The organism is Streptomyces coeruleofuscus (genome assembly GCF_039532725.1).
In the GTDB taxonomy this organism is placed as follows: domain Bacteria; phylum Actinomycetota; class Actinomycetes; order Streptomycetales; family Streptomycetaceae; genus Streptomyces; species Streptomyces coeruleofuscus.
Genome location: NZ_BAAASE010000012.1, coordinates 169,494 through 225,056, shown reverse-complemented (window position 1 = coordinate 225,056; position 55,563 = coordinate 169,494). Strand labels below are relative to the sequence as shown.

The window sequence follows — 55,563 nt, the reverse complement described above, 5'->3', positions numbered from 1 at the left end:
GTACTGGGCGGTGCTGACCTGCTGGATCGTTTTCCTGAACACCGCCTCGACGGGCGAGATCCTCGTCAAGGGCTACCGCCGGCTGCTGGGCACGGTGTTCGGCGTGGTGGCGGGCATCGTCCTGGCGGGTCTGGTCGGGCAGCACACCTGGACGGCGTTCGGCCTGGTCCTGGTGCTGATCTTCGCGATGTTCTACGTGGCGCCGCTGTCGTACACGCTGATGTCGTTCTTCGTGACGGCGATGCTGGGGCTGCTGTACACGCTGCTGCACACCTACAGCCTCGACGTGCTCCTGCTGCGGGTGGAGGAGACGGCGCTCGGTGCGGCCTGCGGGGTGATCGCGGCGGCGCTGGTGCTGCCGGTGCGGACCGACCGCCGTACGAACGAGCTGCTCGGGACCGTCCTGGACCGGCTGGCCGAGGTCACCGAGGCCGCGGTCGGCCAGCTGAGCGGCGGGCCGGCGGACGAGCTGCTGGACAAGGCGCGCGACCTGGACCAGGCGCTGGCCGACCTGCGGGCCGCCACGCAGCCGCTGACCCATCCGGTCACGCCACTGCGGGCCCGGCGCCATACGGCCCGGTACGTGGTGGCGCTGCTGGAGACGTGTGCGTACCACGCGCGGACGCTGGCGGCCACCGCCGAGCTGCTGCCCACGCATCCCTCGATCGCGGCGGATCCACGGCTGCGCGGGGCCGCGGGGCGCACCGTGCGCAACATCGAGAACATCGCGGCCCGGGTCGCGGACGAGCACGCCGCCGCCCGGGTCGAGACCGGGCCGAGCATCGCCTCGCTGCTGGGGTCCGACGCCGGCACACCGCGCTACGGCCGGATCACCGACCGCGTGCTGCGGCATCTGGAGCGGCTGGACGAGGCCGTGGTGGGTCTCGCGCGTCCGCTGGGCGTGCCGATGGCGGAGCCCCGGGGCTGAGGAGCCCGGGGCCGCTCAGAAGTCGGTGGGCAGTCCGCTCACCTCGGCGATGCCCCGCAGCTCCTCGGTCTGCCGGTGCCGTTCCTTGATGTAGTCGGCGATCTCGCCGAGGCGGACCGGGTCGGACGCGGTGGACGCGTCCGTGACGATCCTGACCGGGCCGGTCTCGTCGACGTCGAGTTCTATCACTTCGTTGTCCAGGCGGCCGGTGACGGCGGTGGCGATGACGAGGGCCACCTCGTCACGGACCTCCTGGGGCAGTTCGTCGTTGGCCCCGGAGTCGAGTGCGAAGTCGAGGCTGGACAGGCGTTCCTCGTCGATCGCCTCGAGGACCGGTTCCACCACGCGCATCAGAAGGCGGTAGTCCTCCGTGTCCATCCGGATGCGCAGGAGGTCCAGGTACATGTCCACGGGCCGGCCGTCGCCATGCGGAATCTCGGAATCGCTCATTGGCTTCGTGTTCCCCGGATGACGCGGCTCAGACGCGGCGCCAGCGGGCCATGGCGAAGGAGAACACCCCGAACAGCACCAGCCCGGCGGCGACGCAGACCAGCAGCCAGGGGCCGAGCGGGGTGTCGGCGAAGCTGCGCAGGGTGTCGTCCAGGCCCTTGGCCCGGTCGGGTTCGTAGTCGACCGCGGCTCGGACGGCGAAGACGCCGGCCACCGCGAACACCAGTCCGCGGGCGGCGCCGCCGGCCACGCCCGTGACGTCCACCAGCCGCCGTGTCCGGGGGCTCATCTGCCCGAGCCGGAGCTTGTCGTGGTACTTGCGGAGCACCGCCCGCACGCCGATCCACCCGCCGACCGCGACGATCGCGAGGCCGGCCGCGCCGACCAGCCACTGGCCCGCGGGCATCTCCAACGCCCTGGCGGTGGCGTCCTGGGACTGCCGGTCGCTGGATCCGCTGCCGCTCTGGCCGCGGTTCGCCGCGAACGACAGCACGGAGTAGGCGACGAAGACGTAGAACGCGAAGCGGGCCGTCGCCAGCAGCCGCTTGCGGGCGCTGCGGCCGTCCTGTCCGACGGACCCGAACAGCATCTCGGAGAGCCGCCACAGGGCCATGCCGACGAGGCCGATGCCCAGGGCCCACAGCAGCACCGCGCCGAACGGCTTCTGTGACAGTTCGGCCAGCGCTCCCCCGCGGTCGGCCTGCTCGCCCTTGTCGCCGAAGGCGATCTGCAGGGCGAGGGCCCCGACGAGCAGATAGATCACACCCCGGGCGGCCAGGCCCGCCCGTGCCGCCCCCTCGACAACCGAACCCCGCGCCGCTCGCCGGGCCCGGATCCGACCGCCTTGTGCCATCGCACTCGTGTTCATGTCGACCTCCCGGCACTCCGGATGCCCCGGCCGGGCCACCCCACACCGGGCACGGCCGCCGGACCAGGGGATTCCGGTCACAGCGGGGGCCTGCAGCGTGCGATTCAGGACCGCCGGAACCTCGACCCGCGGCCGGCGCGGCCGAGGGCGTGCAGGTGCTCCAGGGCGTCCAGGACCACCGTGTGGTCGTGCCAGGCGAGCCACCGGCCCGCCTGGCCGCCCACGGTGTCGAGGGCCTTGGCCTGGGCCGTCGTCAGTCCTTGGACGGGCCGGTCCAGGTGGGCCGAGACCATGCCGACGCACAGTCCGGACGCGGTGGTCAGGGGGACGCTGTGACAGGCTCTGCTGCCCGCGGCGAGGATGGCCCGGCGGGCCGGTTCGCTGAACAGCGGGTCGCTCTCCACGTCCCGCACGGTGACCGGGGCGACGTCCCGGGCGGCCCGCGCGCAGGCGGTTCCGTCCTCGCCGACGTGGGCGAAGAAGTCGACGAACTCGGGGGTGTGTCCGGTGTGCTCCTCGATGCGCAGGCCGCCGCGGGCCCGGTCGGTGAGCTGGACGTTGCCCATGTCGGCGCCGGTCACCGCCAGGGTGTGGCTCAGCACGGCCTTCAGGACGGCACCGCGGCTGCCGGACCCGGACCGGTGGGCCGAGGTGAAGGTCAGACCGGGTTCCGGCCGGCGGACGCGGCGCGGGAACCACAGCTGCTCCCCTCCGTCGGGGCGCGGTGCGGTCACCAGGAATCCCGCCAGGGTCCGCAGCTTGACGTTGTACCGCTGGGACGCCCGTTGCATCAGCCCGAAGGCGCTCTCCCCGTCGGGAAGCCCGTACCGCTCCTGGAGCAGGCCCTGGGCCTGGGAAATGAGCGGGTACACGCGGGCCCTGGCACGAAGGTCGCGCACCTCGGAGCGCAGGCGCTCCAGTTCGCTGTCGTCGTCGGCGGCTGCCGGTCCCGCTGCGGACATGGAACTCCCCGGTCTCGGTGGCGTGACATGAGGGGGCCCGGCCGCGGTTGCCGCCGTCGGCCGGGCCCCTGCGTTGCCACGCCTCCCCCTCACGTCACGCGCACACTCGCATCACGCGGGCTCGGGGGTCGCCATGCGCCGCCTCTCGGTGACGGCCGGCGGGGTGGTCTCGCGGGCCGGTGGGGGTGCGGTCCCGAGCCACTGGTGAGCGACCTCCAGGGCACGCTCGACGTCCCGGGTACCGGTGGACACGCACAACGTGTACGTCAGGTCGCGCAACCGTGTGCTCAGATCGGCCTGTTCGCTCGCCGCCACGGCGGCCGACAGCGCCTCGTACTCGTCGACGAGGCGGCGCAGCACGGCGGGGTGGGGCCTCAGCATCAATTCCTTGCTCCTCTGGGTCGGGTGGTCAGGCCGTCGTGGAGGTGCCGCCGGTGCCGCGGGTGCCCGTCCGCTGCCCCAGGACCTCGTCGCGCACGCGGGCGCAGCTACGGCTGATGAGGCGGGAGACGTGCATCTGGGAGATGCCCAGGTGGTCGGCGATGCGGCTTTGTGTCATGTCCTCGAAGAAGCGCATGTAGAGGATGGCCCGTTCGCGTTCCGGCAGGCGGCGCAGGCCCTCCTTGGCGGACTCGCGGTCGACCACGACGTCGTAGGACGAGTCGGCCGCGCCGAGGGTGTCCGCGAGGCTGTAGCCGTCGTCGTCGGCCGAGAGCTCGGCGTCCAGCGACAGGGTGCTGAAGCTCTCCAGGGCCTCGAGCCCGGCGTTGACCTCTTCCTCGGTCAGGCCCGTGTGGGTGGCGATGTCCGCCACGGAGGGCTCGGGGCTGCCCGGGTTCTGGGTGAGTTCACGGCGTGCCACCCGCACCTTGTTGCGCAGTTCCTGCACGCGGCGGGGGACCCGCAGGGCCCACATGCGGTCCCGGAAGTGCCGCTTGACCTCGCCGGTGATGGTGGGGACGGCGTAGCTCTCGAAGGCTCCCCGGCTCGGGTCGAACCGGTCGATGGCCTTTACCAGCCCCAGGGCGGCGACCTGCCGGAGATCCTCGATCGACTCTCCGCGGTCGCGGAAGCGGCCGGCGATGCGGTGGGCCATGGGAAGCCACAGCGTGACGAGCTCGTCTCGGACGGCTTCCCGGTCGGGCCCTTCCTCCATCTCCGCCAGCCGGGCGAAGAGGGCCGCGGTGTCCGGAGCGTCGTCGTGCCGCCGCCGGGTGGCGGTGGCCGTCGTTTCGGGCGTGCCGGGACGGTTGGTGGGCGTATCGATGAGCATGCGGATTCGCTCCTGAACAACGATGGTCTCAGGGACTTACCGCGGGACGGCCGCTGCCCGGATCGCCTGGAGGGCCTCCGGGGCAGTCATGCATACCGCTCCCGCTGGCGCGCCTCCGGTCCGAAGCACGAGATTGCGTCTGCCCTGCCCCCGGTAGAACAAACTCCACTTTGCTGTGCAATCTGGAGGGAACCGGTCCACGGGCCTTCAGGAGAGGGGCACGACGGCGGTGATGCACTTGCCGCCGGCGGGCAGGTCGGACACGCGGACGTCGCGGGAGAGCCGGCAGACGATGGGCCAGCCGTGACCGCCGTGCCGAAGCCGTCCGTGCGGATCGGTGGGCGGCGCTGTCACCGGCAGTTCGTCGCTGCGGTCGCTCACCGAGAGCCGTACGCCGGGGCCGTCTATGTCGACGCGGAAGTCGGTGACTCCGCCGCCGTGCAGGATCGCGTTGGTCGTCAGCTCCGAAGCGACGAGCAGCGCGTCGGACAGGGCGTTCGCGTCACACGCGGTGTGGGTGGTGCGGCAGCGCTCGGCCACGGCGCGCTCCACGGCCCGGCGCGCCTCGGCGGGTTTGCACGGCCGGGCCCGGTTCACACCGGGCGGTTCGAATACCGATTCGATCATGTGCTCCTCGCACATCCTCAAGCTCCCTGCTCGGTCAGGCATGAGCCGGGTCCGGCCGCGTACCGGGGCCGCCCGCCCGGGCATGCCGTGGGCTCACGGACCCGCTGTCGGTGTTCCCCCCGCGGCGTTCGGGGCGCGTTTCGCGCGAGCGCCGCAGGTCTCCTAGTTCGGCTGACCTCTCCCCGCACCTGCAAACCTCGGTCCGCCCCACTGCCGGAAAAAGAGCCCGAAAAGACCCCTGGGAGCCCCGGGACGGCCGTGAATCGATGCCGATGGCCGTGAACCGATGCCATCACCACGCGTCCTCGGGGTACGCGGTGCCCATGACCGATGTGGTGGATTCGGACGAACTGCTGCGGCGCATCCAGCGCGCGAGGGCCTGCGCGGTGCACGAGGAGCGGACTTGGCGGAGCAGGAGCGAGGAGCTGGGCGCGACCGACCCGCAGGGAGCCCGGGACGCGACCGTGCGGCAGATGTCCTACGAGGCGGTGCTCAGGGTGCTGGACGAGATCGTGACTCCGGGCAAACACGCTGAGGAGGGCTGACCAGGAGGGCCGTTGCCCGGTGACGGGCACGGGCGGATTGCGAGGTCACGTGCCGGGAACCCGGTGCGCATGACAATCGACCACACCAGAGCACCGGTCCTGGAAGCCCTGGACGCGTACCGCCGCAAGGGGCACCTGTCGTTCACGCCGCCCGGACACAAGCAGGCCCGCGGCGCCGACCCGGCGGTCCGGGAGGTCCTGGGCGACGCGGTCTTCCACGGCGACGTGCTGGCCTCGGGCGGTCTGGACGACCGGCTCACCCGGGGACGGGTGCTGCAACGCGCCCAGGAGCTGATGGCCGACGCGGTGCACGCCGAGCACACGTTCTTCAGCACGTGCGGCAGCTCCCTGTCGGTCAAGGCCGCGATGCTGTCGGTCGCCGGGCCGCACGAGAAGCTGCTGATCGGGCGTGACGCCCACAAGTCGGTGGTGGCGGGGCTGATCATCTCCGGTATCGAGCCCGTCTGGATCGAGCCGCGCTGGGACGCCGAACGGCACCTGGCCCATCCCCCGTCCGCCGAGGACTTCGACCGGGGCTTCGAGGCCCACCCGGACGCGCGGGGTGCGCTGGTCACCAGCCCCACGCCGTACGGCGGCTGCGCGGATCTGCGGGCGGTCGCCGAGGTGTGCCACCGCCGCTCGCGGCCGCTGATCGTGGACGAGGCCTGGGGGGCACATCTGCCGTTCCACCCCGATCTGCCGTCCTGGGCGATGGACGCGGGCGCGGACATCTGCGTGACCAGCATCCACAAGATGGGCAGCGGCCTGGAGCAGGGCTCCGTCTTCCATCTCCAGGGTGATCTGGTCCCGCCGGCGCTGCTGGGGATGCGCGCGGACCTGCTGGGCACCACGAGCCCGTCGGCGCTGATCTTCGCGGGTCTGGACGGCTGGCGGCGTCAGATGGCGCTGCACGGCGAGGAGCTGATGGGCGGCGCGCTGGCTCTGGCGACCGAGGTCCGGTCCGCCATCGAGGAGATCGACGGGCTGCACGTCAACGACCGCGACGACTTCTGCGGCCCGGGCCTGTCCGACGACCTCGACCCGCTGCCCGGCGTTATCGACCTCGACGGACTCGGGATCACGGGCTTCCAGGCGGCGGACTGGCTGCGCGAGCACCGGCAGATCGACGCGCATCTGGTGGACCACCGCCGCATCGGCGCGCAGATCACCCACGGCGACGACCGGGAGACGACCGGGCAGCTGCTGGAGGCACTGCGGGACCTGGCGCGGGCCGCGCGGGACCTGCCGCGGGCGCCGCTGGTGGAGGTGCCGTCACCCGATGAGCTGCGGATGGAACAGGCGGTGCTGCCCCGTGACGCGTTCTTCGGCCCGGCCGAGGACGTGCCGGTGGAGCGGGCGGCAGGGCGGGTCGCGGCGGAGATGATCACGCCGTATCCCCCCGGCATCCCGGCCGTCCTGCCCGGCGAGCGCCTCACCGAGCCGGTGCTGGCGTACCTGCGGACCGGACTGGCCGCGGGCATGCACTTGCCCGACCCCACGAACCCGGAGCTGGAGACGGTCCGGGTCCTCGCCGGGGACGCGGACTGAAGTGAAACGGGTCACGCAACCCGGTCCAGGGTGCGCGCACGCCCCCTGGATGGTTTACGGTTCACTCATACGTGGTGCCGGAGTCGACCCACCGTCCTCCGCACCACCGCTTACGGCCCTGGCTGGTCTCCCCCGTCCAGCCAGGGCTTTTTCATGCCCCGGGAAAGTTGCGCACGCCGAGGTGCCCTGGGCCCCGCCAGCGGCTGAAATGGGCGTAGGGAAAGCACCGAAGTCGACCGCCCGGCGAGGAGCTCCGCATGACCAAAGCGATCAAACTCCTGACCGCCCTGCCTCCGCCCCAGCGGCAGCGTCTGATGACGCTCGCCCGGGAGGTGTCCTTCCCCGAGGACGCCCGGATCTTCGAGGCGGGCGGCACGGCCGACCGCTTCTGGGTCATCCGCTCCGGCGCGGTCTCCCTGGACCAGCAGGTGAACTCGCTCCAGCGGGTGACCGTGGCCAGCCTCGGCGCGGGCGACCTGCTCGGCTGGTCCTGGCTGTTCCCGCCGTACACCTGGGACTTCGGCGCGGTGGCGTTCAGCCCCGTGCGGGCCTACGAGTTCGACGCGAGGGCCGTGCTGGCGCGGTGCGAGGAGGACACGGAGCTCGGGCTGATGCTGGTGCGGAACGTCGCCGAGGTGCTCGCGCACCGGCTGGAGATGACCCGGGGCAAGCTGATGGAGCAGTACACGCTGCACCGCCGGGGCGCCCTGTGAGACGTCAGACGCGGTAGCGCCGCAGCGCCGGGACGGCGGCGGCCAGGAGCAGCATCACGGCGACGACCAGCAGCCCGCCGCCCGCGACGGCGGCGCGGGGGCCGAAGGCGGAGCCCCGCGGTGCCGTGCAGCACGTCGGCGAGCTTGCGCCGGTCCACGCACCAGCCGGCGAGCGGGCGGCGGCCGGTCTCAGCTTCCGGCGATCAGCACGGCACCGAGCACGATCATGGTGGCGGCGACCAGGCCGTCAAGGACCCGCCAGGCGGACGGCCTGGCGAGGAAGCGCCCGAGCATCCGGGCGCCAAAACCGAGGGCGGTGAACCAGCACAGGCTGGCCAGCACGGCGCCGAGGCCGAAGGTCCAGCGCAGCGGGCCGTGGTCGGCGGCGACGGAGCCGAGCAGGAACACGGTGTCGAGGTAGACGTGCGGGTTGAGCCAGGTCATCGCCAGGCAGGTGAGCACCGCCCGGCGCATCGATCCGGCCGCCTCCCCCTCCGTCCGCAGCGCGCCACCGTCCGGCCGGAACACCCGGCGGGCGGCCAGGGCGCCGTAGCCCAGCAGGAACGCTCCGCCGATCCAGCCGACCGCCTTCAGCGCGCCCGGCCAGGTCACCACCACCGCACCGACCCCACCGACGCCGAGGGCGATGAGCGCGGCGTCGGACAGGGCGCAGATGGCGACGACGGCGAGGACGGCCTGGCGGCGGATGCCCTGGCGCAGGACGAAGGCGTTCTGGGCACCGATGGCGACGATGAGGGACAGTCCGGTGCCGAAACCGGCGGCGCCGGCGGTGAAAGTGCTGGTCATGGCGTCGACGCTACGGACCGGCCCGATCCGGGTCCAGCTAAAGATTCTTACGTATCATTAGCAGGCGTGATGATGCCCGATCTCCCGCTGGACCAGGTGCGGACCCTGCTCGCGGTCGTCGACGAGGGGACGTTCGACGCGGCGGCGGCCGCGCTGCATGTGACGCCGTCGGCGATCAGTCAGCGCGTGAAGGCGCTGGAGCAGCGCACGGGGCGGGTGCTGCTGCTGCGGACCAAGCCGGTGCGGCCGACCGAGTCGGGCGAGGTGCTGGTGCGGCTGGCCCGGCAGGTGGCGCGGCTGGAGCGCGACGCGTACGCGGAGCTCGGGCTGAGCGGCACCGGGGAGCCGACCCGGGTCTCGGTGGCGGTGAACGCGGACTCGCTGGCCACCTGGTTCCTCCGGGTGCTCACGCGGGTGCCGGAGGAACTGCGGCTCTACTTCGAGCTGCGCCGCGAGGACGAGGATCACACGGCGGCGCTGCTCCGGGAGGGGGTGGTGATGGCGGCGGTGACCTCGTCGCCGGATCCCGTGCCGGGGTGTTCCGTCCGGTCGCTGGGGCGGATGCGCTACATCCCCGTGGCCGCCCCGGACTTCGCCGCGCGTCACCTCGACGGGCCGCTGGAACGGGTGCTCCCCGGCCTGCCCGTGGTGGCCTTCGACCGGCGGGACGACTTCCAGGACGGCTTCGTGCGCCGGCTCACCCGGGGGCGGAGCAGCGCGAGCGCGCTGCGGAACTACGTGCCGACCTCGGAGGGTTTCGTCGAGGCCGTGGCCGCCGGGCTGGGCTGGGGCCTGGTGCCCGAGGCCCAGGCGGACCCGCTGCTGCGCACCGGTCGGCTGGTCGAATTCGCCCCGGGCCGGACGGTGGACGTGCCGCTGTACTGGCAGCAGTGGAAGCTCGACTCGCCCGCGCTGGCACAGGTGGCCGAGACGGTGACGGCGACCGCCGGGGAGGCACTGCGGGTGTGACGCCCAGGGTGTGACGCCCCCTAGTCCCGGACGTCCTCCAGCTGGGCCACCGCGCTGTCCAGCAGCATGTCCAGGGCGGTCGGATAGGCGCTGGTGAGCATCCGCGTGGCGAGCAGGGGCGCCGCCTCCGCGATGCGGGGGTGGGTGGTGGCGGGCAGGCGGGCGTAGGTCGAGCGCCACATCTCCTCGTCGGCCCGCAGCGCGGCGCTGGGCAGGGCCAGGGAGGCGGCGTCGAGTGCGGCGAAGGCCAGTGTGGTGTCGACGAAGGCGTGGTAGACGCGCACGGCGTCCGGCACCGGGAAGCCCGCCGTGTGCAGGATGTCCAGGACGGCCTCGTCGGCCGCGAGTTCGTGGGCCCGGCCCGAGACGCGGCTGGCGGTGAGCACGGCGGCCTGCGGATGCTCCATGTACGCGGCGTGGATGCGCAGCCCGACGGCCCGCAGGTCCGCCCGCCACTCCCCCGTCGACGCCCAGCCGCGGAGCGCCTGCCCGATCAGCGCGTCGCCGATGGCGAGCGTCAGGTCGTCCATGCCCCGGAAGTACCGGTAGAGCGTGCTCGGGTCGGCGTCCAGGGCCAGACCGAGCCTGCGGGCGGTCAGCCCCGCGCTGCCGTGCTCGCGCAGCATGCGCAGCGCCGTGTCGACGATCAGCTGTTCGGACAGCACGGTGCCGCTCTTGGTGGGCCTGCGCCGGCGGCGTTTCTCCTCGGGCACCACGGGCTTCGGCACGACGGGCTCCCTCCACGACGGCTCCTTACGCCAACGCCATTGACCTTAAGTCACGGGGCGGCGTTGTATCTCCCCGAGGGCGCGCCACGTTCTTCGCAAAAAGGGAGTTTCTGTCATGCGTGTACTGCTCGTGGGTGCCGGAGGTGTGGGCGGCGCGATCGCCCGGATCGCGGCCCGGCGGCCGTTCTTCGAGGCGATGGTGGTGGCCGACTACGACCGGGGCCGGGCCGAGGCGGCGGTCGCGGCGCTCGGCGGTGACGCGCGGTTCACCGCCGGACAGGTGGACGCGGGCGACGAGGCGGCGGTGGCCGGGCTGCTGGCGCAGCACCGCTGCGACGTTCTGCTCAACGCCACCGATCCCCGGTTCGTGATGCCGCTGTTCCGCGCGGCCCGCGCCGCGGGCGCCACGTATGTCGACATGGCGATGTCGCTGTCCCGGCCGCACGCCGAGCGGCCGTACGAGGAGTGCGGGGTCAAGCTCGGCGACGAGCAGTTCGCGCAGGCGGCCGACTGGGAGAAGGAGGGCGTGCTGGCCCTCGTCGGCATGGGCGTGGAGCCGGGCCTGTCGGACGTCTTCGCACGGTACGCCGCCGACGAACTCTTCGACGAGATCGAGGAGATCGGCATCCGCGACGGCGCGAACCTGACGGTCGACGGCTACGGCTTCGCGCCCTCGTTCAGCATCTGGACCACCATCGAGGAGTGTCTCAACCCTCCGGTCGTCTACGAGGCCGGCCGGGGCTGGTTCACCACCGAACCCTTCAGCGAGCCCGAGGTCTTCGACTTCCCCGAGGGCATCGGCGCGGTCGAGTGCGTGAACGTCGAGCACGAGGAGGTGCTGCTCGTCCCGCGCTGGGTCGACGCGCGCCGCGTCACCTTCAAGTACGGCCTGGGCGGCGAGTTCGTCGAGACGCTGAAGACGCTGCACCTGCTGGGCCTGGACCGTACCGACCCGGTGACCGTGCCGGGCCCGGACGGCCCGGTGGCGGTCTCGCCCCGGGACGTGGTCGCCGCGTGCCTGCCCGACCCGGCGACGCTCGGCGAGCGCATGCACGGGAAGACGTGCGCGGGCACGTGGGTGCGGGGCGTGCGGGACGGGAAACCGCGCGAGGTGTACCTCTACCACGTGGTAGACAACCAGTGGTCCATGGCGGAGTACGGCTCTCAGGCCGTGGTGTGGCAGACCGCCGTCAACCCCGTCGTCGCACTCGAACTCCTCGCCACGGGCGCCTGGTCCGGCGCGGGCGTGCTCGGCCCGGAGGCCTTCCCGGCCCGCCCGTTCCTGGACCTGCTGACCGCCTACGGCTCGCCCTGGGGCATGCGCGAGCAGTGAGCGTGTCCGGGGCGGTGCTGTTTCACCACGCGTCGACAGGTGACCCGAAAAGGAGCAATCATCCGAACGGGCACGTTTCTACTGCGATCGCAGGTGACTTCGATGGACAACTGGCGAGACCACGCTGCCTGCCGGCACGAGGACCCCGAGCTCTTCTTCCCGATCGGCACCTCCGGCCCGGCCCTGCTGCAGACGGAGCAGGCCAAGGGCGTGTGCCGACGCTGCCCCGTCCAGGAGCAGTGCTTGCAGTGGGCGCTGGACACGGGGCAGTCCATCGGTGTGTGGGGCGGAACCAGCGAGACGGAACGGCGCGCGCTGAAGCGGCGGGCGGCGGCCCGGCGGCGCTCCGGCTGACGCCCCACCCCCTGGGGGCGCCGCTCGGCCGGCGCCCCCACACCCCCCCACTACTCCCCTGGGGATCTCAGCTGCGGCGCAGCGGCCCCCAGGGGTTCTCCTGCCGGGACACCTCCGCCTTCGCCTCGTCGATCACCTGCTGGTCGATCCAGCACATCGGCCGGGCGTCGGTGACCAGCGGTTCGTTGTCGGGTCCGCGGGAGGTCTCCCGGCCCGCGAGCACCCAGGCCCGCACACCGGGCCCCTTCTCGTGCGGCAGATGGGCGTAGTCGTGCAGGCGGCGCGCCACCCACACCTGGACGGGCCGGTCCTCCCACCAGTCCTCGACGTCGAGCGGATTGGCGGACAGACCCGGCATGGGCACGCCCGTCAGATCGTCGGTGCTGGACACGTCGCGGAGATCGGTCGCGGGGCCGCGCGACCAGCGGACGTACAGGCCCTGATGCTCTTCGACCAGCTCGGTGAGCTCGGCGAGTGTGCGCACGACCGGCAGGTCGTCCGATCCACTCATGTCGTGTCCTCCTCCCTCGACGCCGTCAGGCGGACGGAGTACCCGCTCGGCGCGAGCGGAATCGGTCCTTCGGCGCGGACGGGTGCCGGCGCCCGGCCGGGGTTACGCTCGCGGCACATCCGTCCGTCGCAGCAGCCAGGAGGGGCCGAGCATGAGCGTCCGCGTACGCCGCGTCTACGATCCGCCCGAGCCGGAGGACGGGGTGCGGGTCCTGGTCGACCGGCTGTGGCCGCGGGGGCTGGCGAAGGACGCGGCGCGGGTGGACGAGTGGCCGAAGGCGATCACCCCGTCGACGGAGTTGCGCCGCTGGTACCACTCCGGCGAGGGCTCGTACGAGGAGTTCGCCGGGCGGTACGAGGCGGAACTCTCCGCCGACGAGGCGGCCGAGCTCCTCGACCACGTCCGCGACCTGGCCCGCACGGGCGATGTGACACTGCTGACCGCGTCGAAGACGCCGGAACGGAGCCACGCCACGGTGCTGGCCCGCCTCGTGCGGAGCTGAGGAGGCGGGCCGTCCGGGCATGGTCAGGCCGTCTGCTTCGCCGCCGCCCGCCCCGCCGCCCGCCCCGAGAAGAGGCAGCCGCCGAGGAAGGTGCCCTCCAGCGCGTTGTAGCCGTGGACACCGCCGCCGCCGAATCCGGCGACCTCGCCGGCCGCGTACAGCCCCTCCACCGGCTTGCCGTCGGTCCCGAGGGCGCGGGAGTCGAGGTCCGTCTGGATGCCGCCGAGCGTCTTGCGGGTGAGGATGTGCAGCTTGACGCCGATCAGGGGGCCGGCCGCCGGGTCGAGGATGCGGTGCGGGGTGGCGACCCGGCCGAGGCGGTCGCCGATGTAGCGGCGGGCGTTGCGGATGCCCTGCACCTGGGCGTCCTTGGCGTAGGGGTTGGCGATCTGGAGGTCGCGGGCCTCGATCTGGCGCTTGATCCCGGCCGCGTCCAAGAGCGGCTTGTCGGTGAGCTCGTTCATCTTCTCGACGAGCTGTTCGACACTGGGCGCGGTCACGAAGTCGGCGCCCTTGCGCAGGAACGCGTCGACCGGCCCGGGCGCGCCCTTTCCGAGGACGCGTTCCTTCAGGAACCCGGCGCGGTCCTTGGCGGTGATGTCGGGGTTCTGCTCGGAGCCCGACAGGGCGAACTCCTTCTCGATGATCTTCTGCGTGAGGATGAACCAGGAGTGGTCGTACCCGGCGATGTCCTCGGTGGTGCGCAGGTGCTTCAGGGTGCCGAGGGTGTCGTAGCCGGGCAGGCAGGGCCCGGGCAGGCGGCGGCCGAGGGCGTCGAACCACATCGAGGACGGTCCGGGCAGGATGCGGATGCCGTGGCCGGGCCAGATCGGGTCCCAGTTCTGCAGGCCCTCGGTGTAGTGCCACATGCGGTCGCGGTTGACCAGCCGTACGCCCGCCTCGGCGCTGATGTCGAGCATCCGTCCGTCGACGTGGGCCGGTACGCCGGTGACCATCTCCCGCGGCGGGGTTCCGAGGCGCTCGGGCCAGTAGCGGCGGATGATGTCGTGGTTGGCGCCGATGCCGCCGCTGGTGACGACGACGGCCTGGGCGGTGAGTTCGAACTCGCCGATGGCGTCGCGGTTGGAGGCGACGCCCCGGGGTGAGGGGTCCTCGGCCAGGACCGTGCCGCGCACGCCCCGGGCGCTGCCGTCCTGCATGACCAGTTCGTCGACGCGGTGGCGGTGGTGGAAGGTGAGCAGTCCGTCGCGCGCGGCCTGCTTGGCGTAGCGGACGAAGGGCTCCACCACACCGGTGCCGGTGCCCCAGGCGATGTGGAAGCGGGGCACCGTGTTGCCGTGCCCGTGTGCCGTGAGGTCGCCGCGCTCGGCCCAGCCGACGGTGGGCAGGAACGTGATGCCGTGCCCGTTCAGCCAGGACCGCTTCTCCCCCGCGGCGAACTCGACGTAGGCGCGCGCCCAGCGCACGGCCCAGGTGTCCTCGTCGTCCAGCCGGTCGAAGCCCGCGCTGCCCCGCCAGTCGCTCCAGGCGAGGTCGAAGGAGTCCTTGATGCCCAGCCGCCGCTGCTCCGGCGAGTCGACGAGGAACAGCCCGCCGAAGGACCAGAAGGCCTGTCCCCCGAGGTTGGCGGCGTTCTCCTGGTCGACGAGGGCGACCCTCCTGCCCCTGCTGGTCAGTTCGTGTGCCGCGACCAGGCCTGCGAGGCCCGCTCCGACGACGATGACGTCGGCGTCCATGGCAACGTTCCCTTCTTCAGTTCTGGCTGTGGTCGGGGGTGCCGCTGCCGTCGGTCAGCAGGGCCGTGAGCAGTTGCTTCAGCCAGGCGCGGGCGTGTTCGACGTCCCGGTCCAGCAGCAGTTGCGTGGTGACGCCGTCGTAGGCCGCGACCACGGCGTGGGCGGCGCCGTCGGTGTCGCCCAGGACGGCGGGCAGTGCGGTGTGCCCACGGGCGCGGGCGAGCCGGTCGGCGATCGCCTGCCGCAGCCGCGCCCGGTGCTCCAGCAGGCTCCGGGCCACCTCCGGGTCACGGGCGGCGTGCACCAGGAAGTCCGTCTTCACCAGGAGCCAGTCCCGGTCGAGGAGCAGCACGTCGGTGACGCGGTCCACGGCGGCCGGCACGTCGAGGCCGGGCCCGTCGAGGGCGAGGGCCCCGGACACCTGTTCCGCGATGAGGTCGGCCCGCTCCTGGTAGAGGGCGAAGAACAGCTCGTCGAGGCTGGAGAAGTTGGAGTAGAAGGCGCCCCTGCTGTAGCCGGCGGCCTCGCAGACCTCCTCGATCGAGACGTGCCCGAAGCCCTTGGCCGCGAACACGGAGAACGCCGCGTCCAGGAGGTTGGCCCGGGTACGGACACGGCGCCTGGTCACACGCCCGGTCGTTCCCTCCACGGCCATGCCCGGCCTCCTTTCGATACGTGACTGTATTCGATACACCGATGTATCGAAAGCCTGGAATTCTCCATGGAACAAGCATTCGATTACGAGGTACGCTGGCGGCATGCACCTCCAGGGCTCCCTCTTCGACCAGACGGACGAGCTGCGGCTCGCGCCTCTCGACGGGATCAGCCGTACCGACCTCGGTTTCGGCGCCTGGCTCGACGTCCTGCCCGGGTGGCTCGGCGGTTCCGACGCACTGTTCGAACAGCTCGCCGCCGAGGTGCCCTGGCGGGCGGAGCGGCGCACGATGTACGACCACGTCGTCGACGTCCCCCGGCTGCTCGCGTTCTACGGCGCCGAGGACCCGCTGCCGCACCCGGTCCTGACCGAGGCGCGCGACGCGCTGAGCGCCCACTACGGCGAGGAACTGGGTGAGCCGTTCACCACGGCCGGCCTGTGCTACTACCGCGACGGCCGGGACAGCGTGGCCTGGCACGGCGACCGGATCGGGCGGGGCGCACGCGAGGACACGATGGTCGCCATCCTGTCGGTGGGGGCGCCCCGGGATCTGCTGCTGCGCCCGATGCGGGGCGGCCGCGACACCGTGCGCCGGCCACTGGGCCACGGCGACCTGATCGTGATGGGCGGCTCCTGCCAGCGCACCTGGGAGCACTCCGTACCCAAGAGCACCCGCGCGACGGAGCCGCGCATCAGCATCCAGTTCCGCCCGCACGGCGTGCACTGAGCCCGAAGGACCATGCCCCGCCGGTCCGTTGAGGCGGACCTGGCCATTCCGCCTGCCGTGGCGTCTGCTTTCCTTCTCTCGTCGGGCTGGGACCACACCAACGCGGGGCGATCATGCGGGCAGACGTACACCAAGTCGCGGACGGCACCTACCTGGTGCACGGCTCCGACACCAACTGGGTGATCATCGCGGAGGGGGACGCCGTCACGCTCGTCGACACCGGCTACCCCGGCGACCGGGAGCGGCTCCTCGCCTCGCTCGCGGAGGTGGGAAGCTCCCCGGAGGCGGTCGCGGCGGTGCTGATCACCCACGCGCACAACGACCACCTGGGTTCCGCCGAGTACCTGCGCGCGACGTACGGCACGCCCGTGTACCTGCACGCGGCCGAAGCACCGCACGCGCGCCGGGAGTTCCTGCACCAGGTGTCCCTCGGGACGGTACTGAAGAACGGCTGGCGGCCGGGTGTGCTGCCCTGGGCCGTGCACGCGCTGCGCTCCGGCGGCACGACGCACAACCCGGTCACGGCCCCCGAGCCCTTCCCGGCGGCGGGCCCCCTGGACCTGCCCGGGCGGCCCGTGCCGGTGCACACGCCGGGCCACACCGACGGGCACTGCGCCTACCACCTGCCGGGCACCGGCGTGCTCGTCTCCGGCGACGCCCTGGTCAGCGGGCACCCCACCTCGCCGGTCGAGGGGCCGCAGCTGCTGCCGGACATGTTCCACCACGAACGTCCGCGTGCCGTGGCGTCCCTGGACGTCCTCGCGGAACTGGAGGGCGAGCTGCTGCTGCCCGGGCACGGTCCGGTCCACCGCGGCTCGTTGAAGGACGCCGCACACCGGGCCCGGGAGCGCGCCCTCTAATCTGAGGTGACGATCAGCGGCGAGACAAGGACACCCGGCTCATGGCACTTCAGATCAGCGCGACCAACCCGGAGCATCCCGCGCTTCTGCTGGAGCTGCCGTGGGACCTGCCCCTGGAGGAGTGGCCGGAGGAGTACCTCGTGCCGCTGCCCCGCGGCATCTCCCGGCACGTGGTGCGCTACTCCCGGGCCGGTGACGAGGTGATCGCCGTCAAGGAGCTGGCCGAGCGGCCCGCGCAGCGCGAGTACGGGCTGCTGCGCGACCTGGACCGGATCGGCATCCCGGCGGTGGACCCGCTGGCCGTGGTCACCGGCCGTACCGGCGCCGACGGCGCCCCGCTGGAGAGCGTGCTGATCACCCGGCACCTGGGCGGCTCGATGCCGTACCGCTCGATGTTCGAGACGACCATGCGCCCGGCCACCATGCACCGGCTGATGGACGCGCTCGCCGTGCTGCTGGTTCGGCTGCACCTGGCCGGGTTCGCCTGGGGCGACTGCTCGCTGTCCAACACCCTCTTCCGGCGCGACGCGGGCGCCTACGCCGCGTATCTGGTGGACGCCGAGACCGGTGACCTGCATCCGCAGCTCAGCTCCGGGCAGCGCGAGTACGACCTGGACCTCGCCCGCGTGAACATCAGCGGGGAACTGCTGGACCTGGAGGCGTCCGGGGCGCTGCACCCGTCCGTGGACCCGATCGAGTTCGGCATGGAGATCTGCGCCCGCTACCGCGGCCTGTGGGACGAACTGACCCGCACCTCCGTCTACCCGGCCGGCAAGCACCACTACATAGAACGCCGGATCCGCCGTCTGAACGACCTCGGTTTCGACGTCGCCGAGATGCAGATCGAGCACGCCTCGAACGGCGACACGGTCACCTTCGTGCCCAAGGTCGTCGACGCGGGCCACCACCAGCGCCAGCTGCTGCGCCTGACCGGGCTCGACGCCGAGGAGAACCAGGCCCGGCGGTTGCTCAACGACCTGGAGAGCTGGATGGCGACCCAGGACGACTACGCCCCGGGCGACCCCCTCGGCGCCCGCCCGGAGGTGCTGGCCCACCGCTGGGTGCGGGAGGTGTTCCGGCCGACCGTGCGGGCGGTGCCGCCCGAACTGCGCGGTTCCATGGACCCGGCGGAGATCTACCACCAGCTCCTCGAACACCGCTGGTACATGTCCGAGCGGGCCCAGCACGACATCGGCATCGAAACGGCGGTCGAGGACTACATCGCGAACATCCTCCCCAAAGCCCGCAAGACGCTTCAGCCGACGGCGGACTGAGCCACAGCCCCCGTCAGGCGTGCGGTACCACGGCCACCGGGCAGTCCGCGTGGTGCAGCACCCCGTGCGCCACCGAGCCGATCCGGGCGCCGACGGCCGTACGGTGGGCCCGCCGTCCGACGACCATCAGCTGGGCCGTACCGGCCACCGACAGCAGCACCTGCCCGGCGCTGCCCATTTCGACGTGCTCCTCCACCGGCACCTCGGGGAAGCGCTCCCGCCACGGCAGGACCGCGGCCGACAGGGCCTTCTTCTCGTACGGCTCCAGTCCCCCGGCCTCGTCGAGGAGCTTCAGCGAGCCGGGGCTGTAGGCGAACACCGGCGGCAGGGTCCAGGCCCGTACGACCCGCACGGTCGCCCCGCGCGCGGCAGCCGTCTCGAACGCGAACCGCAGCGCGTCGGCGCTGTCCTCCGGGTCGCCCTGCTGGCCCACGACGATCTCCCGCCCGGCGGCCTCGACAGCGGGCTGGTCCCCGGCCCGGACGAGCACGACGGGCCGGGTGGCCTCCGCGATGACCTGCTGGCCGACCGAGCCGAGCAGGAAACCGACGATCGGCCCGTGGCCGCGCGAGCCGAGCACCAGCAGCTCGGCGCCGGCAACCGCGGCGACCAGGGTGTCGACGACCGCGCCCTCCACGACGTCGGTGGTCACCTCCAGGTCCGGATGGCGTTCGGTGATGGTCCCGACCGCCTCGGTCACAGCGCTGTGCACCCACTCCGCCTGGCTGTCCGCGTCCCCGGCGATCCCCGCTTCGAGCGCCTCCTGCGGCTGGAACCGCCAGGCGTGCACCACGCGCAGCGGCCGGTCGCGCCGCACCGCCTCGCGGGCCGCCCAGGCGAGGGCCGCGAGGCTCTCCTGCGTTCCGTCGACCCCTGCGGTGATCGGGCGTGTCATCCGGCTGCCTCCTTGTGTGAATGCCACTGCATGGAAAAGTCGCTGCGACGATGATCAGCTTTCACTATTCTTCCCGCATGTCTCTGGAGTGGGAGCAGGTAATCGTGGACTCGGCCGATCCCGTCGCCCTGGGCCGCTGGTGGGCCGAGGCGCTGGGCTGGACCGTGGTGAACGACGAACCCGACGACTTCGAGATCCGGCCCGCCCCGGACCGGCTGCCGGGGCTGCTCTTCACGACCGTGCCGGAGAGCAAGACCGTCAAGAACCGTCTCCACCTCGATTTCCGGCCCGACGACCAGGAGGCCGAGGTGGCCCGGCTGCTGGCACTCGGCGCGCGGCACGCCGACGTGGGGCAGGGCGAGCAGCCGTGGGTGACGGTCGCCGACCCGGAGGGCAACGAGTTCTGCGTGCTGGGGGCCCGCCGGAGCTGATCTCCGTACCGGAGCGCACCACGGCGATCGAACATACGATGGGCGGAGGTCGGCGCGGTGCCCCGGGGCGCCGTGCCGTGAGTCGACCGCCCGGTGTGGGGGACGTATGGCACAGGCCGCCGATGCGGCGCGGACCGTCATCATGACCGTGGACGACGATCCGGGGGTCTCCCGGGCCGTGGCCCGGGACCTGAGGCGGCGGTACGGCGCGTCGTACCGGATCGTGCGCGCGGAGTCCGGCGAGTCCGCGCTCGACGCGCTGCGGGAGCTGAAGCTGCGCGGCGACCTCGTGGCCGTGATCCTGGCCGACTACCGGATGCCGCAGATGAACGGCATCGAGTTCCTCGAACAGGCCCTGGACGTCTACCCGGGCGCCCGGCGGGTGCTGCTGACGGCGTACGCCGACACGAACGCGGCGATCGACGCGATCAACGTCGTCGACCTCGACCACTACCTGCTCAAGCCGTGGGACCCGCCCGAGGAGAAGCTCTACCCGGTCCTGGACGATCTGCTCCGGGCGTGGCGGGCCGGCGACCACCGGCCCGTGCCCAGCACGAAGGTCGTCGGGCACCGCTGGTCGGCGCGCTCCTCGGACGTGCGGGAGTTCCTGGCCCGCAACCAGGTGCCGTACCGCTGGTACTCCTCCGACGAGCCGGAGGGGCGGCGGCTGCTGGCCGCGGCCGGTGAGGACGGGATGCGGCTGCCGGTGGTGATCACGCCGGACGGGACACCGCTGGTGGAGCCGGAGGCCGTCGACCTCGCCGCCCGGGTCGGGCTGGCGACGACCCCGACGGCCGAGTTCTACGACCTGGTCGTGATCGGCGGCGGTCCGGCCGGGCTCGGCGCGGCGGTCTACGGCGCCTCCGAAGGGCTGCGGACCGTGCTGGTGGAGCGGTCGGCGACCGGCGGGCAGGCGGGCCAGAGCTCGCGCATCGAGAACTACCTGGGCTTCCCCGACGGCGTGTCGGGGGCCCAGCTCACCGACCGGGCGCGGCGGCAGGCGACGAAGTTCGGCGCCGAGATCCTCACCGCGCGCGAGGTGACCGCCCTGGAGGTCAACGGCGCCGCCCGGATCGTCCGGTTCTCCGACGGCTCGGCGGTCGCCGCGCACAGCGTGATCCTGGCGACCGGCGTGTCCTACCGGCAGCTGGCAGCGCCCGGCTGCGAGGCCCTGACCGGGTGCGGGGTGTTCTACGGCTCGGCCCTGACGGAGGCTCCCTCCTGCCAGGGACAGGACGTGTACATCGTCGGCGGCGCCAACTCCGCCGGGCAGGCGGCGATGTACCTGTCCCGGGCCGCCAAGTCGGTGACACTGCTGGTACGCGGCGAGTCGCTGGCGGCGTCGATGTCGCACTACCTCATCCAGCAGATCGAGGAGTCCCCGAACATCCAGGTGCGCGCCCGCACGGTCGTCGAGGAAGCACACGGCGACGGTCACCTGGAGCGGCTGACGCTGCGGGACGCGGACACCGGCGAGACGGAACAGGTCGACGCGCAGTGGGTGTTCGTGTTCATCGGCGCGGCCCCGCTGACCGACTGGCTGGACGGCACGGTGCTGCGGGACGAACGCGGATTCATTCTCGCCGGACCCGACCTGACGCCCGACGGCCGCCCGCCGGAGGGCTGGGAGCTGGACCGGCCTCCGTACCACCTGGAGACCAATGTGCCCGGCGTGTTCGTGGCGGGTGACGCCCGCTCCGAGTCCGCCAAGCGGGTCGCGTCCGCCGTCGGAGAGGGAGCCATGGCCGTGATGCTCGTCCACCGGTATCTGGAGCAGTCGTGAGCGGGCAGCCCCTGCCGTGCGCCCCGCAGGAGATCGGCTCGCTGTTCCTGTTCGAGAAGCTGACCCCCGAGCAGCTGGGACGGCTGTGCGCCGAGGGGCGCGTGGAGCAGTTCGAGCCCGGCCCCGTGTACACCGAGGGCGAACCCGCCACCTGCTTCTACGTGATGCTGGAGGGCACGGTCGTGCTGTACCGCCGGGTCGGCGGCGACGACGTGGAGGTGACCCGGACCTCCCAGCGCGGGGTGTACGCGGGGTCCATGCAGGCCTATCTGGGCGACCGGGTCCGGCAGGTCTACAACAACTCCATGCGCGTCACCGAGCCGACGCGGTTCTTCGTGCTGCCCGCCGACACCTTCGCGGGCATCATGCAGGAGTGGTTCCCGATGGCGGTGCATCTGCTGGAGGGGCTGTTCTTCGGTTCGAAGAACACCCAGCGGGCCATCGGGCAGCGCGAACGACTGCTGGCGCTCGGCTCGTTGTCCGCCGGCCTCACCCACGAGCTCAACAACCCCGCGGCGGCTGCCGTACGGGCGACCGCGACGCTGCGGGAGCGGGTGGGCAAGATGCGGCACAAGCTGGCGGTCATCGCGCAGGGTTCGTACTCCCCCGAGGTCATGGCGAACCTCATCGACCTCCAGGAACGCACCGCCGAGCGGGTCGCCAAGGCACCGACGCTGAGTCCGCTGGAGGCCTCCGACCGCGAGGACGCGCTCACCGACTGGCTCGACGACCACGGCATCCCGGACGGCTGGCGGATCGCGCCGGCCTTCGTCCAGGCCGGTCTCGACGAGGACTGGCTGGACCAGGTCGCGGCGGCGGTGGACGAGGAACTCCTGCCGAGCGCCGTCGGGTGGCTCAACTACACCGTCGAGACCGAGCTGTTGATGGACGAGATCAACGACTCCACCGCGCGCATCTCGCATCTCGTCGACGCGGCCAAGCAGTACTCCCAGCTCGACCGGGCGCCCTTCCAGAACGCCGATGTGCACGAACTCCTCGACAGCACCCTGCTGATGCTGTCGGCCAAGACCGGCCGGCAGATCAAGGTCGTCAAGGACTACGACCGGACGCTGCCGAGGATCCCGGCGTACCCGGCGGAACTCAACCAGGTGTGGACGAACCTGATCGACAACGCGGTCTCGGCGATGAACAGCGCGGGCGGGGAAGGGACGTTGACCGTACGGACGGCCCGGGACCACGACCGGCTGCTGGTGGAGTTCCGGGACACGGGCGTCGGTATCCCGGCGGAGGACCGGGGGCGGATCTTCGACCCGTTCTTCACGACGAAGCCGGTGGGTGAGGGGACCGGGCTCGGGCTCGACATCTCCTGGCGGATCGTGGTCAACAAGCATCACGGCAGCATTCAGGTGGAGTCGGAGCCCGGGGACACGCGGTTCCAGGTGCTGCTTCCGCTGACAGCGGTCGAGGAGGAGTCGGCATGAGTGGTGAGAACGGGATCGACCCGGGTGCTGCGCCGAGCGGCAGCGGGTGCGCGGAGTGCGAGGCGGCCGGCGGGTGGTGGTTCCACCTCCGGCGGTGTGCGCAGTGCGGGCACGTGGGGTGCTGCGACAGTTCGCCCGCGAAGCACGCGACGGCTCATTTCAGGGAGTCGGGGCATCCGTTGGTGCAGAGCTTCGAGCCGGGTGAGGGCTGGTACTGGGACTACTCGACGAACGAGTTGTACGAGTCGGGGCCGGAGCTGGCCGCGCCGGTGAGTCATCCCGCGGATCAGCCGGTGCCGGGGCCTGCGGGGCGGGTGCCGGATGATTGGGCGAGGGTTTTGCGAGCCTAGGAGCTCGGGAGCTTCTGTTTGGTGGCGGCTGCGGGTTGTCGGGGGTTGATCGCGCAGTTCCCCGCGCCCCTGAAAAGAGAAGGTTGGTTCTGTGCCGCAGGCTTCATCTGACACGCCCGTTGTCGGGAGGGATGCCGAACTCACGCGGCTTTCCGGGATGCTGGAGCGTGCGCGCGGAGGTGAGGCGCGGGCCGTACTGATTGCCGGGGACGCCGGAGTGGGCAAGACCCGGGTTCTGGATGAGGTCGGGGGGCGGGCCGCCGCTTCAGGCATGACCGTGGTCACCGGGCATTGCGTGGATCTCGGTGACGTCGGGCTGCCCTATCTGCCGTTCACCGAGATCCTGGGCCTGCTCGCCGCCGACGAGCGGTTCGCTTCCGCCCTGGCCGCCCATCCCGTGGTCGAGCGGCTGCTGGGGGCCGGGAGCGATTCCGCGCGGGACGTCGACGGGCGGCTGCGGCTGTTCGAGGGGATGGCGGGCCTGCTGGCCGATGTGGCGGATGTCGCGCCGCTGTTGCTCGTGCTGGAGGATCTGCACTGGGCCGACCAGTCGTCGCGGGATCTGCTGCGGTTCCTGCTCGGCCGGGGTGTTCTGCGGCACCGGCTGGCGGTGTTCGCCTCGTACCGGGCGGACGACCTGCACCGTCGCCATCCGCTGCGGCCGCTGCTCGCGGAGCTGATACGGCTGCCCGCCGTGGAGCGGCTGGAACTGCGGCCGCTGGGCGATTCCGATGTGGCCCGGCTGGTGCGTCAGCTCGAACGGCGTCCGCTGGCGGAGGCCACGGTGAGGCGGATCGTGGAGCGGGCCGAGGGGAACGCCTTCTACGCGGAGGAGTTGCTCGCGGCGACGGACACGGAGTCCGGCGGGGTGCCCAGCGGGCTCGCCGACGTGCTGCTGATCCGCTTCGAGCAGCTGTCCGACACCGCGCAGCAAGTGTTGCGGACCGCGGCCGTCGCCGGGCGCCGGGTGGAACACGAGCTGCTGCGGGAGGCGGTCGGGCTTCCCGAGGAGGAGCTGGAGTCGGCGCTGCGCGAGGCGGTGGGGCGGCAACTGCTCGTCGCCGGGGGCGACGACACCTACTCCTTCCGGCACGCCCTCGCCCGTGAGGCCGTCTACGCCGATCTGCTCCCCGGGGAGCGGGCGCGGCTGCACGGCGCGTTCGCCCGGCTGCTCGCCGGGCAGGGCCGGGCCGCGGAGAGCGCCGCCGAGCGTGCCCACCACTACCGGGAGAGCCACGACCTCGCCGAGGCGCTGACCGCCTCCCTGGAAGCCGCCGACCACGCCCAGCGGGTGGGCGCGCCGGCCGAGGAGCAGCGGCATCTCGAAGCGGCCCTCGACCTGTGGCCGGCGGTGGGTGCCGAGGCGCGGCCCTCGGGTGGGGGTGTGGACCGTGTGACCCTGACCTTGCGGGCCTCGGCGGCCGCCGCGCACGCCGGGGAGCTGCACCGGGCGGTCTCCCTCGCGCGGTCCGCGCTGGCGGAGCTCGGCCAGGACGCCGACTCCGAACTCGCCGCCCGGGTCCGCTACACCCTCGCCGGGAACCTGTTGAGCGTGGACAGCCTGACGGCGGCGTTCGCCTACAGCAGCGAGGCCCTGGCGATGATCCCTGAGGATCCGCCGTCGCGTACGTGGGTGTGGGCGGCGGCCACGCACGCCATGGCCGCACGCCACGTCGGAGGGAACGAGACCGCGCTGCGGCTCGCCCGGAGGGCCCTGAGCGTGGCCGAGGAACTGCGGATGGCCGACGCCCAGGCGGACCTGCTGATCTCCCTGGCCGTCTTCGACGGAGGCGGGCGGCGCGGCCCCGAGGGCCGTGAGCGGCTGCTGCGGGCCCGGGAGCTGGCCCGGAGTTCGGGCAACGCGGCCGTGGAACTGCGTGCCCTGTTCAACCTCGCCATGGGCTACTACGAGTCCGGTGCGCTGGCGGAGTGCGTGCCCTGGCTGACGGAAGGCCTGGACCGGGCCCGGCGCGCCGGGCTGCTGTCGTCCCCGTATCCGCTGGAGATGCGGTACCTGCGGCTGGTGGTGCTCCATGTGCTGGGCCGCTGGGACGAGTGTGTGCGGGCTGCGGCGGCCGATGCCGAGCTGCTGCCGGCCGCCGGCGCGTACACGGTCGGTCCCGCGCTGTATGTCGCCCTGGCGCGGGGCGACATGACGGCCGCCGACCGGGCGCGTGCCCTGCTGGAGGGGCCCTTCGACTGGATGGCCACCCTGGTCGCGGGCATCGTGCTCACCGACGCCGCGGCGCTGCGCCGTGATCCCGGGGACGCGGTGCGGTGGACGCGGTCCACGGTCGCGGCCCTCACCGACGAGGCGGGGGCCCGCCCGGACGTCGCGGTCCGGCTCGCCGCCCTGGCGTTGTCAGCGGTGGCCGACGCGGCCGCCGAGCCCCGGTCGGCCGGCGACGAGGCGACGACCCGCCGCTGGACGGACACCGCGGCCGAACTGGTGGAACTGGCGCGAGCCACCGCCACCCACGCCGAGCACGGCACTCCGCAGGGCCCCGAGGGGCAGGCGTGGCTGGCCCGTGCCGAGGCGGAGTGGATCCGAGTCGTCTCGGGGCCGGACGCCGCGGCCTGGTCTCAGGCGCTGACGGCGTTCGGCTTCGGCGACGTCTACGAGGAGGCACGCTGCCGGCTGCGGTACGCCGAGGCCCTGGTCGCGGCCGGGCGTCGCGAGGAGGCGGCCGCCGAGGCCCGCGAGGTCCGGGAGACCGCCGACCGCCTCGGCGCCACACCGCTGCGGGAGCAGGTGGACGCCCTGGTCCGGCGCGGTCGCCTGGCGGACACGCCGGACGCCGACGAACGCGCCGGGGTGCTCACCGCACGCGAGCAGGAGGTGCTGCGGCTGCTCGCGCTCGGCCGGAGCAACCGGCAGATCGGCGAGGAGCTGTTCATCACCGGCAAGACGGCGAGCGTCCACGTCTCCAACATCCTCGCCAAGCTGGGCGCGTCGAGCCGTGGCGAGGCGGTGGCCATCGCCTACCGGGAGGGTCTGATCACCCCGGAGCCGTCGGCGTCCGGCTGACGACCCGCCCAGCCGGGCGGCGTCATGCGGGCTAACGGCTTCCGCAGTCGAGGCCCTCGAGATCGACGGCGTCGGCCATCGCCTGCATCCCCTTGTCGTTGGGGTGCAGGTGGTCGCCGCCGTCGAAGCCGGGGAGGATCCGCTCGGGGTCGTGAGGGCTGCGCAGGACACGGTCGAAGTCGGTGACCGCGTCGAACTCCCCGCTGCTGCGGATGAAGGTGTTGACCTCCTGGCGCACGGCTTCCCCGGCGGGGTCCCATTCCCGCCAGCCCTTGTAGGGGGCGATCGTGGAGGCGACGACGCACTTCCCGGCCGCGTGCACCCGTTCGGCCAGCGTGCGGTACCCGGCGATGAGCTGGTCGGCCGTGGCGCCGGGCTCAACCTTGATGTCGTTGACGCCCTGGAAGAGGAACACCGTGCGCAGGCCGGGCAGCGAGAGGACGTCCCGCGACAGGCGGTTCAGGGCGCTCTGTCCGGGGCCGTCGGTGAGGACCTTGTTGCCCGCGATGCCCGCGTTGGCCACTCCCTCGACGGACGTCGCGGGGGATGTGCGCAGCCGGCGGGCCAGGTAGTCGGGCCAGCGGCGGTCGAGGTCGGTGGTGGACTGCCAGCCGTCGGTGATCGAGTCGCCGAGTGCGGCCACGGCGCCCGCCGCGGGCCTGGGCCGCACGGTGACGGCGTCGAGGTAGAACCAGGAGCCGGTCCGCTGCGCCCAGTTGGCACCGCTCTCCTCCGCGGTGTGGTCGCCGGCGGTGGTGTACGACGTCTGCATCGCCATCCAGTGCCCGGTGAGCACTCCTCCCGCCCGGGGGACGTAGAGGCTGACCACGAGCTTGCTCGCGGCGGGGACGTGGCCGGGCAGCGGGTCGCTGTAGACGATGCCGCCGGCGGGGACCGTGACGGAGCGCGCGCCGCCGAAGGTCAGGCGCCGGTTGCTGCCGGGGACGAGTGCGGCTCCGTCACGCTGGAGACCCGCGTGGACGTTGCCGAACGTCACCGGCTGGTCCCCGAAGGCGTTGGACAGCCGCACCCTGAGGCCGGTGCCGCCGACGCTGGTGTGCACGACCAGCCGGTAGCCGCGGCCGTCGACCGCCTCGCCGATGCGGTCGGCGGAGGAGGCCCAGGTGACCACGCCGTACCCGGTCCCCGTCGGCGCGCCGGCCGGCGGGTCCGGCTCGTCCCCCTGGGGTGCGCCGCCGGAACCGCAGCCCAGCGACAGGCAGCAGGAGAGGGCGGCCAGGGCGGTGCGGCCGCGGGGGCGGGCGGTGCGTGGCATCGAGGGCGCTCCTTCGGCCGGTGTGCACGGGCGGGCGGTGTCAGGGGGCGAGATCCCGCAGCGTCGCGGAGCCACCGGGAGCGAGTCGGACACTCCGTGCCGTCCCGGCGTACGACACGGTAGTGGTGCGGCCCCCGACGCCGTGCAGGGTGGCCTCGGCGGGTCTGCCGTCCACTCGTCTGGTCACCCGGGCACGGGCCGTCCGACGCCAGGGGCATCACCCGTGCCCAGGGGCTGACGTGGGAACCCCCGCGCCGCCACGGCCGTTGTCCGGGCATCCGCGTCCCCACGGGGAGGCCGGTACGACGACAGCAGGGGGGCGTGATGGACGAGTTGGTCCCCGGTGGCAATCTGCCGCTTCCGGGCGGGGCGGTGACCGTCCGGGTGCCCGGACCGTTCGACGTGTCCGCGCTCGTCACGGACGACGGCGGAAAGGTGCGGGACGACGGCGACTTCGTCTTCTACAACCAGCCGGCCACGCCGGGAGCGACGCTCCGGGGTGACGCGCTCACCGTGGACCCGGCGAGGCTGCGTGCCGGCGCCACCCGGGTCACCGTCGCCGTCAGCCCCGCCGAGCCCGGAACCGCCCTCGGTCGCCTGCCCTCCCCCACGCTGCACGTCACCGACGCGGGAGACCGCCCGCTCGCCCGGTTCACCCCGCCGCATCCCCGCCAGGAGACGGTCCTGCTGCTCGCGGAGCTCTACCGGCGCGGCGACCGCTGGAAGCTGCGGGCCCTGGGCCAGGGGTACGCCGACGGACTGGCGGGACTCGCCAGGGACTTCGGCGTCGACGTCGTGGACGACCCGCCCGCGACCGGGCCGGACTCGCAGGCAGCCGGTGGGCCGGCCGCACGCCCGCGCTCCCCCGGCGGCGGCGCGCGGCGAACGGCCCACGCCCCCACCCACGCGCCGACACCGCCCCGGGCCGCGTTGCGCCTGACCGGGAGCGCAACCGGCGCCGGCCCCTCCCCCGGCCCCGCTGCCTCCGTAGCGTCCGCCCCCGACCCGGACGGCTTCACCGCCCTGGTCAACTCCGCCCGTACCGCCGTCGGTTCACCACCGGTCTCGCTCGACCCGCGGCTCGTGTCCGCGGCGCGGGCCCACGCCGCCGCCATGGCCGCGTCCGGACGCCTCGGTGTCGAGAGCCGGGACGGCGTCTCCGTCTACCGGCGGGTCGTCGGCGCCGGGTACGCGTACCTCACCGTCGGCGAGCACCTGGTGTCCGGCCCGCGCAGCACAGCCGAGTTCGTCGCGTACTGCCTGCGCACGGACGGAGCCCGCCGCGTCCTGCACGAACCGGCTTTCACCCACGCCGGAGTGGCCCACGTCCACGACGGGCCCACCGACGACACGTACTGGACGGCGCTCTGGGCGAGGCCCCTCACACCGGACGGGCTGGCGGGTGCGGCGGCGGCCGTCACCGACCTCACCAACCGGGAGCGCGCCCGGGCCGGGCTCCCGCCCCTGGCCGCCGATCCCCTGCTCACCGCCGCCGCCCAGGCGCACAGCGCGGACATGGTGGCCCGCGCCTTCTACTCGCACACCGCGCCCGACGGCAGCCGGCCCTGGGACAGGGCAGCGGCCGCGGGCTCCACCCGGCTCTCCATCGGAGAGAACATAGCCTGCGGCCAGCGCTCCCCCGCCGAAGTGGTGGAGGGCTGGATGAACAGCCCGGGCCACCGGGCCAACATCCTCAAGCCCGGCTTCACGCACCTCGGGGTCGGCTTCGCGGGCGGCGGCAGGGCGGGAACGTACTGGACGCAACTCTTCGGCGGCTGACACCGCACCACCGCGCGCCCTGCCGTCACCTGCCCCGATCTTGGCGGAGGGGAATGCTCCGGGCGAGGATGCGCGTATGAAGGGTGACCTCTTTTCCAGCAGGCACATGGCGCAGCCGGCCGTCGCACCGGGTATGACGGTCGAGAACGCCAAGTGCCTCCGCTACACGGTGAACGGCGAGATGCTCGCCCGACAGGGCGCGATGATCGCCTACCGCGGCAACCTCCAGTTCGAGCGCAAGGGCCAGGGCGTGGGCGGCATGCTCAAGCGCGCGGTCACCGGGGAGGGACTTCCGCTGATGGCCGTACGCGGACAGGGCGAGGCCTGGTTCGCCCATGAAGCGCAGAACTGCTTCATCGTCGAAGTCGAACCCGGCGACGAGTTCACGGTCAACGGCCGTAACGTCCTGTGCTTCGACGCCACGTTGTCCTACCGCATCGCGACCGTGAAGGGCGCCGGCATCACCGGCGGCGGCCTGTTCAACAGCGTCTTCACGGGGCACGGCCGACTGGGCCTGGTGTGCGAGGGCAATCCGCTGGTCATCCCGGTCTCGCCGCAGTATCCGGTGTACGTCGACACCGACGCGGTCGTCGGCTGGACGGCGGGCCTCCAGACCTCTCTGCACCGTTCCCAGTCCGTCGGCTCGATGCTGCGCGGCGGCTCCGGGGAGGCCGTGCAACTGGCGCTCCAGGGCGAGGGACACGTCGTCGTGCGGCCGAGCGAGGCGACACCGCAGAAGGCCGGTCAGCACTGAACTTCGATCCCGAAGAGGCTGTGGTCGAGGGGGAATGCCTTCTCGCCGGGTGCAGCTTCGCGGAACTCTTCGAGGCTGGCGAGCCTCCTTCCGTCGCCGACCAGATCCCGACGGACGCCGCGGGGGCGGTACGCACCAGGACCATGGTTCGTCGGACATGACACCTCCCGCAGGGCTCGGCCGGAGATCGGGCCGCGGAACGACGTCGCACGAGGGCCCGCCGAAACCGGCGGGCCCTCGTGCGAACCGAACTCTCCGCGCCGGGATCAGGCACCGCTCTCCGTCAGGTGAGCCAGCTGCCCGCCGCGCACTCGGAAGCGGTGACCCACCGGTGAGACCCGATGCGGTCGTTCACCACCTGCCCGGGCCTGTTGTAAAAGTAGTTGTCCGTGAGGTTGTCGGCCCACTTCTCTCCCGGAGCGAGGCAGACATATCCGTTCTGATACTGGTAGTCCTTGTCGTAGTAGAAGGCGACGACGTCCCTGCCCCCGACGAACCCGCTGTTCATCACGGAGGACGCCACTATGTTGGCGGGCCTCTGAAACGCGCCGACGTCATCACCCCAGCTCCGATCATCTCCCGGCGTCACGCCGAGAGGCCGATCCCCGTTACAGCCCCAGTCCACCCAGGCCCGCACATTGCCATCACGGCCCGGCCATCTCGCCGCGCAGAGGTTGTCGTCTGCCGCGGCGGCAGAGGTGGTCGGTGCCATGAGCCCGAGGGATGCCAGGGCGATGACGATGGCGGCTGTGCCTGATCTGCGCATGACGTACTCCTTGCTGTCTCCGCCTCTGGTGAGGCATGCGGTTACACGAACGGGTCGCGGAGGTGATGGGTGGTCAGGCCCGAGGGCCGACGATCTCCTTGGCACGGTCGAGCGCTTGGTGCTGCAACCGGAAATACGTGTCCAGGGCTTCCCCGTAGCGGTCGCGCAGCTGAGCGACGTAGTGGCTCTCGCGCTCCTCGCCGATGGAGCGAAGGCCGGTGTCCTTGGCGCAGGTGGCGTCGGCCACGGCGAGCTTCCGCTCGGCCTCGAAGACCTTGGGCTCGGCCGCCCGGTCGGACTGTGCGACGGCCGACTGGCGGGAGGCACCCGGGTCCTCGTAGTCGTAGCCAGACCGCTTCATACACCGCGACCAGGCGTTCTGCGCTGCCGAGAACCGCTGGTCGGCCAGTACCCGGGGCACGTAGAGCGCGCGGAGATGCCCGGCGGTCTTCTCCGTGCGGAACCACTCCCGGGGATCCCCGTACAGCTTCTTCTCGGATTCGGCCACGCAACCCCCCATCTGTTTGCGCACGCTCCCGCCACCGGGGATCTCGACGGTCATGACCGGCACGTCGACCCCGCCGTCCAGAGCCTCGTCGTAGGCCTGGCGCCGCTGCTCGGAGAGCCGCTTGCGGTAGGCGAGGTTGGGGTTGGCAGCCCGGGCGGCGGCATCCTTGGCCTGGAGGCGGCTGCCGTACCCGTACTTGCGGGCCCAGGCGACATCGTCCAGCACATAGCCGAGCGTGCGGCTTTCCTCCAGGCTGAGCCGCGCGGCCTCCCAGAACTCGAAACCCTGGCGTCTCATGCACGCGCCGATCAGCCGTTGCTGTGCGTCCGAGATGCGCAGCTGCTCGGCATCGGTCAGTTGCCGGGCTCCTCCGGTTGACGGAGGCCCCGCTTTCGCCGGAGGGTGCTCGGCGCTGTCACAGCCGGTGATGACGGCCGACACAAGGAGCAGGCTGATCACTGCCTTGCGCATGACGTCCTCTCGCGTTGGGTGTGAACGAGGAAGCGGGGAGGGGCAGAGACAGGAACAGCGGGGAGCGCGTGCGGAGGGATCCTCTGCGAGATCGGGCTGTTCCTCGTTGACAGAGATGGTGCTCACAGGAACCTAGAGGGCCGCCGGCCCCAACCGGCCCTGACAGGTGTCAGGGCCCGCAGCGAGTCCGATCATCTTCGACGAACTGGGCTCGCGCGGAGAACTGGACCGGTCGCACTGGGCGATCGCGGTCACCCGCAGCTGGGTACTCCCTATGAACCGGCGCCATGTTCGCGCCCAAGACGGTCCCACGGGCCACAACGCCCATTGCCGACCGGCAGGATCGGCCGTAGCCGTTCCCTCTCGGCATCAGTCGGATCGCCCCGCCCCATGCGCACATCCACGCCCCGGACACGGGGCGGTCACGTCATCGCCCGGAAAAGGCCCAGAGGAGACCCCCACGGTGATCTGCGCCTCACAGGCAACCCCGTCCGGGCGGTCGACGTCTTGATCCGCAGCAGGTGATGCCCTGGCACTAGGTGGCCAGGGCAGAATTCCACCTTTCTATACACTCTATGTATACGCACTGTGTATACATGGTGCGTATACGGACCGAAAGGCATCGATGTACGGCAAGGCATTCGCCCCGGAGTACCAGGGCGCGCTCACCACCCTCTCCGTCAACTCCTCCCTGACCGACGTCCTGGCCGCCGGCACCGAGCAGTTGAGGGCGGCCGAGCGCGCGGGGAAGCCCGGGGAGGCGGCGCGTTCCGGACTGGCGGTGGCCGAGGCGCACCGCCGGCTGGGCCGGGTCGAGGACGCGGACCGGGCGTGGAAGGCGAGTTACCGGGCCGCCCGCCGGGCCGGGGACGTCGCGGCGATGGCCTGGGCGCTGTGGAGCGGCGGCACGCTGGCCCGGCAGCGCGGGGCGTTCCGGCTGGCCCGCCGGCTGCTCCAGCTCGCGGCGGACCTGGGCGAACGGGGCGGGGACATCGTCGTACGCGGCTACTCGCTGGCGGGTCTGGCGGAGACCGGACGCATCCAGGGCGACTACGAGGCCGTCGGCCGGCTGCACGAGCAGCTGCTCGCCGAGGCCCGGCGGCGCGGGGAGGCGCGGCACACGGTGTGGGCGCTGGAGGGCATCGCGCAGATGCACCGCAACACCGGCGACTACGACACCGCGTACGCCCTGTTCGAGGAGTCCGCCGAGATCGCCGCGCGCGCCGACGACCGGCGCGGTCACGCCTGGGCGTTGCGCGGTCTGGCCGACGTCGTGTCGGTGCGGGACGGGGACACCGGGCGGGCGCTGGAGCTGCTGAGCGAGGCGGAGACGACGTGCCGAGCGATGCGGCTGTCCAGCGCGCTGGCCTACAACCACAAGATGCGCGGCAACGTCCTGTACCGGGCCGGGCGTTACGCCGAGGCGCGCGCCCTGTACGAGCAGGCCCTCGCGGAGTTCCGCGAGATGAGCGAGCCGCGCGGAGAGGCGCTGTCGCGGCTGGGCCTCGCCAAGTCCCTGGCCCGGCTGGGCCGCGACCGCGCCGAGACGGCGGCCGAACTGTCCGAGCTCGCCGGCACGCTGGAGCGGATCGGCCTCCAGCACTCCCGCGAGATGGTGGCTCGCGCGTACGACGAACTCGGCATACCGGACGCCGGGCTCGTCGAGGCGAGGCCGGCGGCGGAGGTGGCACGGTGACGTCCTCCTCCACGGCGGTAGATGCGGCCCGGCGCGCCGGGGGCGGGCATGACGAGGGGCAGGAGCACGTGGACGGCCGCCGGGCGGGCGGCCCTCATGCGGCCGGCCTTCGAGCGACCGACCTTCATGCGGGCAGCCTGATCCACGCGGGTCGGCTCGGCCCCTCGGACGATGTCGACCGCGCTGCCGGCCCCGGCAATGCAGGCGGCGCCAGCCGCACGGGCGACTCCAGGCAGCCAGGCACCCTCGGCCAGGCAGTCGTCCCCAGCCGCTCGGTCGCTGCCGACCACGCACGCGCTTCCCACGACACGGGCGCTTCCGGCCACCCATACGTCTCCAGCCCCTCGGGCAGTTCCGACCACGCGAGCGCCCCCGGCCACGCACCGGGCTCCCACCCCTCACGCGGCCCCGGCCACTCGGCCGCGCCCGACCCCCTTGCCGGCCCCCACCAGATCCTCCACCGCTGCCGCACCCTCGTACGCCCCGCCCTCGCCGAAGCCGTCGGGCGGCTGCACCCCTGGGTCGGTGAGATGGCCGCCTACTCCTTCGGCTGGTGCGAGGTGGGCGGTGCCGCGGCCGCCGCCCCGGGCGGCAAGGGCGTACGGCAGGCGCTCGCGGTGCTCGGTGCCGAGGCGGCCGGTGCGTCCGGGCGGGACGGGGTGGCAGCGGCGGTCGCGGTGGAGCTGGTGCACGCCTTCTCCCTGCTGCACGACGACATCATGGACGGTGACGCGGACCGGCGCCGTCGCCCGGCCGTGTGGAAGGCCTACGGCACGGGTCCCGCGGTCCTGGCGGGCGACGCCCTGTTCGCGCTGGCCGTCGAGACGCTCGCCGTGCAGCCGGGCGGTGCCGCGGCCGTGCGGACGCTGTCCGTGGCGCTGGGCGACCTGGTGCGCGGGCAGGCGGACGACCTGCTGTTCGCCGACCGCCCCTGGACCGGACCGGAGCGGGTCCGGCCGGACGAGTACCGGGCGATGGCCGAGCACAAGACGGGCTCTCTGCTGGGCTGCGCGGCCGCGCTGGGTGCCGTGCTCGGCGGTGCCGCTCCCGAGACGGCCGCCGCACTCGACCGGGTGGGCCGGCACCTCGGGATCGCCTTCCAGATCGTCGACGACGTGCTGGGCATCTGGGGCGATCCGCAGGTCACCGGCAAGCCGGTCCACGGTGATCTGCGGGAGCGCAAGAAGACGTTCCCGGTGCTGGTCGCGCTCGGCTCGGCGCGAGGCGACCGGCTCGCCGCGCTCCTGGAGGCAGGCGACGATCCCGGTGCGGCGGCGGAGCTGATCGAGCGGGCGGGCGCCCGTGCGGCGGCCATGACGGAGGCCCGGCGTCACCTCGCCGCCGTCGACACGGCGCTCGCCGGGGTGCCGCTGGAGGCGAGAGCCCTCGGTGAACTGCGGTCGCTGCTGGGCTTCCTGGTACGGCGCGACGTCTGAGCCGACCGCGCTCGGGAATCCGTCGGCGAATTCATCGGAGGGGTGTCGAGTTCAGCCGGTGGACACCTTCGCATTTACCGTCGGTTACCAGCAGGCCGGCCGGGGATTGGGGAATCCGCGGGCCGCGGAGAAGAATTCTCCGCGGCCGCGGCGACAGCCTCCGCGGCCCCGGGCGACCGAGGTGAGCCGCTCCCGAGCCCGCGAAAGACCGTTTTCTCTCGCACACTTGACCCCCTCTCTTGAATAAAAGACAAGAATGAACCCGGAGTTGCGATCCAGTTGAACGCAACACGGTCCATGCCCCGTACCTCTGGAAAAGGTGAGAGCCAGATTTCCAGCGAGGGATGGCCATGGGCAGGGCGCACGTCTCCACACACCAGTTGGTGGCCGGCCGGTACCGGCTGCTCGAGATCATCCAGCGCGAGACCAACCGCATCTGCTGGTACGCCGAGGACATCGGTGCCGGCGAGGTCTCCCGCCCGTGTCTCGTCACGCAGATCGGGCTCCCGGACGACACCTACGAGACCGAGCGCCGGACCGCCGGCCGCCTGCTGCGCACGTCCGAACGCATGGCGCTGCTGTGCCCCGGCCGGATCGCCACGGTCATCGACGCCATCGAGGACGCCGGCACCCTGTGGACGGTCACCGAGTGGATCGACGGCACCCCGCTCGGCGAACTCCTCTCGGAGCAGGGCACGTTCAACTACGTGCGGGCCGCCCGTATCGGCCTGGAGGTGCTCGACGTGCTGGACGCCGCGCACGCCGAGGGCGTCACGCACGGCGAGCTCAGCCCCGGCCAGGTGTTCGTACGCGAGGACCAATCAGTCGTCGTCACCGGCTACGGTCTGGTCGGCGCGACCCTCGCGCCCCGGCTCACGGCACCCGCGTTCGCCTCCCCGGAGCAGGCCCGCGACCAGCACATCGGGCCCGTGGCCGATCTGTGGGCGCTCGGGGCGATCCTCTACACGATGGTCGAGGGCCGCCCGCCCTTCCGGGACCGGGGCCGGCCGGAGAACACCCTGAAGGCCGTGGACCGGCTGCCGCTGCGCACGCCGGTGCGTGCCGGGCCGCTCACGCAGGTCGTGCAGGGGCTGCTCCGCAAGGACGCGCGGGAACGGCTCACCCGCCCGGTGGTCCGGGAGGCACTGACCCGCGCGCTCAGCGAGGACCCGGAAGCGGCCATGGGGGCGGTGCCCGCGCCGAGGCTGCGCGGCGCGTACGCCGCGATGCGGCCGGGGGGTCCGGCGTGGAGCAGACGGACCATGGTCGCCGGCACCACCCTGGCCGTGGTCACCGTCGCGGTCGCCGTACTCGCCGCGACCCAGGGGCTGCCCGGCGGCGACTCGGGCAGCGACGCGGCGGAGTCCCCGGCCCGGCCACCGGCCTCCGCCGCCACACCGGGCGAGGGCACCGGCGGCGGCAGCCCCGAGCCGTCCGAGCCACCCGGCAAGTCCGGCTCCGCCTCCCCCACGCCCTCTCCGTCGTCCCCCGAACCCAAGCCCACCCCCACCCCGACGCCCACGCCGTCCGCCCCGGGCACGGGCCTGCCGCCCGGTTTCCGGACCTACCGCGCGCCGGAGGGCTTCTCCGTCGCGCTCCCCGCGGGCTGGGAGCCACTGGACACCGATCGCCAGGGCGATCTGCGGTACCGCGTGACCTTCGGTGCCGACGGTGACGACCGCACGCTGGCCGTCACCTACAGCAAACGCGTGGGCCCGGATCCCGTGGCCGTGTGGCGGGACGAAGTCGAACCCAACCTGGAGCAGTCCGGCGACTACCGGCGCATCGGCGAGATCCGCGCCACGACGTACCAGGGACGCGAGGCCGCCGACATGGAGTGGACGGCGGACGTCGACGGCACCCGGGTGCACACCTTCGGCCGGGGCTTCCTGCTGGGCGAGGGCCGGAGCTTCTCGCTGCGCTGGACGACCCCGGACGACGACTGGGAGGACAAGGCGAACCAGGAGGCGCTGCGGACCTTGCTGAAGACGTTCCGGCCGGGTTCAGACTGAGCCGCGCGGGGCGCGCAGGGAGGTGAGCCGACCGCCGCCGAGAGGCCGCGTGCGCCAGGTCGCGGTGAGCGTACGGTCCGCGAGGGAGCACGTCAGCGCGAGGCGGTGCGGGGTCTCCAGGAAGGCCACCTCCACGGCCAGCGTGCCGGAGTCCGTCCATCCGCCGCTCACCGCGGTCGGGAGCGGCTTCTCCGCCACCGTCCAGCTCTCCGCCGCGATCCGCAGGTCCAGCCGGTTCTCGCCCTCGGTGAGCGCGAGCGTCCAGCCGCCGTCCGCGCCCGGTACGAGCCCGGCCGACAGAGCGGGACCGCCCCTCTCGGAGGTCCTGAACTCGGCGGCCGCCCATTCCTCCGCCCGGTCCGGCGGTGCCGGCCTGCCCGGTGCGGGCGGCAGCGCCAGCCCGGCGAGGCGCTCCCGCAGGGCCTCGTCCGCGGCGTCCCTCCCTGACAGCGGCTCGGGTCCGAAGGCGGGCAGCAGGTGCCGCCAGACGAGGTTGAGGTAGTCCTGCATCCGTTCGGTCGCCGCGGTCGTCGCGATCACCACGTCGTGCTCGGGCAGCACCAGGCAGAACTGGCCGTACGCGCCGTCGCCCCGGTAGCCGTGCCGGGAGGTCCAGAACTGGTAGCCGTAGCCCCGGTCCCAGTCCTGCCGCTCCGCGTCACCCATGGCTCCGGCGGTCGGTATCCGCGGGCGCGTGGCCCGGGCCACCCATCCTTCGGGCAGCAGCCGCTCGCCCTCCCACACCCCGTCGCGCAGGTAGAGCTCGCCGAGCCGGGCGACGGCGTCGGTGGTGGCGTGCAGACCGCTGTAGCCGATCTCGCGGCCGGCGCGGTCCCGCTGCCAGAACACCTCTCCGATGCCGAGCGGGTCCAGCAGCCGCGGGCGCAGATACGCGGTGAGCGGCTGCCCGGTCACCCGCTGGACGATCGCGGCGAGGGTGTAGGTGGCCGGCTGGTTGTAGGCGAAGACGGTGCCCGGATCGCGGTCCGGCGGCAGCAGCAGGAACCCGCGCACGGGCTCCTCCTTGTCCAGCCCGTAGACCTCGTCGACGGTCTCCCGCTCGTGGCCGCTCGACATGGACGCCACGTGCCGTACGAGCATGGCCCGGCTGCGCGGGTCGGTGATCTCGGCCTCGAGCTCCGGGAAGTACGAGATCACCGGCGCGTCGAAGTCGAGCAGTCCCTCCGCCTCGGCCAGGGCGGCGGCCGTCCCGGTGAAGCTCTTGCTGAGCGAATACAGCAGGTGGGGGCGGTCGGGGGTGTACGGCGCCCACCAGCCGGAGGCGATCAGCCTGCCGTGCCGCATGATCATCAGGCTGTGCGGCTCGATCTCGGGGGCCGCTTCGAGGGCGTCGAGGAAGGCGTGGACGCCGGACGCGTCGACGCCCTGGGCGGCGGGGCTGTCCGCAGGCAGAGAGGAGGCACTCATGGGGGCATCCTGCCCCCGCCGGGGGACCTTGATCGAGCAGTTTTCACGCCCGTTGTCAGGGGACCCGGCGGTTATGGTGCAAATCGGATACACGATGATGACCGAGCAGGCCGGCCCCCGAGAGCTCGTCGACCATGTGGTTCGGGCCGAGGAGGCGGGCTTTGACTTCTCGGTGACCTCCGACCACTACTTCCCGTGGCTGCGCTCGCAGGGACACTCGCCCTACGCCTGGGCGGTGCTCGGTGCGGCTGCCCAGGCCACGTCACGTATCCCGCTGATGACGTACGTGACGTGCCCGACGTTCCGCTACCACCCGGCGGTGGTGGCGCAGAAGGCGGCGACGGTCCAGTTGCTGTCCGAGGGCCGGTTCCGGCTGGGGCTCGGCTCCGGCGAGAACCTCAACGAGCACGTGGTGGGCGGCGGCTGGCCGTCCGTCGACGTCCGGCACGAGATGTTCGAGGAGGCCGTGGAGATCATCCGCGCCCTCTTCAAGGGCGGCCACGTCAACCATCGCGGCACGCACTTCGACGTGGAGTCGGCCCGGCTGTGGGACCTGCCGGACGAGGCGCCGCCCATCGGCATCGCCGTCTCCGGGGAGCGGTCGTGCGAACTCGCGGGCCGGCTGGGCGATCTGGTGATCGCCACGGAGCCCAAGGCGGGGCTGCTGGAGGCGTTCGACCGGCACGGCGGCGAGGGCAAGCCCCGCGTGGGCCAGTTGCCGGTCTGCTACGACCCCGACCGGGATACGGCCATCAAGCGGGCCCACTCCCAGTTCCGCTGGTTCGGCAGCGGCTGGAAGGTCAACTCGGAGCTGCCGCATCCGGATTCCTTCGAGGCGGCGACCCAGTTCGTCACCCCCGACGATGTCGCCGACTCCATCCCGTGCGGCGACGACCCGGACGCGTTCGTCGAGGCCGTCCGCCCGTACGCCGAGGCCGGTTTCACCGAGATCGCCCTGGTCCAGATCGGGGGCGAGTCGCAGCCGGCGTATCTGGACTGGTCGGAGAAGACCCTGCTGCCGGCCCTGCGCGACGCGTTCGGCTGAGGTCCTCCCCCGTCCGGGCCGACCCGGGCCATGGGCACGTATAGGCTGCCGACCTGCACATACTCAACCGGCCAGCCTATTCAGGAGAGTCGTCCGTGACCCTAGCGATCACCCCGCCCGAAACCTCCCCGGCGCCCGTCTGCGAACCGATCGCGCGGGACGCGCGGGAGTTCGGGGCGTACGCCCGGACCGGAGGGTGGGCCTTCGGGCTGAAGGTGGCGCGCAGCGTGCGGCCCGGCGGGCAGGGATCGGACGAGACGCCGAAGGTGTCGGCGAAGGGGTTCGCGGAACTCGCCGGGTGCTCCCCCGAGCGGGTCATGCGCTACTACAAGGCGTGGGACCGGGCGGCCGACGACGGGCTGGTCCCGCATTTCGAGGCCCTGACGCCGGGGCAGGAAGTGGACCTTCCGGACGCCGACGTGTGGCTGAGCTACTACGTCTCCCGCTCCGGCGCCACCTCCGAGCGCGGCACCGCCATCGCCGAGGCCGCCGAGGCGGAGGGCATCCGGCCCACGAAGGCGCTGGAGGTCGCGGAGAACCCCACCGCTCTGCGCGCCGCGATCCTCGCCGACCCCGCCACCGCCCGCGCGGCACGCCAGGCCCTGCTGGACCGCGTCCGGGAGGACCCGGAGCTCCAGTCCGAGCTGGCCCGTGACGTCGTACGCACGGACGAGCTGAAGAAGGCCGTCGCCGGCGAGAGCAGGGCGGCGGACCGGATCGGATACGTGCGCCAGATCGCCGAGTCGGGGCAGATCAAGACGCCCGCCGGGCAGACCGTGGACGCGCCGGCCGACCTCCGGCAGGAGGCCGAGCGGCACCTGTCGCTCATCGACGAGCTGGACGAGGACGAGGACGCCGGCGAGTGGGCCGCCGAGGCGTACGACACCATGAAGTCCCTCGTCGTCGAGACCGTCGAGACCGACCCGGCGCTGCGGGTGCGGGAGCGGCGCACGAAGTTCTACAGCAGCCTCCAGAAGGCGACCAAGGTGTTCGAGGAGCTGACCTTCGACGACGCCGGGGAGTTCTACGAGGACGACATGGTCCAGCGCCTGGAGGAGCTCCAGCGGGCCGTGGCCGTGTGCATCGAGTCCCTGCGCGGTGCCCGCGGGAATCACCCGGAGGGCTGAGCATCTTGTGCGTGTGGGGGGTACTAGAGGGCTCTACGTCGGTTGGTTCTTCCGGAGGCCCTCTCGTGAACTCCTTCGTGCACAAGACCCTGGTGGTGCAGCTCCAGGCGGGTGACACGGACCGTTTCTCCGTGCTCGCCCACCTGAGCTACGACGCCGCGGACCCGTTCGCCGTCACTGTGGTCTTCAGCCACGACGGCCGTGTCCTCGCCCGCTGGCAGCTGGACCGCGAGATGCTCGGCGAGGGGCTGCGGCGTCCGGTCGGGGTGGGGGACGTGCGGATGCGTCCCGAGTCGCTGGGCATGTGGCAGGAGCTGCGCATGGAGTTCCTCGGTGACGCCCGCCCCGACGGCGGCCGTCACCACGCGGTGGTGTTCGCGTGGGCACCGGCGTTCGCGGCGTTCCTGCGCGAGACCCACGAAGTGGTCCCGCCGGGCCGCGAGGAAGTCAGCGTCGACGACTTCCTGGCGAACGTCATCGCCGGGGGCTGACCAGGGGCGTTTCCCGCTGACGAACCTGCCGTGCTGTCCGCCGCCCGCCCACGCCGTGGTGCTGATGGCGGACACCACCGCAGGCCGTCACTTCGACGTGTGGCGGTGCCGGGTCCACAGAGGCAGGACGAACCAGCACAGCAGGTACCAGCCGACCACGCCGGCGACGAGGTAGGGCACGAAGCCGTCGTGCGTCGCCACGCGCAGGATCAGCAGCAGCGAGGCGGTCGTCGTGGCCAGCAGCAGCACGAGGCCGAGCAGTGTGAGCCGGGAGGCCAGCCGCACCGCCTGGGGCTTGACGCGCCGCCCGGAGACGAGGCGGTGCAGGGACACCGGTCCGATGAGCGCCCCGGTCGCGCACGCGCCGAGGACGACCGTCACGAGGTAGATCGTCTGGTCCGTGTCGGTCAGGTCGTCGTACTTCTCGGTGAACACCACCGTGAGCAGGAAGCCGAACAGGATCTGCACGCCCATCTGGGCCACGCGGACCTCCTGGATGAGCTCCTGCCACATCCGGTCCGCTCTCTCCTCCTCCGTCTCGTTGCGCCCACGGCGCCTCGGCGCGCCCTCTGCCGTGTCGGCCACTGGTCCTCCCCGGGTGAGACGTGAGTGCTTCTCTCACGCGTGTTCCCCGTAAGCGGCCGTCGTCCCGGCCCCTGGGGGGTGTCCGCAAAGTCCCGCCTGCCCCGCGACGCCCGGCACGCACTCTCGCCGCACCGTGCGAACACCCGCGTACAACCAGTACGCGGGCGTCCGCCCGGCACTCCCCCAGCCTTCGGCCGGGGGCACCCCCAGAGCACGCACCGGACGTCGCGGGGCCCGCCCTCCGGGCGGACGACGGGACTTTGCGGACACCCCCCAGGCGGTTTGACCGATCAGCGGACGGTTACACGGACGGCGACTGAAGCACAGCCCGAGGAGGTCGTGGACGCATGTCCGGTACGCAGCTCACCGTCACGCTCAGCGGCGGGGGCGCCGACGACGCACGAGCGGTCGTCCGGGCCCTGGAAGGTACGTTCGGGGCGCCGGACGAGCTTCCCGCCGACGAGAACGCGACGGTGCACATGGCGACCTTCGACGGCGGCACGGACGCGAGTCCCGCGAGTGATGCCGGGGCGGGGGCCGAGCGTCTGTCCGCCCCGGTGACCGTCACCGTGCAGGGCGCACCCGAGGCGGTGCGGCGCGCGAGCGACACGCTCACCCGGGCCTTCACGGCCCGCGACGACGGTGCCGCCTCCGGCGACCAGGAACAGGAGAGGCAGCTGCTCCTGGTGCCGTGAGCCCTTGGTGCCGTGTCGAGACCTCGCCTACCAGCGGGATTCGACCTGGTCCTTGATCCTCCGGTCGTAGAGGTCGCGGATCGCCGTCAGCGTCTCGCCGGACAGCTCCGGCAGGCGGGCGGCGGCCGCGTTGGCGCGGGCCTGCTCGGGTGAGCGGGCGCCGGGGATCACGGTCGTGACGCCGGGCTGGTCGATGATCCAGCGCAGGGCCAGCTGGGCCGGGGTGCAGCCCTCGGGGGCGAGCGAGGCGAACTCGGCGGCCGCCTCGACACCGGTGACGTAGTCGACGCCGGAGAAGGTCTCGCCCACGTCGAAGGACTCGCCGTGCCGGTTGTAGGTGCGGTGGTCGTTCTCCGGGAAGACCGTGTCCCGCGTGTACTTGCCCGACAGCAGGCCGGAGGCCAGAGGGACGCGGGCGATGATGCCGACGCCCGCCTCGCGGGCGGCCGGGAGCACCTCGCGCAGGGGCTTCATGCGGAACGGGTTGAGGATGATCTGCACGCTCGCCACGTTCGGCCGGGCGATCGCGGTCAGCGCCTCCGCGCAGGTCTCGACGCTGACGCCGTACGCGGCGATCCGCTCCTCCTCGACCAGGGTGTCGAGGGCGTCGAACACCTCGTCCGTGGAGTAGACGGGCGTCGGCGGGCAGTGCAGCTGCACCAGGTCGATACGGTCGACGCCGAGGTTGCGCCGGGAGCGGTCGTTCCAGGCGCGGAAGTTGTCGAGCACGTAGTTCTCGGGGATCTGGTCGACCCGGCGGCCCATCTTGGTGGCGACCATCACGTGCAGGTCCGGCCTGCCGCTGAGGAACGCGGCGATGGTCTGCTCGCTGCGGCCGTCGCCGTACACGTCGGCGGTGTCGAAGAAGGTCACCCCGGCCTCGGCCGCCGCCTCCAGTACCGCGAGGGCTTCCTTGTCGTCGACGTCCCCCCAGTCGGCACCCAGCTGCCACGTGCCGAGACCGACGACGGAAGCGTGCTGACCCGACCTGTCGAATGTGCGCTCGTCCATGGCGTCAGTCTGTCATCCGTCACGGCCGCGCGCGGACCGTCCGGATCCGGGCCGCCGACCCCGCCGGATTCACTCACACGAGTGAATAGAGTCGACAGGAACGCGTCACGTGTCAACGGGCCCCTAGCGTGGCTGGACGTGACAACCGGTTCAGTGAGCAACATTCCGTCGGACGGGGCGCGTTGGTCGCGCCGGAGTTTCCTCCTCACCGCGGCGGCGCTGGCCGCGGTGCCGGGGCTGCCGGCGGATCCGGCCGCCGCCGCGGCGGAGTTGCCGGACTTCCCGGCGGACGTCGCGCTGTACCGCTCGGCGTACCGGAACTGGGTCGGCGAGATCACCGCCGACGGGCTGTGGGCCTGTGCGCCGGGAAGTCCGGGCCAGGTGGTCGACGTCGTCAACTGGGCCTGGCGGCACGGCTGGCGGGTGCGCGCCCGGGGCGCCTCGCACGGCTGGTCGCCCCTGACGGTGACGGAGGGGACGCCGTCCGGCGCGCCCGTCCTCCTCGTCGACACCGCGCCCCACCTCACCGGCCTCGCCCTGGACTCGCCGGCCGCCGTGCGCGCCGGCACCGGCGTGACCATGGAAGCCCTGCTCACCTTCCTGGAGGAGCACGGCCTCGGTGTCACAGCGGCTCCCGCTCCGGGCGTCCTCACGCTGGGCGGCGCCCTGGCGATCGACGCGCACGGCACCGCCGTCCCCGCACGGGGCGAGCGACGCCTGCCGGGGCACACGTACGGCTCGCTGAGCAATCTCATCCTGTCGCTCACGGCCGTGGTGTGGGACTCCCGCGCCGGCGCGTACGCGCTGCGCACGTTCCACCGTGACGAGGGGGACAGCGCCGCGCTGCTGACCCATCTCGGGCGGTCCCTGGTGACCGAGGTGGTGCTGCGGGCGGGCGCGAACCCCAACCTGCGGTGCGTGAGCCGTACGGACATCCCGGCCGGCGAACTGTTCGCCGCACCCGGCTCCGGGAACGGGCGCACGTTCGCGGACTTCCTGGAGGAGGCCGGGCGGGTCGAGGCCATCTGGTTCGCCTTCACCGAGCATCCATGGCTGAAGGTGTGGAGCGTCTCCCCCACCCGGCCGCTGACCTCACGGCACGTGAGGCGGCCGTACAACTACCCCTTCTCCGACAACGTCCCGACCCCGGTGGCGGAGCTGGTGGGCCGTATGACGTCGGAGGCGGCCTGGTACCTGGCGCCGGTGCTCGGCACCGCGCAGTACGAAGCGGCCGCGCTCGGGCTGGTGGCGACACTGTCGGGCGACATCTGGGGACCTTCCAAGAACACGCTGCTCTATCTGAAGCCGACCACCCTGCGGGTCCACGCGAACGGTTACGCCGTGCTCACCTCCAGGGACCGGGTGCAGAAGGTCGTCTCCGAGTTCGCCGCGTTCTACCGGGAGCGGCTGACGGCGTACGCGGCCCGGGGCAGCTTCCCGGTCAACGGCTCGGTGGAGATCCGGGTGACCGGCCTTGACGACCCGGGCGACTCCGGGGTGTCCGGGGCCCGTCCGCCGCTGCTGTCCGCGCTCCGGCCGCGCGCCGACCACCCCGAGTGGGACACGGCCGTGTGGCTGGACATCCTGACGCTGCCGGGCACGCCGGACGCGGAGGCATTCCTGCGCGAGATCGAGCGGTTCCTGCTGCGCGCGTACGACGGCGGGTCCGCCCTGACCCGGGTCGAGTGGTCCAAGGGGTGGGCGTACACGGACGACGGGGTGTGGAGCGACGAGGAGGTACTGGGCTCGGTGGTGCCGGCCGCGGTCGGTCCGGCCGAGTGGGCCGAGGCGGACGCGGTGCTGGACCGGCTGGACCCGCACCGCGTCTACGGCAACGCCTTCCTGGACCGGCTGTTCGGGCAGGGCGCCGAGGAGTGAGCGCCTCACCCCGGCGCCTGTCGTAGCGCGGGAGGTTCTCGTACCACTGGGCGCTGAAGCGGGCCGCGCTCAGCGTCATCGGCCGGACGGCCGAATCGCGTCACCTTCTCGGCGTGACGCGAACCACGGGCAGCGGACCGCACGGGGAGAAACATCCGTCACAGCACGCCTCGCGGGCGGAACTTCCCCTTCCGCACCCGCCAGGACACCGCTCGCGACAAGATCATCTTCGTTCAACCTTGCACGGCATAAGGTGACTTGCCCGATTCGCAGCCAACCGGCTCGCGTGGATTTCTCCCGGTACCGGGCGGGCCGATAGGCATGTGTGGTCATCAGCCGAACGAACTCAGGAGACCCGCATGCCGGAACTCAGCCGTCGCCGTGCGCTCACCGCCGCGGCCGTCGTCGCCACGACCGCGGGGACTTGGTCGGCAAGCACCCCGGCCACGGCCGCCGGGCACCACGACTCCCACGGGACCTTCGACGAGGTCTACAAGGGCCGCCGGATACAGGGCCGCCCGGCCGCCGGAGCCGGTCATCACCACCACGGCGCCGGATACGCGGTGTTCGTGGACGGTGTGGAACTGCACGTGATGCGCAACGCCGACGGCACCTGGATCAGCGTCGTCAGCCACTACGACCCGGTGCCCACGCCGCGCGCCGCCGCCCGCGCCGCCGTGGACGAGCTCCAGGGCGCGCCACTGCTGCCCTTCCCCGCCAACTGACCCCTCACGCAAGGCATCTGGAGCACCGCGCATGACCGTCCGCAAGAACCAGTCCGCCCTGACCGCCGACGAGAAGCGGCGTTTTGTCGCCGCGCTCCTGGAGTTGAAGCGCAGCGGCCGCTACGACGAATTCGTCACGACGCACAACGCGTTCATCGTCTCCGACACCGACGACGGCGAGCGGACGGGGCACCGCTCACCGTCCTTCCTGCCCTGGCACCGAAGATTCCTCCTGGAGTTCGAGCGGGCGTTGCAGTCGGTGGACGCGTCGGTGGCGCTGCCGTACTGGGACTGGAGCGTCGACCGTTCGCCGCGCGCCTCGCTGTGGGCGCCCGACTTCCTCGGGGGCACCGGGCGCGAGCGGGACGGCCGGGTGACGGACGGGCCGTTCTCCGCGTCCTCAGGGAACTGGCCGATCAATGTGCGGGTCGACGGCCGTACGTTCCTGCGGCGGTCCCTCGGTGGCGGGGGGCGTCAGTTGCCGACGCCGGCCGAGGTCGAGTCCGTACTGTCGATACCCACGTACGACATGGCGCCCTGGAACAGCGCCTCGGACGGTTTCCGCAATCACCTCGAAGGGTGGCGGGGCGTCAACCTGCACAACCGCGTCCATGTGTGGGTCGGCGGGCAGATGGCCACCGGGGTGTCCCCCAACGACCCGGTGTTCTGGCTGCACCACGCGTTCATCGACAAGCTGTGGGCCGAGTGGCAGCGGCGGCACCCGGGCTCCGGCTACCTGCCGGCCGCGGGCACGCCGAACGTGATCGACCTGCGCGAGACGATGAGGCCCTGGCACGACACGAGCCCGGCGGATCTGCTGAATCACACGGCGCACTACACGTTCGACGCCTGACGCCCAGGGGGTCGAAAATTCCGGACTCGTCGTTCCCGCTCCGGGCATGTCGGACCTGCTGCGCCGGCAGTGAGGGACGAGATCAGTGCGGCCGGGCGGTCCACCGCGCGGGAATGCCCGGGGGCGGAGCCGACTCACCACCGGGATTGCCTGCGGGCGGGTGAAAACGTAGGTTGAGCTCCGTTTTCTTGTTCGAGGGCCGAATTTTCTGGTCGAGGGTCGAAAGGTGCCACCCGGTGGGTCGACGCGAGAAGCCGGTGGACCCCAGCGCCGGTCCGGTGCAGCGCCTCGCGCACGACCTGCGCCTGCTGAGGGAGAAGGCCGGGAAGCCGCCGTACCGGGAGATGGCCGAACGGGCGGGTTACTCCATGACCGCGCTGTCGCAGGCCGCGGCCGGTGATCAGCTGCCGACGCTGGCGGTGGCGCGCGCCTACGCGGAGGCCCTCGACGCCGACCCGGACGAGTGGGAGGCCCGCTGGCGGGAGGCGGACGCCGAGTTCCGCGCTCCCGCGGCCGACGAGCGGGCTCCGTACCGGGGGCTGGCCCGCTTCGAACCGGACGACAGCGACCTGTTCTTCGGCCGGGAGACGCCGGCCCGCGAACTGCTGCACCTGGCCCGCGCGCACCGGTTCGCGGCGGTGTTCGGGCCCTCCGGCAGCGGCAAGTCCTCGCTGCTGCGGGCCGGCCTCATCCCGCTGCTGCGGGAGGGCCCGGGCGCCGACCGACCGGCGGTGGTCCGGGTCCTCACCCCCGGCGAGCGGCCCGCCCACACGCATGGGCAGGCGCTGCTTCCCCAGGACGGTGAGCTGGACACCTGGGTGATCGTCGACCAGTTCGAGGAGCTGTTCACCCTCTGCCACGACCGCGAGGAGCGGGGCCGTTTCCTGGGGCTGCTGCTCGGCGCGCGGGAGCCGGAGAGCCGCCTGCGGGTCGTGGTCGCGGTGCGCGGCGACTTCTACGGCCACTGTGCCGGGCACCGGGAGCTGGCGGAGGCCGTCAGTCACGCGAACCTGCTGGTCGGGCCGATGAGCGGGGACGAGCTGCGGGAGGCCGTCACCGGCCCGGCCACCACGGCGGGGCTCAACGTGGAGCGCGTGCTGACCGCGCGGATCATCGAGGAGGTCGGCGACCGGCCGGGTGCGCTGCCGATGCTCTCGCACGCCCTGCTGGAGACCTGGCGCCGCCGCCGGGGCCGCACGCTGACGCTGGCCGCGTACGAGGAGGTGGGAGGCGTGCGCGGGGCGATCGCCGCCACGGCCGAGCAGGTCTACGGCGATCTGGACGAGGGCCAGGCCCGTACGGCCCGGCGCATCCTGCTGCGGCTGATCGCCCCGGGGGACCGTGCGGCCGACACGCGCCGCCCGGCGTCACGGTCCGAGCTGGAAACGGGTGAGCTCGACGTCCTGGAGCGTCTGGCCGCCGCCCGCCTGGTCACCCTGGACGGCGACACCGTCGAACTCGCCCACGAAGCCCTGATCACCGGGTGGCCGCGCCTCGCCGGCTGGATCGAGGAGAGCCGGGACCGGCTGCGCGCCCAGCGGGTCCTCGGCGAGGCCGCCCGCGCCTGGGAGGAGCTGGACCGTGACCCCGGCGCGCTGTTCCGGGGGTCGCGGCTGGAGCGCGCCGAGGAGCTGTTCGGCAGGCAGCGGGAGAAGGACGACACCGACGACCTCACCCGGCTGGAGCGGGCCTTCCTGACCGCCTCGGCCGCTGCCCGTGACGCCGAGCGGGACGCCGGAAAACGCACCGCCCAACGCACACGGGCCCTCGCCGTCGGTCTCTGCGTGTTCCTCGTGCTCGCGCTGACCGCGGGGATCGTGGCCTGGCAGCGCGACCGGGTCGGCGAGGAGGAGGCCGCCAAGGCCGCCGCGCGCCGCCTGGCCACCGTCGCCGAGAGCCTGCGCGCCACCGACCCCCGTACCGCCTCCCTGCTCGGCGCCGCCGCCTGGCGGATCGCCCCGCTCACCGAGTCCCGATCAGCCCTGCTGGGCGCACTCGCGCAGCCGGAACGGGACGCCTTCACCGATCCCCAGACCGGCCAGGACGTCCGGCGCTTCCTCACCGACCAGGGCCGCACCCTGCTCAGGGCCGACGGCGGCCGCGTCACCGCCTGGAACGTGTCCGAGCACCGCCGTACCGCCGCCTATCACCTGCCGAGCGACGCGGAGGCGTCCGGCGTCGGCCCGGACGGGCGGTTCCTCGTCCTGACCGGGTCGGGCAGCGACACCCTGTGGAACCTCCCCGAGGGGAGGTCGGCCGCCGATCTGGGCGATGCGGAGCTCGGGGCGACCGCGCCCGCCGGAGACGCGTACCTCACCCAGCCGTTCGACGGGCCCGGTCAGGTGCAGGTCCGCCGGACGGAGAACGGCAAGGTCCTCTTCACCACCGGTGTCTCCCGCAGTATCACCACGACGGCCCTCGGCCAGGGCGGGCGTCTGGCCGCTCTCTGCCCTGCCGAAGCTCCGCCCCAGGTGTGGGACACCGTGCGCGGCAGGCAGGTGCCCGGCGCCTGGCAGAAGGCGGACAAGACCGTGTGCGGCACCGGTTCGGGAGCCGACGGCGGGGACCGGCTGCTGCGCTTCAGCGCGGACGGCCGGCGGCTGGCCTCGGTCCACGGGACGGCGGCCACCGTCTGGGACGTCGGCAGTGGGCGTGTCGTCGCCGACTTCGCCAGCGGCGGCACCACCGGCTTCGCCCAGGCAGACCTCTCGCCCGACGGGGAGTTCCTCGCCACGGCCGACGACCAGGAGTTCTCCGTCTGGCGGCTGGCGGCCGGCGGCGGGCAGGTCTTCCACCGGCCGTTGGCCGGCGCGGAGGTCAGGGGCCTGACGTGGACCCCGGACCACGGCCGCCGGGTCCTGCGCTACCTCGACCGCGCCACCGTCCACACCTTCGACCTGACCGACCGCCTCGCCGCCCCCTGGCAGAGCACCCCGGCCGACGCCACGCTCCTCGGCCCGGACGGCACCACCCTCGCCACCGCCACTCGGTCGGGGAACGCCTACCGCCTCGCACTGCGCTCCACCGGCACCGGCGCCGTCCTCGCCCGGAGCACGCTCGGCCCCCTGCCGAGTGCCACCGGCGATGAGACCCCGCTGCTGGCCTTCAGCCCGGACGGCCGTGCGCTCGCCGTCGCCGACACCACCTCCTCGGACGGCTCCCTGCGGCTGCGCTTCACCGTGTGGGACGTACGGGCCCACACGGTCCGTACGGTCTTCACCGCCTCCGGAGCGGCCGACCGCCCGGTGTCCGCGCTCGCCCTGGGCGCCGACGGGCGCACGGTGGTGGCCGTGCGCTCCGCGGGCGACGGCGAGGCGGCGGAGGTCTGGGACACCCGGACCCACCACAGCACGAAATCCCTTCAGGGCCTCTTCGGGCAGGCCGTGGCCGTGCGGCCGGACGGACGGCTGCTCGTCGGCTCCGCCGACCAGTACGCCGACGTCCCCTCCGGCAAGGTCACCGGGTGGGCGCTCGCCGACGGCCGCGAGGTGACCGCGCTCGCCTTCAGTCCCGACGGCACCCGGCTCGCCGTCGGCGACACCACCGGGCACGTGACCCTCTGGGACGGCGACCTGAGGCACACCACGGGTGTCCTGACCGGCACCGCGGACACGGCCCCGAGCAGCCAGACCGAGGCCGTGGGCGCACTGGCCTTCTCCTCCGACGGCCGCACCCTCGCCGTCGGAGGAGCCCGCGGCACCCTCCGCCTCTGGGACACCGCCGGCCAGCGGCTCCTCGGCGGCGACCTGCCCACGCCCGGGGACGAGATCCGCTCCCTCGCCTTCGGCCGGGACGACGGCACGGTCTACGCCACGGGCCCGAACGTGGTGCTGCAACGTCACCCCATCGCCCCCGACGCGGCCGTCCGCGCCGTCTGCGAACGCGCCGGTGGCGGGCTGACCCGGGCGCAGTGGCAGCGGTACGTCCCCGACGCGCCGTACCGGCAGGTCTGCCCACCGAAACCCTGAACACTCGCGAAAGGGGACAAAACCCCATCGGGGCGGCCTCGGAATTGTTCACAGTGACCCCGGGCCTCGCTGAAAAACGCCCCCGACCAGAACGATCAGAGACCACAACGGCCGTCGGCGTCCCTCCGACGCGGCGGCCGGCCGGCGTCCGGTCCGCGACGCCCGGAAGGTCCTCTCTCCTCGGGTTCTGGTCACATGCGCTCTCGCCCCCTGCTCCCTTCCCTCCTGCTGCTCGGCTCGCTCACCCTCACGGCAGCCTGTGCGCACGGGACGTCCGAGCCCCCGGTCACGTCACCCGACGGCGCACGGCCCGGCTCGTCGCCGTCCCCGGTGCGGACGGTCGACCCGTCGAAGATCAAGGGCCTGGAGATCGTCAACGACAGCAGCGAGGACAGCTCCTGCCCGTTCGCGACCAGCTACCCGGACGTGCCGGGCGCGGAGGCGATGACGGCCGCGATGAAGAAGGACGTGGAGCGGCGCATGACATCCTTCCGCTCGGGGGCGTGCACGGGTTCGGGCGGCGCGGACGGCCGCGAGTTCAACATCAGCCACCAGTTCCTCGTCGCCTCCGGCGACGTGCTCGGCGTCCGCCTCACCACCCAGGACCAGAGTGCGGCGGCCGACGGGCTGTCCGCCAGGACGTACTGGTACGACGGCAAGGCCGGCGCCTACCGCACGGCACTCGGGCTCGTCGACGACGGCTCCCGGGAGCCCTTCCTCGCCGCCTTGAAGGACCAGCTCAAGGACCGGGAGGGCGTGGATGCCGCCGGCCTGGACGACACGTTCTCCGCCCCGGAGAGCCGCGACGTCGCCCTGGACGACATGGCCTTCACCGCCGACGGCGGCCTGCGGGTGCACTTCGACCGCGGCGACGTGGGCGTTCCGGCCGCCGGGGCCCTGACGGTGACCATCCCCAAGAAGACGATCACGCCGTGGCTGTCCGCCTTCGGCAAGCGCGCCCAACAGCAGACCATGAGCCCCAGCCGTTCACTCGACCTCGGCGCGCCCCACGTCCCCGCCCCGGCCGTCCCCACCCACACCGCCTCCGGTGACGACGACACCGACTGCAAGAAGGTCAAGTGCATCGCCATGACCTTCGACGACGGACCCGCCGTCCCCGAGACCGCGACCCTGTTGAGCCACCTCGCCCGATACAAGGCGCGCGTCACCTTCTTCACCGTCGGCCAGAACGTCGCCAGCCACCCCGACCTCGTCCGCGCCGAGGCGAAGGCCGGCCACGAGATCGGCAACCACTCCTGGAACCACCCCGACCTCACCCGGCTCACCGCGCAGCAGGTCGCCTCCCAGCTCAACCGCACCAGCGCCGCCATCAAGGCCGCCACCGGCAAGACCCCCACCCTCTTCCGTCCGCCCTACGGCGCCGTCAACCGCACCGTCAGGGCCGCCACCGCCCTCTCGCCGGTGCTGTGGGACGTCGACACCGAGGACTGGAAGTACCGCGACCCCGCCAAGGTGGCCCGGACCGTCATCGCCAAGGCCCAGCCCAACGACGTCGTCCTCCTGCACGACATCCACCCCACCTCGGTCGCAGCGGTTCCCCGGATCCTGCGCACCCTCACCGCCCGCGGCTACCACTTCGTCACCGTCAGCCACCTTCGCGCCACGCTGTGACGCCGGGCCGGGCCGCGTCAGGCCAGCCCGGCACGCGCTGCGAACCGCAGCCCGTGCCGGGCTGCCCGCTCAGTGCTGAGCGGGTCCGTTGGGGCCGGAGACGGCGCCGAGCTGGGTCAGGCCGTCGAGGATGTCGGTGCAGGTCCAGTACTCGACGAACCTGCCGTCGGCGACGCGCAGGATGTCGTGGCCGCTGAAGGAGATCTTCGTGCCGACGGGGGCGGTGGCGTGCGGGATGCCGCCGGTGTAGGTGGCGCGCATGGTCCACCGCGCGGCGATCAGGTCTCCGTCGATGATCGGTCCGAGGTCGACGGTGATGGCGATGCCGCCGAAGGCGGCCATGGTCTGCTCGATCTCGGGCAGCAGCCGCGCCGGGCCGGTGACCGCCTCGGAGTCGCTGCCGTCGGGGCGTGCCTGATGGACGAGGAAACCGGGGGCGAGGATGTCCTCGGCATGGCGGAAGTCGCCACGCCACATCCGGCTCCAGCGGTCGTAGAGGGCGCGCATCTGCTCGCGGCTGTGTGGAGCTGTGGGTTCTTCTCGGGTGGTCATGATAGAAAGATGCTGCATCATGCAACATCTGCGCAACACAGTTATTCACGGGTAAGGAATCAGGGGGTGACTTTCATGCCGGAACGGACGACCCGCGCGGCGGCGGTCGCGGCGGTCACCGCGGCAGCCCGGCGCCACCACGCCGCCTACACCCTCTTCAACCAGGCCCTGGCCGAACAGCTCGGCCTGCATCCCACAGACCTTCAGTGTGTGAGCCTGCTCGGCCTGGAGCCCGGCCCGCACACCACCGGCGAGATCGCGAAACTGACCGGGCTGACCTCCGGGGCGGCCACCCGCCTGGTGGACCGGCTGGAGAAGGCCGGCTTGGTAGAACGCCGACCCGACACCCACGACCGGCGCAAGACACTCGTCTCCCTCACCACAGCGCGCACCCCACACATCGAGGCCGCCTGGGAGGCACCCGGCAGGGCCTTCGACCAAGCCCTGGACGACTTCACCGACGATGAACTCGCCGTGATCGAACGCTATCTGCGACGCGTCACCGACGTCGGCACCGAACAGACCGCACGCATCCGGGAAAGCTGACCAAGCGCCGAGCCGCCGTACGCCGCGCGGCGTACTGAAGGAGAAGCCAAAGGGAGAGGACACCGCGGCGACGCGGCAGGCGATCGGCCGTACGGTGCGGGCCGCGCGGAGGATCGACACTGCGCTGTACGAAAAGTCGCGGGCCGGGCAGCCCGCGGGTGACACTGGTGCCGCCGCGGGCGACGCTACGGCCGGCGGCTCGTCCGAGGACGACGCTGTGGACGCCGAGATCGTCGACGATGACAAGCGGGAGGCCGGCTGACGATGACCGGGAGCGGGCCGCAGGCGACCGAATTGGCGGAGCTGCGGCGCCTGGTGGAGGAGCGGACCGCCGATCTTCAGCGGGTGAAGGCCGAGTACGACAACTACCGCAAGCGGGTCCGGCGGGACCGCCTGGCCGTACGCGAGATCGCGGTGGCCAACGTGCTCCGGGCGCTGCTGCCCGTGCTGGACGCGGTGGACCGGGCGTGCGCGCACGAGCCGCTCACGCCCGGCCTGGAGGACATCGCCGACAGCCTGAGGGAGCAGCTCGGCGCGCTGGGTGTCACGTCGTTCGGTGAGGTGGGTGATCCGTTCGATCCCGCCTGCCACGACGCCCTGGCGCACCACGCCTCCCCCGACAGGGACCACCTGGTCTGCTCGGCCGTCCTCCGGTCCGGCTACCGCCTCGGCGACCATCTGCTGCGACCGGCCCACGTGGAGGTCGCGGGGCCGGCTCCGCCCGCGAGGAACGCGCACGAGGGCGACCGGGGCGTACGGCCTTCCACCGACGGCGGCGCGCGGCCCTTCCCCATCGCGGCCAGGAAGCGTCGAAGGTCACCGAAGCCGTCTTGAGCGTGCGCCCAGAGGATCAGCCCGGCGAGGTGGACAACGCCGAGAGCTTCGGGATCGAGGAGTTCTACCGCAGGGTCGCGAGCGTATCGGCGACGCCCGGCCCCGCACCGCTGAGTGGGACGCCGGCGCCGTCCTGACGGCCCTGGCCGACGCGGTCAGCGGCGGCGAGCTGAACCAGATCCTCAGCCCGCTCCCCTCCGGCTATGCCGTCCTGTCCGGCAGGGCCGATATCGCCGGTGATGCACCGGTGAAAACCCTGTGGAAGCGGTGTCATGGGTGCCGCATATGCTGCACCGAACGATCACGTGGGATCAGGGGAGGGCGCGGCATGTTCGGCAAGCTGTTCGGCAGGGGTGGGGAGAGACCGGTGGCGGATCCGCATGCCCTGCCCGTCCCGCGCAGGCAGAAGCACGGGATGTACACGCTGCGCGCACTCGGGGACACGCGGGTGCTCGCGCTGGTGGAGGCCGCCGACGCGGGTGACTGGGAGGCGGTGAAAGCGGCGCTGGTCCCCTTCGATCTCGGCCGCGACCATCAAGTCCTCGGCGAGCTGGCCGACTTGGACGGTGTGCAGGACTGGATCGGCCGGGCGGTCGAAGAGGACAAGGAGCACCGGGCGACGGCCCTGCTGATATCCGGGACGCGCCACATCAGCTGGGGCTGGGAGGCGCGCACCGCCGCGCGTGCCGTGAACGTCACGCAGGAGCAGTGGCGCGTCTTCCACGAGCGGCTCCACATCGCCGAGGAGCAGCTGCTCGAAGCCGCCGAACTGCGGCCGGACTGGGTCACCCCGTGGCGCCGCCTCCTCACGTCCGGCCGGGGCATGTCGCTGGGCCCCGCCGTCAACGAGGCCCGGCGCGACGCCGCCCTGCGCCGTGACCCGCTGGACCTGGAGACGCACCTGGAGTGGGTGTCGCAGTTGCAGCCGCGCTGGGGCGGCGAGCCGGGCCAGGCCCTGGCGTTCGCGCAGGAGGCGCTCGCCCGCGCCCCGCAGGGGCATCGCCTCGGCTGCGTGATCGCCATGGCGTACATCGAGGAGTGGGTCGAGGAGGAGCGCGGGGACTACCTCGAAACCGCCGAGATCCGGGCGCAGTTGCGGGAAGCGGCCGACCACAGCATCCTCCACCCCGCCTACGCGTACCGCCCGGGCTGGCAGCAGGACTTCAACATGTTCGCCATGGCCCTGTCGCTGGCCGGCGAGCGCCACACGGTCCGCCGCGTCTTCCAGACGCTCG

General features: G+C 72.5%; 52 protein-coding genes and 2 pseudogenes (2 of these 54 running past the window's edge). 34 read left to right on the top strand and 20 right to left on the bottom strand.

What is annotated here, in order from left to right:
• Positions 1–928, top strand: partial view of an FUSC family protein gene (locus ABFX81_RS35950; RefSeq protein ID WP_086849179.1) — the end only. The gene continues 1,313 nt to the left of window position 1, outside the view; only the last 928 of its 2,241 coding nucleotides appear in the window; the start codon falls outside the window, past its left edge; its stop codon occupies positions 926–928.
• Between the two features lie 15 nt (positions 929–943).
• On the opposite strand, the gene ABFX81_RS35945 is transcribed toward ABFX81_RS35950, so the two are convergent.
• The 6 genes from ABFX81_RS35945 to ABFX81_RS35920 form a co-directional block, all read right to left on the bottom strand.
• Positions 944–1,378, bottom strand: a complete 435-nt coding sequence (locus ABFX81_RS35945) for a hypothetical protein (protein WP_086602370.1) — start codon at positions 1,376–1,378, stop codon at positions 944–946.
• A 28-nt stretch (positions 1,379–1,406) separates the two neighbouring features.
• Positions 1,407–2,246, bottom strand: a complete 840-nt coding sequence (locus ABFX81_RS35940) for a DUF1206 domain-containing protein (protein WP_086849181.1) — start codon at positions 2,244–2,246, stop codon at positions 1,407–1,409.
• Between the two features lie 104 nt (positions 2,247–2,350).
• Positions 2,351–3,208, bottom strand: a complete 858-nt coding sequence (locus tag ABFX81_RS35935) for an ANTAR domain-containing protein (protein ID WP_086849183.1) — start codon at positions 3,206–3,208, stop codon at positions 2,351–2,353.
• A gap of 111 nt (positions 3,209–3,319) precedes the next feature.
• Complete coding sequence (locus ABFX81_RS35930; protein WP_086849185.1) at positions 3,320–3,589, bottom strand: DUF5133 domain-containing protein; 270 nt, start codon at positions 3,587–3,589, stop codon at positions 3,320–3,322.
• A gap of 28 nt (positions 3,590–3,617) precedes the next feature.
• Complete coding sequence (locus tag ABFX81_RS35925) at positions 3,618–4,481, bottom strand: SigB/SigF/SigG family RNA polymerase sigma factor (protein WP_086849187.1); 864 nt, start codon at positions 4,479–4,481, stop codon at positions 3,618–3,620.
• Positions 4,482–4,688: 207 nt separating this feature from the next.
• The gene (locus ABFX81_RS35920; protein WP_059416945.1) at positions 4,689–5,123 is read right to left on the bottom strand and encodes an ATP-binding protein; all 435 of its coding nucleotides are present in this window, start codon (positions 5,121–5,123) and stop codon (positions 4,689–4,691) included.
• Between the two features lie 308 nt (positions 5,124–5,431).
• Here ABFX81_RS35920 and ABFX81_RS35915 point away from each other — a divergent pair, with 308 nt between their 5' ends.
• The 3 genes from ABFX81_RS35915 (at position 5,432) to ABFX81_RS35905 (ending at position 7,914) form a co-directional block, all read left to right on the top strand.
• The gene (locus ABFX81_RS35915) at positions 5,432–5,653 is read left to right on the top strand and encodes a hypothetical protein (protein ID WP_086849205.1); all 222 of its coding nucleotides are present in this window, start codon (positions 5,432–5,434) and stop codon (positions 5,651–5,653) included.
• Positions 5,654–5,722: 69 nt separating this feature from the next.
• Complete coding sequence (locus tag ABFX81_RS35910) at positions 5,723–7,201, top strand: Orn/Lys/Arg family decarboxylase (protein WP_086849189.1); 1,479 nt, start codon at positions 5,723–5,725, stop codon at positions 7,199–7,201.
• A 257-nt stretch (positions 7,202–7,458) separates the two neighbouring features.
• On the top strand, positions 7,459–7,914 hold the full coding sequence (locus ABFX81_RS35905; RefSeq protein WP_086849192.1) for a cyclic nucleotide-binding domain-containing protein: 456 nt from the start codon (positions 7,459–7,461) through the stop codon (positions 7,912–7,914).
• Between the two features lie 4 nt (positions 7,915–7,918).
• Here ABFX81_RS35905 and ABFX81_RS42295 read toward each other — a convergent pair.
• Positions 7,919–8,060 (bottom strand): annotated as a pseudogene (locus ABFX81_RS42295) (MFS transporter); the annotation flags it as partial.
• Between the two features lie 43 nt (positions 8,061–8,103).
• A complete protein-coding gene (locus tag ABFX81_RS35900; RefSeq protein ID WP_086849194.1) occupies positions 8,104–8,721 on the bottom strand; it encodes a LysE family transporter in 618 nt (205 codons plus the stop codon).
• A 69-nt stretch (positions 8,722–8,790) separates the two neighbouring features.
• Here ABFX81_RS35900 and ABFX81_RS35895 point away from each other — a divergent pair, with 69 nt between their 5' ends.
• On the top strand, positions 8,791–9,690 hold the full coding sequence (locus ABFX81_RS35895) for an ArgP/LysG family DNA-binding transcriptional regulator (protein ID WP_086849196.1): 900 nt from the start codon (positions 8,791–8,793) through the stop codon (positions 9,688–9,690).
• A gap of 20 nt (positions 9,691–9,710) precedes the next feature.
• On the opposite strand, the gene ABFX81_RS35890 is transcribed toward ABFX81_RS35895, so the two are convergent.
• Entirely contained in the window at positions 9,711–10,418 is a 708-nt protein-coding gene (locus ABFX81_RS35890) for a TetR family transcriptional regulator (protein WP_086849198.1), read from the bottom strand.
• Between the two features lie 115 nt (positions 10,419–10,533).
• On the opposite strand from ABFX81_RS35890, the gene ABFX81_RS35885 reads away from it, so the two are divergent.
• Together ABFX81_RS35885 and ABFX81_RS35880 are read left to right on the top strand one after the other, a co-directional pair.
• The gene (locus tag ABFX81_RS35885) at positions 10,534–11,751 is read left to right on the top strand and encodes a saccharopine dehydrogenase C-terminal domain-containing protein (RefSeq protein ID WP_086849200.1); all 1,218 of its coding nucleotides are present in this window, start codon (positions 10,534–10,536) and stop codon (positions 11,749–11,751) included.
• Positions 11,752–11,853: 102 nt separating this feature from the next.
• Entirely contained in the window at positions 11,854–12,105 is a 252-nt protein-coding gene (locus ABFX81_RS35880) for a WhiB family transcriptional regulator (protein ID WP_346139237.1), read from the top strand.
• Positions 12,106–12,172: 67 nt separating this feature from the next.
• Here the strand turns inward: ABFX81_RS35880 and ABFX81_RS35875 are convergent, their stop codons facing one another.
• Positions 12,173–12,616 carry a DUF6098 family protein gene (locus ABFX81_RS35875; RefSeq protein WP_086855689.1) on the bottom strand — a complete coding sequence of 148 codons (444 nt, stop codon included), beginning with the start codon at positions 12,614–12,616 and terminating at the stop codon, positions 12,173–12,175.
• Positions 12,617–12,767: 151 nt separating this feature from the next.
• Here ABFX81_RS35875 and ABFX81_RS35870 point away from each other — a divergent pair, with 151 nt between their 5' ends.
• On the top strand, positions 12,768–13,118 hold the full coding sequence (locus ABFX81_RS35870; RefSeq protein ID WP_086855690.1) for a DUF488 family protein, N3 subclade: 351 nt from the start codon (positions 12,768–12,770) through the stop codon (positions 13,116–13,118).
• Between the two features lie 23 nt (positions 13,119–13,141).
• On the opposite strand, the gene ABFX81_RS35865 is transcribed toward ABFX81_RS35870, so the two are convergent.
• Positions 13,142–14,815: an FAD-binding dehydrogenase gene (locus tag ABFX81_RS35865; RefSeq protein ID WP_346139236.1), complete on the bottom strand. Its 1,674-nt coding sequence runs from the start codon at positions 14,813–14,815 to the stop codon at positions 13,142–13,144.
• Between the two features lie 16 nt (positions 14,816–14,831).
• On the bottom strand, positions 14,832–15,470 hold the full coding sequence (locus ABFX81_RS35860) for a TetR family transcriptional regulator (RefSeq protein WP_086849895.1): 639 nt from the start codon (positions 15,468–15,470) through the stop codon (positions 14,832–14,834).
• 103 nt (positions 15,471–15,573) lie between these two features.
• Here ABFX81_RS35860 and ABFX81_RS35855 point away from each other — a divergent pair, with 103 nt between their 5' ends.
• The 3 genes from ABFX81_RS35855 (at position 15,574) to ABFX81_RS35845 (ending at position 18,331) form a co-directional block, all read left to right on the top strand.
• Complete coding sequence (locus tag ABFX81_RS35855; RefSeq protein ID WP_086849892.1) at positions 15,574–16,197, top strand: alpha-ketoglutarate-dependent dioxygenase AlkB; 624 nt, start codon at positions 15,574–15,576, stop codon at positions 16,195–16,197.
• Positions 16,198–16,310: 113 nt separating this feature from the next.
• Complete coding sequence (locus ABFX81_RS35850) at positions 16,311–17,057, top strand: MBL fold metallo-hydrolase (RefSeq protein ID WP_086849891.1); 747 nt, start codon at positions 16,311–16,313, stop codon at positions 17,055–17,057.
• 41 nt (positions 17,058–17,098) lie between these two features.
• Positions 17,099–18,331, top strand: a complete 1,233-nt coding sequence (locus tag ABFX81_RS35845; protein WP_086849889.1) for a DUF4032 domain-containing protein — start codon at positions 17,099–17,101, stop codon at positions 18,329–18,331.
• Positions 18,332–18,344: 13 nt separating this feature from the next.
• On the opposite strand, the gene ABFX81_RS35840 is transcribed toward ABFX81_RS35845, so the two are convergent.
• Entirely contained in the window at positions 18,345–19,226 is an 882-nt protein-coding gene (locus tag ABFX81_RS35840; RefSeq protein ID WP_086849887.1) for a universal stress protein, read from the bottom strand.
• Between the two features lie 77 nt (positions 19,227–19,303).
• Between ABFX81_RS35840 and ABFX81_RS35835 the strand changes: the two genes are divergently transcribed.
• The 5 genes from ABFX81_RS35835 (at position 19,304) to ABFX81_RS35815 (ending at position 26,260) form a co-directional block, all read left to right on the top strand.
• Positions 19,304–19,657, top strand: a complete 354-nt coding sequence (locus tag ABFX81_RS35835; protein ID WP_086849885.1) for a VOC family protein — start codon at positions 19,304–19,306, stop codon at positions 19,655–19,657.
• A 106-nt stretch (positions 19,658–19,763) separates the two neighbouring features.
• Positions 19,764–21,440, top strand: coding sequence for an FAD-dependent oxidoreductase (locus ABFX81_RS35830; protein ID WP_086849883.1), 1,677 nt, complete (start codon positions 19,764–19,766; stop codon positions 21,438–21,440).
• On the top strand, positions 21,437–22,882 hold the full coding sequence (locus tag ABFX81_RS35825; protein WP_086849881.1) for an ATP-binding protein: 1,446 nt from the start codon (positions 21,437–21,439) through the stop codon (positions 22,880–22,882). Before ABFX81_RS35830 ends, ABFX81_RS35825 begins: the two co-directional genes overlap by 4 nt.
• Positions 22,879–23,232, top strand: a complete 354-nt coding sequence (locus ABFX81_RS35820) for a UBP-type zinc finger domain-containing protein (RefSeq protein WP_086849879.1) — start codon at positions 22,879–22,881, stop codon at positions 23,230–23,232. Before ABFX81_RS35825 ends, ABFX81_RS35820 begins: the two co-directional genes overlap by 4 nt.
• A 91-nt stretch (positions 23,233–23,323) precedes the next feature.
• The gene (locus tag ABFX81_RS35815; RefSeq protein ID WP_086849877.1) at positions 23,324–26,260 is read left to right on the top strand and encodes an AAA family ATPase; all 2,937 of its coding nucleotides are present in this window, start codon (positions 23,324–23,326) and stop codon (positions 26,258–26,260) included.
• A 31-nt stretch (positions 26,261–26,291) separates the two neighbouring features.
• Here the strand turns inward: ABFX81_RS35815 and ABFX81_RS35810 are convergent, their stop codons facing one another.
• Positions 26,292–27,536: a GDSL-type esterase/lipase family protein gene (locus tag ABFX81_RS35810; protein ID WP_086849875.1), complete on the bottom strand. Its 1,245-nt coding sequence runs from the start codon at positions 27,534–27,536 to the stop codon at positions 26,292–26,294.
• A 324-nt stretch (positions 27,537–27,860) separates the two neighbouring features.
• On the opposite strand from ABFX81_RS35810, the gene ABFX81_RS35805 reads away from it, so the two are divergent.
• Together ABFX81_RS35805 and ABFX81_RS35800 are read left to right on the top strand one after the other, a co-directional pair.
• Positions 27,861–29,315: a CAP domain-containing protein gene (locus ABFX81_RS35805; protein WP_346139235.1), complete on the top strand. Its 1,455-nt coding sequence runs from the start codon at positions 27,861–27,863 to the stop codon at positions 29,313–29,315.
• 76 nt (positions 29,316–29,391) lie between these two features.
• Entirely contained in the window at positions 29,392–30,069 is a 678-nt protein-coding gene (locus tag ABFX81_RS35800) for an AIM24 family protein (protein WP_086855300.1), read from the top strand.
• Positions 30,070–30,352: 283 nt separating this feature from the next.
• On the opposite strand, the gene ABFX81_RS35795 is transcribed toward ABFX81_RS35800, so the two are convergent.
• Positions 30,353–30,835 carry a hypothetical protein gene (locus ABFX81_RS35795; protein ID WP_086855301.1) on the bottom strand — a complete coding sequence of 161 codons (483 nt, stop codon included), beginning with the start codon at positions 30,833–30,835 and terminating at the stop codon, positions 30,353–30,355.
• A 73-nt stretch (positions 30,836–30,908) separates the two neighbouring features.
• The gene (locus ABFX81_RS35790; protein ID WP_086855302.1) at positions 30,909–31,814 is read right to left on the bottom strand and encodes a hypothetical protein; all 906 of its coding nucleotides are present in this window, start codon (positions 31,812–31,814) and stop codon (positions 30,909–30,911) included.
• Between the two features lie 625 nt (positions 31,815–32,439).
• Here ABFX81_RS35790 and ABFX81_RS35785 point away from each other — a divergent pair.
• The 3 genes from ABFX81_RS35785 to ABFX81_RS35775 all read left to right on the top strand — a co-directional run bounded on the left by ABFX81_RS35785 (position 32,440) and on the right by ABFX81_RS35775 (position 36,958).
• Positions 32,440–33,510 (top strand): tetratricopeptide repeat protein, encoded by a 1,071-nt coding sequence (locus tag ABFX81_RS35785; RefSeq protein WP_086855303.1) that lies wholly within the window; start codon positions 32,440–32,442, stop codon positions 33,508–33,510.
• Between the two features lie 530 nt (positions 33,511–34,040).
• A complete protein-coding gene (locus tag ABFX81_RS35780) occupies positions 34,041–34,946 on the top strand; it encodes a polyprenyl synthetase family protein (protein WP_428837247.1) in 906 nt (301 codons plus the stop codon).
• Between the two features lie 350 nt (positions 34,947–35,296).
• Complete coding sequence (locus tag ABFX81_RS35775; protein ID WP_346139233.1) at positions 35,297–36,958, top strand: serine/threonine protein kinase; 1,662 nt, start codon at positions 35,297–35,299, stop codon at positions 36,956–36,958.
• On the opposite strand, the gene ABFX81_RS35770 is transcribed toward ABFX81_RS35775, so the two are convergent.
• Positions 36,950–38,386 carry a serine hydrolase gene (locus tag ABFX81_RS35770; protein ID WP_086848722.1) on the bottom strand — a complete coding sequence of 479 codons (1,437 nt, stop codon included), beginning with the start codon at positions 38,384–38,386 and terminating at the stop codon, positions 36,950–36,952. The two genes, ABFX81_RS35775 and ABFX81_RS35770, sit on opposite strands and share 9 nt — an antisense overlap.
• Before the next feature lie 73 nt (positions 38,387–38,459).
• Between ABFX81_RS35770 and ABFX81_RS35765 the strand changes: the two genes are divergently transcribed.
• The 3 genes from ABFX81_RS35765 to ABFX81_RS35755 all read left to right on the top strand — a co-directional run bounded on the left by ABFX81_RS35765 (position 38,460) and on the right by ABFX81_RS35755 (position 41,049).
• Positions 38,460–39,431 (top strand): TIGR03557 family F420-dependent LLM class oxidoreductase, encoded by a 972-nt coding sequence (locus tag ABFX81_RS35765; RefSeq protein ID WP_086848723.1) that lies wholly within the window; start codon positions 38,460–38,462, stop codon positions 39,429–39,431.
• Between the two features lie 95 nt (positions 39,432–39,526).
• Positions 39,527–40,558 carry a hypothetical protein gene (locus ABFX81_RS35760; RefSeq protein ID WP_346139232.1) on the top strand — a complete coding sequence of 344 codons (1,032 nt, stop codon included), beginning with the start codon at positions 39,527–39,529 and terminating at the stop codon, positions 40,556–40,558.
• 65 nt (positions 40,559–40,623) lie between these two features.
• Positions 40,624–41,049, top strand: coding sequence for an SsgA family sporulation/cell division regulator (locus ABFX81_RS35755; protein WP_086848725.1), 426 nt, complete (start codon positions 40,624–40,626; stop codon positions 41,047–41,049).
• An 87-nt stretch (positions 41,050–41,136) separates the two neighbouring features.
• On the opposite strand, the gene ABFX81_RS35750 is transcribed toward ABFX81_RS35755, so the two are convergent.
• Positions 41,137–41,634 (bottom strand): DUF6328 family protein, encoded by a 498-nt coding sequence (locus tag ABFX81_RS35750; RefSeq protein ID WP_086848726.1) that lies wholly within the window; start codon positions 41,632–41,634, stop codon positions 41,137–41,139.
• 347 nt (positions 41,635–41,981) lie between these two features.
• Between ABFX81_RS35750 and ABFX81_RS35745 the strand changes: the two genes are divergently transcribed.
• Positions 41,982–42,329 (top strand): hypothetical protein, encoded by a 348-nt coding sequence (locus ABFX81_RS35745; protein WP_086848727.1) that lies wholly within the window; start codon positions 41,982–41,984, stop codon positions 42,327–42,329.
• A 27-nt stretch (positions 42,330–42,356) separates the two neighbouring features.
• Here ABFX81_RS35745 and ABFX81_RS35740 read toward each other — a convergent pair whose 3' ends face one another.
• On the bottom strand, positions 42,357–43,340 hold the full coding sequence (locus tag ABFX81_RS35740; protein WP_086848729.1) for an aldo/keto reductase: 984 nt from the start codon (positions 43,338–43,340) through the stop codon (positions 42,357–42,359).
• Between the two features lie 153 nt (positions 43,341–43,493).
• Here ABFX81_RS35740 and ABFX81_RS35735 point away from each other — a divergent pair, with 153 nt between their 5' ends.
• The 5 genes from ABFX81_RS35735 (at position 43,494) to ABFX81_RS35715 (ending at position 52,396) form a co-directional block, all read left to right on the top strand.
• Entirely contained in the window at positions 43,494–45,218 is a 1,725-nt protein-coding gene (locus ABFX81_RS35735; protein ID WP_086848731.1) for a cholesterol oxidase substrate-binding domain-containing protein, read from the top strand.
• Between the two features lie 359 nt (positions 45,219–45,577).
• Complete coding sequence (gene melC1, locus ABFX81_RS35730) at positions 45,578–45,943, top strand: apotyrosinase chaperone MelC1 (protein ID WP_086848732.1); 366 nt, start codon at positions 45,578–45,580, stop codon at positions 45,941–45,943.
• Between the two features lie 31 nt (positions 45,944–45,974).
• A complete protein-coding gene (gene melC2 / locus ABFX81_RS35725; RefSeq protein WP_086848734.1) occupies positions 45,975–46,796 on the top strand; it encodes a tyrosinase MelC2 in 822 nt (273 codons plus the stop codon).
• Between the two features lie 236 nt (positions 46,797–47,032).
• Positions 47,033–50,764 carry an nSTAND1 domain-containing NTPase gene (locus ABFX81_RS35720; RefSeq protein WP_346139231.1) on the top strand — a complete coding sequence of 1,244 codons (3,732 nt, stop codon included), beginning with the start codon at positions 47,033–47,035 and terminating at the stop codon, positions 50,762–50,764.
• Between the two features lie 195 nt (positions 50,765–50,959).
• Complete coding sequence (locus ABFX81_RS35715; protein WP_346139230.1) at positions 50,960–52,396, top strand: polysaccharide deacetylase family protein; 1,437 nt, start codon at positions 50,960–50,962, stop codon at positions 52,394–52,396.
• Between the two features lie 69 nt (positions 52,397–52,465).
• Here ABFX81_RS35715 and ABFX81_RS35710 read toward each other — a convergent pair whose 3' ends face one another.
• Entirely contained in the window at positions 52,466–52,948 is a 483-nt protein-coding gene (locus ABFX81_RS35710; protein WP_086852564.1) for an ester cyclase, read from the bottom strand.
• A 75-nt stretch (positions 52,949–53,023) separates the two neighbouring features.
• Here ABFX81_RS35710 and ABFX81_RS35705 point away from each other — a divergent pair, with 75 nt between their 5' ends.
• From ABFX81_RS35705 to ABFX81_RS35690, 4 genes and pseudogenes are all read left to right on the top strand, one after another.
• On the top strand, positions 53,024–53,494 hold the full coding sequence (locus ABFX81_RS35705; RefSeq protein ID WP_086852562.1) for a MarR family transcriptional regulator: 471 nt from the start codon (positions 53,024–53,026) through the stop codon (positions 53,492–53,494).
• Between the two features lie 264 nt (positions 53,495–53,758).
• On the top strand, positions 53,759–54,328 hold the full coding sequence (grpE, locus tag ABFX81_RS35700) for a nucleotide exchange factor GrpE (RefSeq protein ID WP_086852560.1): 570 nt from the start codon (positions 53,759–53,761) through the stop codon (positions 54,326–54,328).
• Positions 54,329–54,366: 38 nt separating this feature from the next.
• Positions 54,367–54,563 (top strand): annotated as a pseudogene (locus tag ABFX81_RS35695) (DUF2267 domain-containing protein); the annotation flags it as partial.
• A 93-nt stretch (positions 54,564–54,656) separates the two neighbouring features.
• A protein-coding gene (locus tag ABFX81_RS35690; RefSeq protein ID WP_086852566.1) for a hypothetical protein crosses the window boundary here: on the top strand, positions 54,657–55,563 show its 5' portion. 80 nt of this gene lie beyond the right edge of the window; the window shows 907 of its 987 coding nt (coding positions 1–907); its start codon is at positions 54,657–54,659; its stop codon lies beyond the right edge, outside the window.

Bases quoted from the DNA above. Each gene is read 5' to 3' on its own strand.
- ABFX81_RS35840 (WP_086849887.1), bottom strand. From the start codon at position 19,226: ATGACACGCCCGATCACCGCAGGGGTCGACGGAACGCAGGAGAGCCTC.
- ABFX81_RS35880 (WP_346139237.1), top strand. From the start codon at position 11,854: ATGGACAACTGGCGAGACCACGCTGCCTGCCGGCACGAGGACCCCGAG.
- ABFX81_RS35925 (WP_086849187.1), bottom strand. From the start codon at position 4,481: ATGCTCATCGATACGCCCACCAACCGTCCCGGCACGCCCGAAACGACG.
- ABFX81_RS35945 (WP_086602370.1), bottom strand. From the start codon at position 1,378: ATGAGCGATTCCGAGATTCCGCATGGCGACGGCCGGCCCGTGGACATG.
- ABFX81_RS35770 (WP_086848722.1), bottom strand. From the start codon at position 38,386: ATGAGTGCCTCCTCTCTGCCTGCGGACAGCCCCGCCGCCCAGGGCGTC.
- ABFX81_RS35940 (WP_086849181.1), bottom strand. From the start codon at position 2,246: ATGAACACGAGTGCGATGGCACAAGGCGGTCGGATCCGGGCCCGGCGA.
- ABFX81_RS35820 (WP_086849879.1), top strand. From the start codon at position 22,879: ATGAGTGGTGAGAACGGGATCGACCCGGGTGCTGCGCCGAGCGGCAGC.
- ABFX81_RS35860 (WP_086849895.1), bottom strand. From the start codon at position 15,470: ATGGCCGTGGAGGGAACGACCGGGCGTGTGACCAGGCGCCGTGTCCGT.
- ABFX81_RS35910 (WP_086849189.1), top strand. From the start codon at position 5,723: ATGACAATCGACCACACCAGAGCACCGGTCCTGGAAGCCCTGGACGCG.
- ABFX81_RS35810 (WP_086849875.1), bottom strand. From the start codon at position 27,536: ATGCCACGCACCGCCCGCCCCCGCGGCCGCACCGCCCTGGCCGCCCTC.
- ABFX81_RS35790 (WP_086855302.1), bottom strand. From the start codon at position 31,814: ATGCGCAAGGCAGTGATCAGCCTGCTCCTTGTGTCGGCCGTCATCACC.
- ABFX81_RS35930 (WP_086849185.1), bottom strand. From the start codon at position 3,589: ATGCTGAGGCCCCACCCCGCCGTGCTGCGCCGCCTCGTCGACGAGTAC.
- ABFX81_RS35845 (WP_086849889.1), top strand. From the start codon at position 17,099: ATGGCACTTCAGATCAGCGCGACCAACCCGGAGCATCCCGCGCTTCTG.
- ABFX81_RS35850 (WP_086849891.1), top strand. From the start codon at position 16,311: ATGCGGGCAGACGTACACCAAGTCGCGGACGGCACCTACCTGGTGCAC.
- ABFX81_RS35855 (WP_086849892.1), top strand. From the start codon at position 15,574: ATGCACCTCCAGGGCTCCCTCTTCGACCAGACGGACGAGCTGCGGCTC.
- melC1 (WP_086848732.1), top strand. From the start codon at position 45,578: ATGCCGGAACTCAGCCGTCGCCGTGCGCTCACCGCCGCGGCCGTCGTC.
- ABFX81_RS35740 (WP_086848729.1), bottom strand. From the start codon at position 43,340: ATGGACGAGCGCACATTCGACAGGTCGGGTCAGCACGCTTCCGTCGTC.
- ABFX81_RS35765 (WP_086848723.1), top strand. From the start codon at position 38,460: ATGGTGCAAATCGGATACACGATGATGACCGAGCAGGCCGGCCCCCGA.
- ABFX81_RS35830 (WP_086849883.1), top strand. From the start codon at position 19,764: ATGGCACAGGCCGCCGATGCGGCGCGGACCGTCATCATGACCGTGGAC.
- ABFX81_RS35785 (WP_086855303.1), top strand. From the start codon at position 32,440: ATGTACGGCAAGGCATTCGCCCCGGAGTACCAGGGCGCGCTCACCACC.
- ABFX81_RS35900 (WP_086849194.1), bottom strand. From the start codon at position 8,721: ATGACCAGCACTTTCACCGCCGGCGCCGCCGGTTTCGGCACCGGACTG.
- ABFX81_RS35935 (WP_086849183.1), bottom strand. From the start codon at position 3,208: ATGTCCGCAGCGGGACCGGCAGCCGCCGACGACGACAGCGAACTGGAG.
- ABFX81_RS35780 (WP_428837247.1), top strand. From the start codon at position 34,041: ATGGCCGCCTACTCCTTCGGCTGGTGCGAGGTGGGCGGTGCCGCGGCC.
- ABFX81_RS35895 (WP_086849196.1), top strand. From the start codon at position 8,791: ATGATGCCCGATCTCCCGCTGGACCAGGTGCGGACCCTGCTCGCGGTC.
- ABFX81_RS35875 (WP_086855689.1), bottom strand. From the start codon at position 12,616: ATGAGTGGATCGGACGACCTGCCGGTCGTGCGCACACTCGCCGAGCTC.
- ABFX81_RS35715 (WP_346139230.1), top strand. From the start codon at position 50,960: ATGCGCTCTCGCCCCCTGCTCCCTTCCCTCCTGCTGCTCGGCTCGCTC.
- ABFX81_RS35710 (WP_086852564.1), bottom strand. From the start codon at position 52,948: ATGACCACCCGAGAAGAACCCACAGCTCCACACAGCCGCGAGCAGATG.
- ABFX81_RS35920 (WP_059416945.1), bottom strand. From the start codon at position 5,123: ATGTGCGAGGAGCACATGATCGAATCGGTATTCGAACCGCCCGGTGTG.
- ABFX81_RS35870 (WP_086855690.1), top strand. From the start codon at position 12,768: ATGAGCGTCCGCGTACGCCGCGTCTACGATCCGCCCGAGCCGGAGGAC.
- ABFX81_RS35705 (WP_086852562.1), top strand. From the start codon at position 53,024: ATGCCGGAACGGACGACCCGCGCGGCGGCGGTCGCGGCGGTCACCGCG.
- ABFX81_RS35885 (WP_086849200.1), top strand. From the start codon at position 10,534: ATGCGTGTACTGCTCGTGGGTGCCGGAGGTGTGGGCGGCGCGATCGCC.
- ABFX81_RS35905 (WP_086849192.1), top strand. From the start codon at position 7,459: ATGACCAAAGCGATCAAACTCCTGACCGCCCTGCCTCCGCCCCAGCGG.
- ABFX81_RS35745 (WP_086848727.1), top strand. From the start codon at position 41,982: ATGTCCGGTACGCAGCTCACCGTCACGCTCAGCGGCGGGGGCGCCGAC.
- ABFX81_RS35805 (WP_346139235.1), top strand. From the start codon at position 27,861: ATGGACGAGTTGGTCCCCGGTGGCAATCTGCCGCTTCCGGGCGGGGCG.
- ABFX81_RS35795 (WP_086855301.1), bottom strand. From the start codon at position 30,835: ATGCGCAGATCAGGCACAGCCGCCATCGTCATCGCCCTGGCATCCCTC.
- ABFX81_RS35775 (WP_346139233.1), top strand. From the start codon at position 35,297: ATGGGCAGGGCGCACGTCTCCACACACCAGTTGGTGGCCGGCCGGTAC.
- ABFX81_RS35835 (WP_086849885.1), top strand. From the start codon at position 19,304: ATGTCTCTGGAGTGGGAGCAGGTAATCGTGGACTCGGCCGATCCCGTC.
- ABFX81_RS35865 (WP_346139236.1), bottom strand. From the start codon at position 14,815: ATGGACGCCGACGTCATCGTCGTCGGAGCGGGCCTCGCAGGCCTGGTC.
- ABFX81_RS35915 (WP_086849205.1), top strand. From the start codon at position 5,432: ATGACCGATGTGGTGGATTCGGACGAACTGCTGCGGCGCATCCAGCGC.
- grpE (WP_086852560.1), top strand. From the start codon at position 53,759: ATGACCGGGAGCGGGCCGCAGGCGACCGAATTGGCGGAGCTGCGGCGC.
- melC2 (WP_086848734.1), top strand. From the start codon at position 45,975: ATGACCGTCCGCAAGAACCAGTCCGCCCTGACCGCCGACGAGAAGCGG.
- ABFX81_RS35800 (WP_086855300.1), top strand. From the start codon at position 29,392: ATGAAGGGTGACCTCTTTTCCAGCAGGCACATGGCGCAGCCGGCCGTC.